Below are 46,622 nucleotides of genomic sequence, written 5' to 3'. Positions count from 1 at the left end.
GGCGTCGATGGAGCCGTTGGCGGTCACGTCGATGTTGCCGGTCCCCGAAGCGTTGAGGATCGCGGCCACCATGCCGGCATTGCCCGCCTTGATGTCGCCGTTGGCGACCTCCGTGATATTGCCTGTCAACGACTGGGTCTGGACGTCGATGGCATCCTTGCCCGCGGTCAGTGCGGTGACAGCGTTTGTGGTCACCGAAATGCCGGTGCTGGTCGCGACGTCGCGGACAGTAATACCTTCGCCTGCCGCCGAAAAGATATTGCCGGAGACGTTAATGTCTATCGAGCCGACACCGCCGGTCTGCGTCACATCGAACGCGTTGCCGGCGCCATGGTTGATGATGTTTCCACCCGTGTAGGTGATGGCGCCGCCAGCCGCCGAGACCGACAGGGCCGCCGTGCCACCCGCGGTCGGCGTGTTGCCGGCTTCGACGCTGATCGTGCCATTGTTGGTGACGGTGACGCCGCCGGCGTCGGCGTTGGAAACCGCAAGGCCATAACCGCTTACCGTCGTTCCCGGATCGACAGTGACGATGACTTGCGTGGGCGACAAGTTCTGATAGTTGCGGTCGTTGGGTGCGTCAGCGGGAAATGTCGTGTCGGTGGTGGAGGTCGTGTCGCATTGGACAGTGACGGCACCGACGAGACAATCCGCCCAGGCTTGGCCGGACGCCAGCAGACTCACGCCCGCGGCCGCAGCAATCCCGATGGCGGATCGCAGCGCAAGCTGGCTCGCCTGTGAACGCAGGTTGCTCTGTCGGGCTGAATTCGAGGGGGTCTGGCTTAGGTCCGAAGGCCTAAGACCGGCGGAATCTTGAACACGCCCCATGATTTGCCCCTCGCAGCCAATTCATGCGACCCCGGATCAGTCCGGGGCTGACTTGCCTGATAGAAATCTCTAATGTGATGCTTGGAGTTATGTCAACTGAGTACCTAAGAAAGATACCAAATACAAAACGTTCCATTCCAAACTCTTCTTCGAGGAATAACTAGCAACGCTATCGTGCAGACGTCACTGTGAGCTTCTTAAATTTCGATTTCGAATCGCTGAACGTCGTACGGGAGTGGTTCAGTTGCGAGGGCGGTGTTTTATTTCTGGAATCAACCGGCCAAATTTAAAAAACTTAAGTCAACCCTTGTCCAGGACGGCACTGAAGTTGTCACCTGGCGCACAAGTATTTCCGGCTCTGGACAGACCGTGATCTGTACGGTGCGTGTCGAAATGAAGACTGCGATTGTAGAAAAGGCCGGTCGTTCCTTGCAAAAGAACGTCTTCTCATCGGCGGATTTGCCGTCGCATCTGGATTATCGCGCGCGCTTCGCGCTTGGCAGGACATTCGCCGGCGATGGTGAAGAGATCGCCGCCGGCAAAAGCGAACGTCGAGGTCGGCGTGACATCACCGAAGGCATGGCGTCAGCCGAGCATGCCGCGCGCCGTCGCCTTGATTCGCCGAGGCCCAAATCGGTGGAAGCACGCAGGCTGAGCGTGATGAAGGTGGCGTCGGTGGTTGAATTCGCGCTGGTCAGCGCCGCAGATCCGCCCGTTTCGCTGAAGCCGTCGATCGGCCATCGCATTCGGAGGCGCCATTGATCGCCGCCGGATCTCGGCTTTTGACGGAGAGGTAATCGGAATCGAGTCGTGTGTAGGTTTCCGGGTCTCCGGTTCTATCTGGCGCTCGTCGGCGTGTAGCCGAAGCGGCGGCGAAAGCAGCGATTGAAGTACGACACATCGCTGAAGCCACTGGTCATGGCAATTTCGCTGACGCGCATCTCGCCATTCTGTCTCTGCGAAAGCATTTTGTGGGCCGTCTGCAGGCGCAGTTCGAGAACGCGCTCGGAGAAGCTGATACCCGACTTCTGCAAAAGATTGTGAACATAGCGCGCCGACAGGCCGAGTTCCTGTGCGACGCCTTGCGCCGAGATGCCGGGCTTGGCGAAATTGTCCGCGATCTTCACCAGGACCGCTTGCAACCTGGCTGCCCGCAGACCGCGCAAGCCGGCCAGTTCGGCAACCTCACCCTTGGCACCTGTCACCAGACCGATCAGATCGACGATCGTTTCCGTCGCGTGCGCAATAAGATCGGGCGAGATGAGAGGGCGGCCGGTTTCAAGAAGTTGGCAATAACGCTTGAGAAGATCGAGAGCTTCGTTCTCGGCGCCGATCTTCAACGCCAGCCTGTCGTCGATCTGCGGGAAGGCCCGTGCGAGGACGCTGCGCGGGACCACCACGTTTGTCCACACATTGCTGTCGGCGCCGGCCATTTTCAGCGCTTCCGATGCTGTGACCAGCACCGCTTCTCCCTGCCCGACATCATAGTCGCGGCCGGCCTGGACGCCGGTCAACAGTGTGTCGGATTTGTTGATCAGCAGGAGATAACCGCCGTTGCCGTCATCGGCGATATTGCTCGCGTTCCTCGTCGCATGCTTGATCGTTCCGGACATCTGGCCAAGAACCAGTGATCCGACAGCTGTGGCTTCGATCGCAGCTTCGAAAGGCAGGTTGTCCGACATGCCGTATTCGACCGACCATATCTGCGCGACATGGATGTCTTGCCAGAGGGAAAATCGATCGCGATCATTGAGATGCGACGGCAGTTGAGCCGATGAAAACACCGTCTTTCGTGACAATGGAACACCCCGATACCCACAGCTTCAAGAATATCGAAACGAAATGTTTCCTGATCCTGGAACATTGATCGTTTGGCGTTCAACTGATCGAATTAGATATATAATCCAGCATGATCACGCATGGCGTCACCCGAAAGTATGACGCGGCAAATCCTCCGAGGTGAGATTGCCTCTTTTACAACGAACGGCGGCCCGCCCATCCGGGGAGGTGGGCACGTCAGGAAACTGGGGGCGTGGTGGAGAGACTGAGCAGCGAAGTCCTTTCGTCGATCATCGGCGATATCTACGATTGCGTTTTGAATCCGGAAGGCTGGGCCGGGGTAATGATCCGGATCACGGAGGCTGTAGACGCAGCCTATACCACCGTCGCGCTTGCCAGCACTGCCGGCAATCATGGCCGCTTCGCGGCCCAATCGCCCTGGGATCCCGTGCAAATGCGCGTGCTCCAGGAGGACTATGACTTTGACGCAGTTCCCGGACTGAAGGCCGCGGTTGTCGGCGACATCGACACACCCGTTGCGACGCTGTCGCATATGAGCGAAGCCGAACTCCAGCAGACGCCATTTTTCCAGAATTGGGCCAAACCGCAGGGATTGCGCGAAGCCTGCATCACCAAATTCGTCCATACGCCGGACCGGATCGGGCTCATGGGCTGCACTACGCGGGCCGACAGGGGAATCATATCAGCTGAAGAACAGCGCTTCCTGGCATTGCTCTCGCCGCACCTGCGCCGTGCGTCGCTGATTGGAGATCTGCTCGATCAGGCTCGCGTTACCGCCGACCTTTACCGCCAGGCGCTCGATCATCTCGCCGTGCCTGTCGTGCTTACCGGCGCCAACGGAGCAATCCTCCATGCGAATGGGGCTGCCGAACGGATGTTTTCGCTGCAAGGGCCCATTTTTTCCAGGAACGGTCTGCTCCAGGTGCAGAATTCGGCGGTGGCCCGCGCCCTGCTGGATGCAATCGCCAGTGCGGCGAGCGCGGATACCTCGCTTGGCTCCCGCGGTATAGGCCTGCCCATTTCGGCCCCAGGTCAGCCGCCCGCCGTCGCCTATATATTGCCGTTGACCGAAGGAACCGCTCGCGCTGCTTTCCGGCCCGCATGTGCCGCCGTCTTCGTTTCGACCACGACGTCTTCTTCTCCACTCCCGGAAGCCGTTCTCGCCACTCTGTTCGACCTTACGCCCGCGGAGGCGCGGGTCCTGCTGCGCATCGGCAGCGGATTGTCCGCGTCGAAGAGCGCGCTGGCGCTCGGTGTCGGCGAAAACACTTTGAAGACCCACCTCAACCGCATCTTCGCCAAAACCGGCACGAGACGCCAAGCCGATCTCGTCAAACTCGTTTCGGACATCGGCACGCCGCTGGCAGCTCAGTGAAGGGCGCCGATCGCCGGGGACCCAACATCCTCGTCGACGCGCACCTCGATAAACGCGCGCCAGCCGTAGCGGGAATGGTTGCCGTCAGGCTCCGCGCTGGGCAGTGCCAGCTGGTGTCATTCGACTGAGGCTGAATGGCCACACCGGCCGAAAAAGCGTGGCATTGCATTTCAGGACAATTCGCGTGCGGCCCAGCCCAAGACACGTCCGACGGACAATGCGACATCGGGGCGGCGACAACACCGGATCTCCGCGAGGCATTCGCGGCGGGGACCACAACATTCTTGGGGCGGTAGACAACAATGAAAACTCTTCTTCTCGCAACGGCCTTGATTCTCGCGCCGCTCGGTATGGCGTGTGCGGCTGATATCAATGAGGTTTCGCCTGTTGCCTCCACCTACGACTGGTCCGGACTCTATGCCGGCGTCGACATCGGCTACGCGGCCGGGAAATCCAATCTGTTCATCGCCGGCGGCGGACTGGGCGGGGCCACCGATCTCAATGTCTCCACCGATCCGAACGGGTTTATCGGCGGTGTCCATATCGGCGCCAATTACCAGATGGAGAACAGCTTCGTGATCGGCGCCGAGGCCGACATTGTGTACAGCAATATAGATGGGCTGACGGCCCTCGACGCCGGCGGCGGCGGTGTCACCACCTTGCTCAAGAGCGAACTCAAATGGTCGGGGTCGGCGCGGCTGCGGGCCGGCTATGCTTTCGATCGGACCTTGCCCTACATCACTGCCGGCGTCGCCGCGGCCAAGTATGAGCTTATTGCGGTCAGCGCCGGTGGCCCTGCCGCCGAAGTAACGCTCCACAGCGACAGCCATGTCGGCTGGACCGTTGGCGCCGGCATCGAGCACGCCTTTACCGACAAGTGGGTCGCGCGGGCCGAATATCGCTACTCGGATTTCGGCAGCCAGGACCTCTCGGTGGCCGCCGGCCTGCCCACGGAAACCCATGTCGACCTCCAGACGCAGGATATCCGGGTCGGGCTCAGCTACAAGTTCTGATTGCTGGTGCTACAAATCTCCCTCGGGAGATGGCCGGCAGGCCAGGGGCGGCGGGGCTCGGCCTGCTGCCGCAGACGGGGTCGGCGCACTACACGCGGCGACCCCCCTCTGTTGCCTCTGGCGACATCTCCCTCGAGTGGGAGATCAGCCACCGCCCTCAGATTAGCTTCTCCAGTGTGATCGGCAAATCCCTTACTCTCTTTCCCGTCGCATGGAACACCGCGTTGGCAATCGCCGGTGCGACGCCGACGATGGCCAGTTCACCGACGCCCTTGCCGCCGAGCACCGAGGAGTGCAGGTCGGGGACGCCGACCGAGATCACCTCGATGTCGGGAATGTCGGCATTGGTCGGCACCAGGTAATCGGCGAGGTTGTTGTTGACGACGCGGCCGTGGCGGCGGTCGACGATGCCTTCTTCCAGCAGTGCCTGGCCGATGCCCATGATGATGCCACCCTTCCATTGGCTTTCGGCCAGCTTGGGATTGTAGAGCCGGCCCGAATCCAGTGCCGACACCACGCGTGACACGCGCACCGTGCCGAAGTCCTCGTCGACCCGCACCTCGATGAAATGCGCGCACCATGAGTGGCGGGAGTAGTCGCCCTCGGTGTGCGGCAGCGCCATGGCGATGGTGGTGTAGTTCTTGTAGCGATCCTCTGGCGTCGAATTGGCCGGCATGGTGTCGCCGATGGCTTCGATATGGTCGCGGCCGACGCTTTTGAGCAGTTCGGCGATCGAGACATCGGGACCGTCGCCGCGCGGCGAGGCGATGCGGCCGTTGGCGACGACCAAGGTGTTGGCCTGCAGCGCATGGAAGGGCGAGCGCGGATCGCTGATGGCGAGGCCGATCAGCTGGTCGAGCGCCGAGGTCGCCGCCTTGTAGACCGCACCCGTCATGACGCCGGCAAGCCGCGAACCGCCGGTGACGCCGGCGCGGGGGAAACGGGAGTCGCCGAGCTTCACCACCACGTCGTCGGCTCGCACGCCGACCGTTTCGGCGGCGGTCTGCGCCAGGATGGTGTACGTGCCCTGGCCCATGTCGATCGAGGAGCTCTCGACCTCGACCGAGCCGTCCGCCAGGATGCGCACGATCGCCTCGCCATAGGCGCGCCGCACCGGATAGGTGCCGGCGGCGACGCCCCAGCCGATCAGCTGGTTTTCGTCGCGCATCGAGCGCGGTTCGGGCGTGCGCCTGGACCAGCCGAAGCGCTCCGCGCCTGCGGCAAAAGCCTCGCGCAACTGTCTGGTCGACCAGGCTTTCTTGGCATGCGGATCCTGTTCGGCATAATTTCTCAGCCGGATCTCCAGGGGGTCGATGCCGACCTCGTAGGCGAGTTCGTCGATGGCGCTTTCGATGCCGAAGGCCGAAGGGTTTTCGCCCGGCGCGCGCATGGCGCCCGGCACCACCGAATTGACCCGCACGACATTCTGCCTGGAGGAGAAATTCGGCGTCGCGTACATGATCGAGATGACCGATCCGAGCGGCTCGACCCACATGCCGTCCATCGACGTCTCGTTGATGCCACGATGCACGATCGACTGGATTTTTCCTTGCGCGTCGGCGCCGATCGTCACCGTCTGGCGCGTCGCCGCGCGGCCACCATAGCCGGTAAAGGTCTGCGGCCGCGTCATCACCAGGCGCACCGGCCGGCCGAGCATTCTGGCGGCACATGCGGCCACCGCGCCATGGCTGAGCGCCAGCGCCTTGGAGCCGAAGCCACCGCCAATATAGGGCGAGACCAGCCGCACATTCTCGAACGGCACGCCGAACCATTCGGCATAGGTGCGCGCCATCCCGTCCAGCCACTGGCTCGGCTCCCATACGGTGAGCTTATCGCCTTCCCAGCGCGCGATCAGCCCATGCGGCTCTATCGGCGCCTGGTATTCGCGCGGCGTGTTGTAGGCGGCGCAGATGCGGACCGGTGCCGACGCGAACGCACCTTGCGCATCGCCCCATTCCTTGGTCATGGCGTCTATCGGGATGCCGTCGCCGGCCTTGGCATCGCTGAGGTCGACGATGGCAGGCGTCTCGTCATAGCTGACCTTGACCAGTGCTGCCGCCGCCACCGCCTGTTCGAAGGTCTCGGCGACGACAGCGGCGACATGCTGGCCCGAGAAAGTGATGTCGCGCGCAAGCGGGCAATAGGGCTTGTCGGGCGGCGGTGTGCCGAACCAGTCCGCCGCGGTCCTCAGGCTGATGATGGTGTCCGGCGTCAGCACCTGCAGCACGCCGGGCGCCGCCTCGGCGGCCTTGGTGTCGATCGCGCGCACCTTGCCGGATGCAATCGTGCTCTCGACCAGTACGGCGTAGGCGAGGCCTTCGAGCTGCTGCTCGACGGCGTATTTGGCCGCACCCGTGATCTTGGCCGGGCCGTCGACGCGCGACAGCCGGCCGCCGACGGCTTCGGCAAAAGCGCCGTCGGACGCATCGCCGTGTCTTCCGACGTGAACGGTGCTTGCGATGTGAACGGTCATGCCGTTTCTCCCAATTTGAGGATGGCGCGCGCGACGACGCGCGGCGCGAGCTCGATCTTGTAGTGGTTGGCGCCATGGTCGACGGCGCCTTCGACAGCGAGCAGGCTGGCGGACCGCACGGTTTCCGGCTCCAGCGCCTTGCCCTTCAGCGCGTCTTCCACGGTCCGCGCCCGCCATGGTTTCGTCGCGACACCGCCGAGTGCGACGCACAAATCGCGGATCGTTCGGCCGTCAGGTTCGAACTCGATACCGACCGCCGCGCTCGCGGCGGCAAACTCATAGGATTGCCGGTCGCGGATTTTCAGGTAGGTCGACCGCCGGGCAGCGGCCGAGCCGGGGATTTCAATGGCGGTGATCATCTCGCCCGGTTCAATCGCATGTTCCCTATCCGGCGTGGTGCCGGGCAGCAGGAAAAAGTCGTCGACCGGGATCTGGCGCTCGCCCAGATGCACGATCGCATCGAAGGCGACCAGCGCCACGGCCAGGTCACCCGGATACATGGCGATGCAGGCCTCGCTGGTGCCGAGTACGGCATGGCCACGGGTAACGCCGCCGATCGCCGAACAGCCAGAGCCGGGCTCACGCTTGTTGCAGGCAGGGAAATTCGCGGGATCGCGGAAATAGGGGCAGCGCGTGCGCTGCATCAGATTGCCGCCGATGGTCGCCATGTTGCGGATCTGCGCGGAAGCCGCCTGCCACAGGGCTTCCGACACCGCAGGAAAGCGGCTCTTGATGTCGGCATGGTCGGCGACATGGCTCATCCTGGCCAGCGCGCCGATGGTGGCGCCGCGTTCGTCCACCTCGATGCTGTCCAATCCCTTGAGATGAGCGATGTCGACCAGTGTCTCGGGCTCGGCGACGCCGCATTTGGCGAGATCGATCAGCGTGGTGCCGCCGGCCAAGAGCATGGCGCCGGGCAGGGCGGCCGCCTGGCGTGCCGCATCGACCGAGCTGGCGCGAAAATAGGAAAGGTCCCTCATGATGCGACCTCCAAGGCGGCTTGGCGAATGGCGGCGACGATGTGCGGATAGGCGCCGCAGCGGCAGAGATTGCCGGCCATGTATTCGCGGATCTCGTCGTCGGAGCCGGCATGGCCTTCCCGGATGCAAGCGACCGCCGACATGATCTGGCCCGGCGTGCAATAGCCGCACTGGAAAGCGTCGTGCTCAAGGAAGGCAGCCTGCACGGGATGCATTTCGCCCTCCCGTGCAAGCCCCTCTATGGTGGTGACGGTGCGGCCCTCGACCTGAGCGGCCAGCGTCAGGCAAGCCAGTACACGCTCGCCGTCGATATGCACCGTGCAGGCGCCGCACTGGCCGTGGTCGCAGCCCTTCTTGGTGCCGGTCAGGCCGAGCCGGTCGCGCAAGGCGTCGAGCAGCGTGACGCGCGGCTCGAGTTGCAGATCGTGATGATGACCGTTGATATCGAGATGAACTGGGATCGTTGTTTTGGTCATGGGCGTCTGGCTCCAGTGCTTGACGCGAAGTCGGTTGACTCATGTTGGCCGGCGGGACCTCGCGCCGGCTGTGCGGCCCTTCGCTGCCGCTCCCTGTCCTTCGGGCGTTCAGCCCCTTAAAAAGGTCCACTGGACCTTTTGATCCGCCCGAAGGCAGACCGGGCTTTCACCGTTCGTCGGACGGGAGCCAAGCAATTGGCTTCCCGTCCGCTACGCGGACCACTCCTCACCCCAGCAGGTCCTCGATGCGGATCGGAAAGCGCCGCGGCCGCACGCCGGTCGCATGCCAGACTGCATTGGCGACGGCGCCGGCCGTGCCGGTGATGCCGATTTCGCCAACGCCCTTGATGCCGAGCGCGTTGACATGAGGGTCGTCCTCGTGGACCAGCAGCGCCTCGACCGACGGAACGTCGGCATTCACCGGGACATGATATTCGGCGAGGTTGGCATTCTGGATCCGGCCCGAGCGCCGGTCGGTGATGGCTTCCTCATTCAGCGCGAACGAGACGCCCCAGATCATGCCGCCATAATACTGGCTGCGCACCAGCCTGGGATTGATGATCCGCCCGGCGGCGAACGCGCCGACCAGCCTTGTGACGCGGATCTGGCCGAAATCCGGATCGACCTTCACCTCGGCAAACACGGCGCCGTGCGCGTGCTTGGCATAGGTCTCCTGGGATGCCGGGTCGGGAGCGCCTTTGCCATGGCCCTCGATCTCGGTGAGGCCCGCGCGCTTGAGGATCTCGGCATAGCTTTCACCGCGGCTTTCATCGTCGCGCCGATAGAGGTGGCCGCCGCGCGCCAGCACGCCTTCATTGCCGGCGCCGAACAGCGGCGAGGCCTCGTTGCCGGTGGCGAGATCGGCAAGCCTGGCGATGACGGCGGCACCCGCATTGTGGATCGCCATGCCGGCCGTCGCCGTGTGGCCGGAGCCGCCGGCAATGCCTGCATTGGGCAGGTCGGAACTGCCGGCCCTGAAATCGACCTGGTCGATATCCAGTCCCAGTCCGTCGGCCGCGATCTGGGCGAAGGCGGTCCAGGCGCCTTGCCCCATGTCCTGCGCGCCGGTCTCCATCAGGCCGCTGCCATCGGCCCTCAGCACCGCACGCGCTTCGGCCTGGAACATGAGCGCTGGAAAGGTCGCCGTGCCCATGCCCCAGCCGGTGAGGAAACCGTCGGCGTCGCGCATCAGCCGAGGCTGAAGCGGGCGGCTCGCCCAGCCGAACGTCTCGGCCGCTTGCCTGTAGCACTCGCGCAGCGCCTTGGAGGAAAACGGCTTGCCGGTCATCGGCTCGACCTCGGCATAGTTCCGCAGCCGGAACTCCAGCGGGTCCATGCCGCAAGCGTGTGCCGCCTCATCGATGGCGCTTTCGAGTGCGATCGAGCCGGTGGCTTCGCCGGGCGCCCGCATGAACAGCGGCGTACCGGTGTCCAACCGCACCGCATCGTGCGAGGTGGCGATGGCCGGGCTGGCATAGAGCGTGTGCGAGGCATCCGCCGCGGGTTCGAAGAAATCGTCGAACGTGCTCGACGCAGTCTTGGCGTGATGGTCGAGTGCCGTCAGCCGCCCTTCGCCATCCATGCCCATGCGCAGCGTCTGGCGCGTCGGCGCACGGTGGCCGACCGGGCCGTACATCTGCTCACGCCGCAGCACCAGCTTGACCGGACGGCCGACGAGGCGCGCCGCCAGAATGCCGAGCACCTGCGGCCCGGAGATCATGCCTTTCGAGCCAAAGCCGCCACCCAGGAACGGGCTCCGGATGTGGACGTTTTCCGGCGCGATGCCGAACAGGCCGGCGATGCGGCCCTGCGCCATGGCAAGGCCCTGACTCGGCGTGTCGATCGACAGTGTGTCGCCATCCCAGGCGACGACGATCGCATGCGGCTCCATGGCGTTGTGGTACTGGGCCGGCGTCTCGTAGGTGGCCTCTATCCGCGTCTTTGCGGATTTGAGGCCGGCCTCGACATCGCCCTTGTGCTGCACCGCCGGACCGCCGACACCGACACCGCGCGGCACGAAGCTTTCAGCGCCGTCGAGGCCAACGCGCGCCGGCAGCACTTCATAGCGCGGCGACAGCAGCGCCGCCCCCTCGGTCGCCGCCTCCAGCGTCTCGGCGATCACCACGGCGATGCTCTGGTTGGGGTAGCGGACCTGATCGTTTTGCAGCAGGTCGAGCCGGAACATGAAGGGATGGTCCTTGGCATCCGGATCGGCGGCGAGCGCCGGCCGGTTCTTGGGCGTCATCACCTCGACCACGCCCTGGTGCGCCTTGGCCGCCTCGATATCCAGCGCGGCAACGCGGCCGCGCGCGATGCTAGAGACAGCGAGCACGGCGTAAAGCATGCCGGGCGGATGGTTGTCGGCGGCATAGCGCGCGGCTCCGGTGACTTTCAGAAAGCCGTCGCGACGGGTCAGCGGCTGGCCGATGCTGGAGCCCTGCCGGGCATGGGCGGGTTGCTGGTTGAGGCTGAGTTCAAGCGTCATGGCGCGCTCCGGGAATGTTTGAGAACGGGGAGGCAGGAAGGGCTGGCAGCCGCTCGGGCGTTCCCGCCTGGGCAGACATCAGCGCCCTGACCACGATGCGTCGGGCAAGCTCGATCTTGAACGCATTGTCGCCGGATGGGCTGGCATCGGCCAGGGCGGCCTCCGCGGCGCTGGCGAAGGTCACCTCGTTGGCGTCCGCGCCAAGCAGGACGGCTTCCGCCGTTCGTGCCCGCCACGGCTTGGCCGCGACGCCGCCCAGCGCCAGCCTTGCGGCGCGGATCTTGCCGCCATCCACGACGAGCGCTGCCGCGGCCGATACGACGGCAAAAGCATAAGAGGTGCGTTCGCGAACTTTCAGGTAACGGGCATTGGCGGAGAAGGAGGCCGCCTCCGCCGGTAGGCGCACCGCCACGATCAGGTCGCCGGGCTCCAGCGCATTCTCCCGCTGCGGCGTTTCGCCGGGAAGCCGGTGGAATTCCTCCAGCGTCACATGGCGCCGGCCCTTCTTGCCTTCGATCTCGACCACGGCGTCGAGCGCCACCAGCGGCACGCAGAAGTCCGACGGGTGGGTGGCGATGCAGGCATCGCTCCAGCCCAGCACGGCGTGCAGGCGGTTCTCGCCGCCCAGCGCATCGCAGCCGGCGCCTGGCTCGCGCCTGTTGCAAGCGCTGGCGGTGTCGTAGAAATAGCTGCAGCGCGTGCGCTGCAGCAGATTGCCGCCGACGGTCGCGGCGTTGCGAAGCTGAGCCGAAGCGCCCGACAGCAGCGCCTCGGCCACCGCCGGATAGGATTTGGCGAACGCCGGATCGTAGGCAAGGTCGGCATTACGGACCAGCGCACCGATGCGCAGGCCACCATCGTCCAGCCGTTCGATGCGGTTGAGCTCCGGCAACCGGGAAATGTCGACGATACGCTCGGGACTGGTGATGCCGCCTTTCATCAGGTCGAGCAGATTGGTGCCGCCGGCGAGATAGGCCGAACCCGGCTCGGCTGCCGCGGCGATGGCGTCGGGGATGGTGGCGGGCCTGATGTAATCGAAATCTCTCATGCCGCGGTCCTCCGGTCGGCTTTGGCAAGCTGTTGCTGGGCTTCCAGGACGGCCTCGACGATGCCGCCATAGGCCGCGCAGCGGCATATGTTGCCGCTCAGCCCCTCACGGATGCGTTCGGGATCGTCGCCGGCCTGTGCCTCGGCGATCAGGCCGAGCGTGCTCATGATCTGGCCGGGTGTGCAGAACCCGCACTGGAAGCCGTCATGGGCGATGAAGGCGGCCTGCACCGGATGCAGCTCCTCGCCGTGGGCGACGCCTTCGATGGTCAAGACTTGGGCGCCGTCATGGCTGACCGCCAGCGCCAGGCACGAGTTGATGCGCTTGCCGTCGACCAGCACCGTGCAGGCGCCGCACTGGCCGCGATCGCAGCCCTTCTTGGTGCCCGTGAGATCGAGCCGCTCGCGAAGCAGGTCGAGCAGGGTTACGCGTGGATCGACCTCCAGTTCGTGTTTGTGTCCGTTGATCGTGAGGGTGATGGGAAGGCTGGTCATGGGCGTCTGGCTCCAGTTGCTTGACGCGGATGGGATTGAACTGGTGCCTTGCCGCAGAAGGGCAAGGTAACCGTTCGGTCAGGTCTTGACGGCGAAAGCGGAGATGGCAGCGGGTCTCCCGCGAGGCAGGCGGGCAGGGGAGATGTCGGCTTGCGTGTTCGAAAGACGTGACATACCGGTTCCCCTGATTATATGATAAAGGTGCTCCACTAAAACGGAGGCGCCTCCGTTTATTACGTGGTGGCTGACCCGGCCGGGTTCAAGCCCCCCTGACACGATGTGGAGAAAAAATTGGCCAGCGAGCCGTCCGCCATTGCTGAACAGAAGGCCGAGGCCGTAGACGCAAAGCCGCTGCGCGCCGATGCGCGGCGCAACCGCGACCGGCTGGTCGAGGTGGCGGTGTCAGTCTTTGCCGAGCGCGGCATCGATGGCTCGCTGGAGGAGATCGCGCGCCGCGCCGGCGTCGGCATCGGCACGCTCTACCGGCATTTCCCGACGCGCGAGCATCTGGTCGAGGTGGTCTATCGCCGCGAGGTGGAGGCGCTGTGCGCGGCCGCCGGCGAGCTTGCCCAAAAACATCCGTCCGATGTCGCGCTGGAACAGTGGATGCAGCGCTTCGTCGACTACATCGCCACCAAGCGCGGCCTGGCGACCAGCCTGCGCATTGTGCTCACCACCAATTCGACGCTGTTTTCCGACACGTTCGGCCGGGTGTCGCAAGCCTTGCGACAGCTGGTCGAGGCGGCGGTGGCCGACGGCACCATCCGCGGCGACGTCGACGCTTCCGACGTGCTGCACGCGCTGGGCGGCATCTATTCAGCGCCCGACACCCCCGAATGGCGTGACCGCTCGCGCCGGCTGGTCAAGCTGTTGATGGACGGGTTGCGGTTCGGGGCTGCAAAGGCACAATGAGGACACCAGATTCCGGCCGTGCAAAACCAGACCTGTCGATTTGAGGGGACCGATGTACTCGGGTCGATCGCAATCTGGCTGACGATCTCGTTTAGCACGCTGCTGGGCTGGGCTTACATGTCCCTCGACCAGGTCGGCGAAAGCAGCGCCAACCCGTTCGAGGGCAACGCCAACGACGTCCCGATCTCGCAGATCTGCCGCGACATCGAGATCGAGTTGCGCAGCGGGCTCGGCGAGGCCGATCTTCCCAAGCCCCTGCTGCCGGTCAACGACGACATCGCGACCTAGGCAGGATCACGACGAAGGCGCGGACCCGACGGTCCCCTTCATCGTGCTGCTGGCTGAAGCCGCTCAAACGTCGAGGCAGACCTTGCCGAAATGCTTTTGGGTTTCGTAGTGCGCGAAGGCGGTGGCGATGTCCTGCAGCGGAAAGTGGCGGTCTATGACGGGTTTCAGCCTGTTGGACTCTATCGCGCGGATCATATCCTCCTGGTCGACCCGGCTGCCGATGGAAATGCCGCTGATGCGGATCTGGTTGGAAAACAGGGCGGGGATAGACACTTCCGCCGCAAAGCCGGTCAGGACGCCAACCAGCGCGATATGCCCGCCCGTTCTGGAGGCCGCAATGGACTGCGCCAGCGTGGCGGGTCCGCCGACCTCGATCACGTGATCGACGCCGCGTCCGTCGGTCAAATCCCTGGCCTTGCGGCCCCAGTCGGGGACGGATTTGTAGTTGATGACGGCGTCGGCTCCGAGGCGCTTGAGCCGCTCCAGCTTCTGCTCGTCGGATGAGGTGGCGATGACCCGGGCGCCGGCGGCTTTGGCGAATTGCAGCGCGAACAGCGATACACTGCCCGAACCGAGGACCAGCACCGCGTCGCCCGGCTTCACCTTGCCGCACACAACCAGGCTGCGCCAGGCAGTAACGCCCGTGCAGGTGAGCGAGGCTGCCTCGACATGCGTATAGCCTGCCGGTGCCCTGGTGAAAGCGTGCGCCGGCATGCAGACATACTCGCTGGCGAAGCCGTCGAAACTGTCTCCCGGAATGTCGCGCCTTGTGCAGGGCGTCATGTCACCGCCCAGCCACCAGGGATAGAAGACGCTGACGACGCTGTCTCCGGGCTTGAGTGCATCGACACCGTCGCCGAGGGCAATCACCTCGCCGGCGCCGTCGGAGAGCGGAACACGGCCGTCAACGAACGGTGTCTTGCCCTGCACCGCGAAGTCGTCGCGCATGTTCAACGCGCAGGCCCGGATCCTGACCAGCACCTCGCCCGGCCCTGGCTGGGGCGGATCTTCCTCGACCAGGTCGAGATTGCCCAAGCCGCCCGGCGCTCTCAGCCTGACCAGTCTCATTGTCTTCTCCGATGTGTGGGGTGTTTGGAATTGGAACGGCGCGCTGCGCCTAGCGGACCTGCCTGCCGGAAATCACCCGCAGCCAGGGCGCCAGATGGAAGGCGCTCATCAGCAGATACATCGCGGCCATGCCCGTGAGGGGCGAGGCGTTGGTGCCCATGCACTGCATGGCCGCATCGCCGCTGAAGATGCAGGTGAGCAGCGCCATCACGGCGAAGGTCGGTGCCGCGGCAAGGCAAAGCCAGTCGGCCAGCCCGAGGGTGGTGGCTTCCGGGATCGCGCTGCCGGCACCTGTGTGGATATCGCTCATGGTCTTGATCCCTGATGATTATGCCAGCCACGACAGGTTCCTCTCCTCACGGAGCGGGGAGAGGAACCCAGGCTGGACAACCGTTAGTACTCGCCCTTGTCGCGGAACGCCGCCTCGCCGGCAGCAGACACTTCTTCCCATTTCTTGTCGGCACCGGCGTTGTAATTGTCGTGCCAGTTCCACCAGGAGTAGAGCGGGGTCTGCGGATAGCCTTCGGGCGAATCCTCCCAAATTTCCTGGCGGCCGAGCGGCGTCGCGTCGAGATAGCTCCAGACGGTGCCCATCGCCTCGTCGCCGCGGCTGTTGATCAAGTAGGTGCGGAAGATGCGGTCGCCGTCACGGATGAAGACGTTGTGGCCGTGCCATTCGTCGACGCCGAAGTCCTTGTCGAAACTGTCGGTGATTGTGTACCACGGCATCTCCCAGCCCATCCGCTGCTTCAGCCGCGCAATGTCGGCCTGCGGGGCACGTGAAGCGTAGGCAAGCGTGGTGTCGCGGGCATTGAGATGGGCGAGGTGGCCGACCTGGTCGGCGCCAAGGGAACAGCCGCGGCACGCGTGATCGGGCCAGCCATGCACGCCGGGCTCGAAGAAGGCGCGATAGACGATCAACTGGCGGCGGCCTTCGAACAGATCGAGCAGGCTCGCTTTGCCGTTCGGCCCCTCGAACACATAGGCCTTGTCCACTTCCATCCAGGGCATGCGCCGGCGCTCGGCGGCCAATGCGTCCTTGGCGCGCAGCGTTGCCTTTTCCTTCACCAGCATCTGTTCGCGGGCGGCTTCCCAGTCCTGCTGCGAAACGATCGGCGGGGTCTTCATTGCGATGTGCTTGGTCATTGGTCGTCTCCTTTGCCAGTCTGTTGTCGCGCTGTTGCGACGTGTGGTTGCTTGCCGTGAGCTAGAATAGGGCGGTCAATCGCGGGGGTGGGAGTTACAAGTGTGACGGGATTTGAAAGAGCCGGCCCGCCGCAGCAGGGGTGGCGCATCCGCTCGGTGCCCCCGACAGTGTCGTTCATCGCGTGGTTCTCCCTTGTTGTGCCGCTGCCGATACGGCTTGCTGGTTGGCGGCCATGACTTAAGTTAGGGCGCTGAGCACTGGGGGTGGGAGTTACAAGTGTGACGGGATTTGAATGGACTCGCTGATCACCGCGGCTGGACTGGCGTTGGCGGCAGGTGATCCGCTTGGCGCGCTGGACCGCGTTGCCTTGCGTGAGGATGCGCCGGCGCTGGCGCTGCGCGGCATTGCGATGGCGCAGCTCGGCGATCTTGACCGCGCCAAGGCGCTGCTGCGGCGTGCCGCGCGTGGCTTCGGCCCCAAAGAGGCGGTGGCGCGCGCCAGATGCGTCGTCGCCGAGGCCGAGATCGCGCTGGTTTCGCGTGACCTCGGCTGGCCGGCCAAGGCTTTGGATGCGGCGTGGACGACGCTGGAAAAGCATGGCGACCGGCTGAACGCAGCGCATGCCGGCCACCTCAAGGTGCGCCGCCTGCTATTGATCGGCCGTCTCGACGAGGCCGAAGACGTGCTGGCCGGGCTCGATCCGATGCCGCTTCCACCGGCCTCGCGCGCCGCCCACGAGCTTGCCGTCGCCGGCATCGCGATGCGGCGCCTCAAGACGAAGCCGGCGCGCAGGGCGTTGGAGTGGGCACGCCACGCCGCCCGCCAGGCCGGCATTGCGGGGCTCATCGCTGAAGTCGATCGCGCATTCCTGGCGCTGGACACGCCGGCGGCGCGGCTGATCGCGGCTGGCAATCAGCGCCCGTTGCTGCTTGAGGACGTCGAGGCGTTGCAGGCGTCGCCGGCGCTGCTGGTCGATAGCTTTCGCTACGTCGTGCGCCAACAGGAGAAAACGGTCTCGCTGGCAACGCGCCCGGTGCTGTTTGCGCTGGCCCGTACGCTCGCCGAAGCGTGGCCAGGCGATGTGTCGAGGGCGAGGCTGATCGCTGAAGCCTTCGGCGGCAGGCACGCCGATGAATCGCACCGGGCGCGGCTGCGGGTCGAGATCGGCCGGCTGCGCGCCGAATTGCGCGGGCTGGCCGACATCGGCGCGACCAGGCAGGGCTTCGCGCTGGCGCCGCGCCACGCACGCGAGGTGCTGGTGCTGGCCCGGCCGATCGAGGAGCGGCACGCGGCAGTGCTGGCCTTCCTTGCCGATGGTGAATCCTGGGCGAGTTCGGCGCTGGCACTGGCGCTCGGTACCGGCCAGCGCAGCGTGCAGCGGGCGCTGGAGCAGCTCGGCGAGGCCGGCAAGGTGCAGTTTTTCGGTCACGGCCGGGCGCGCCGCTGGATGACGCCGCCGGTGGCGGGATTCACGGCCACCTTGTTACTCCCGGCCCCGCTGCCGAGTGGTTAGTAAGGCACATCAGATCATCTCGTGAGGATAAAGACATGAAACATTCAGAAGCCGAAATCCTGCGCGAATACGGACCCTTTGCCGATGTGGAGAGGGTGCATGGGGTGAGCTTTGACGGTAACAACGTCTGGTTTGCCTCGGGCGAGAGGCTGAACGCCTTCGATCCGGAAAGCGGGCAGGCGCTGCGCTCGATCGATGTCGCGGCACATGCCGGGACCGCTTATGACGGCCAGCATTTCTTCCAGCTTGCCAACGACCTGATACAGAAGATCGACCCCGATACCGGCCAGGTGCTGGCCACCATCCCGGCGCCCGGCGGTGGCGCCGACTCCGGGCTGACCTGGGCCGAAGGGACGCTGTGGGTGGGGCAATACCGCGAGCGCAAGATCCATCAGATCGACCCGGAGACGGGGGCGATCCTGCGCACCATCGAATCCAACCGTTTCGTCACCGGGGTGACATGGGTCGAGGGCGAGCTATGGCACGCCACCTGGGAAGGCGAGCAGAGCGACCTGCGCCGCGTCGACCCGCGATCAGGCAAGGTTCTCGAGAAGCTCGACATGCCGGCGGGCATGGGCGTGTCGGGGCTGGAATCCGATGGCGGCGACCGCCTCTATTGCGGCAGCACTTCGGCCGGTGTGGTGCGGGCGGTGCGCCGGCCGCGATGAGATTGCGGCTGACGCCGAGATAACGGCTGCAGGCGCACTTCACACGGCAATTTGTCCGCTGTCGGGTGGTCGTCGCACCCTGTCGGACCTAGATAGCCTGTGGACCGGGCAGAACGCCCGGACCCGCTTTGCAAAGGATCCCCCATGCCCGAACAGATCGCATTGAACGACGGCTCCGCCATTCCCCAACTCGGCCTTGGCGTGTGGCAGGTCGACCAGGATATTACCGCCGAGGTGGTGGGTTGGGGCATCGAGGCCGGCTATCGCCTGATCGACACCGCCGAAGGCTACCAGAACGAGGAAGGGGTCGGAAAGGCGATCCGCAGCGCCGGCGTGTCGCGGGCTGAGCTGTTCATCACCTCGAAACTGCGCAACGGCGCACACCAGCGCGATGCGGCGCTACGCGCCTTCGATGACACCATGGCCAAGCTCGGCATTGAGCAGATCGACCTGTTCCTGATCCACTGGCCTGTGCCCAGCCAAGACAAGTATGTCGAGGCCTGGAAGACGCTGGTCGAACTCCGGCAGGCCGGCCGCATCAAGTCGATCGGCGTTTCGAATTTCAACCCGGACCATCTGGAGCGGATCATCGCGGAAACCGGCGTGACGCCCGTCGTCAACCAGATCGAGCTGCATCCCCAGTTCCAGCAACGCGGTGTCAGGGACTTTCACACCAAGCACGACATCCGTATCGAAAGCTGGAGCCCGTTGGGCAGCGGCCGGCTGCTCGGCGATCCGACCATTGCAGACATCGCCAAAAAACATGGCAAGTCCGTCGCCCAGACGATCATCCGCTGGCATCTCCAGGAGGGGCTGATCGTCATTCCAAAGTCGATCCGCAGGGATCGCATCGCCGCCAATTTCGATGTCTTCGATTTCGAACTGGATGCGCAGGACCTGCAGACGATCCGCGGCATGGATTCGCCCGAAGGCCGCAACGGGCCCAACCCCGCCACGGCCGCGTTCCTGTTCTGAGAGGAGCAGGTTAGAGACGCCGACCGTGGAGTTGCCAATCTCCGGCCTCTCCGCGCTCTTAAATCCCGGACCCATCCAGCTGCTGGGCGTCTTCGCCTTCCCACGGCGCCGGCATCGACGCGCGGCTGAGGTTGGCCGTCGGCAGCGGCATCCAGCACTTCAGTTCCGGGTCAGCGTATTCGATAACGCGCCCCGGCGAGGAGTCCGACGCGCGCCAGCCTTCCGAGGCGAACTGGTCGGCACGCGACCAATAGGCAAGGTCGACTTCCGCCGGCCCCTGTTCGGACGGACGCACAGTGACCAGGATGCGGCTGCCATCCTTCGGCGCCGTCGACATGTGGCGCCACCGTTCGGGCTCGTCCATCGCTTTTCTCCTCGTACTCCTAGCGTTGGGTGGAGTGTCGCCTCGTGGTCCGAAGGGGTCAACCCAAAGTTTGCGCCAGGCATCGGCTGATGACCCTCCAGGCGGTGCCTGCACAGTTGTGCGCAACACGCCGCAGGCGGTCATGCACGCTCGACGGGCTGTGACCCAGTTGATAAGCCCGTCTGCGAAGGAGCGCCTGAGTCGAGATGACCGTTGCGATCGAGATGGGACAGACGACCGCAGGCGCCCCGGCGAAGCTGGATCTTGAGGAGTTGCTCGCGACGCGCCTTTTGGTGCAGGGCAATTCAGGCTCCGGCAAGTCGCATCTGTTGCGGCGCCTGCTGGAGCAGAGCGCGCCCTGGGTGCAGCAGACCATCATCGATCCCGAGGGCGACTTCGTTTCGCTGGGCGACCGTTACGGCCATCTGGTGATCGATGCCGAGCAGCATACCGAGCGCGGCCTGCAGGCGGCCGGCGAGCGGGCGCGCATGCATCGCGTCTCCACCGTGCTCAATCTCGAAGGGCTCGACGCCGAGAACCAGATGCGGCGTGCCGCCGCCTTCCTCGGCGGGCTGTTCGAGGTCGCCCGTGACCACTGGTACCCGATGCTGGTGGTGGTGGATGAGGCGCAGCTGTTCGCGCCAGCGGTGGCCGGAGAGGTGTCGGACGAAGCGCGAAAGCTCTCGCTCGGCGCCATGACCAATTTGATGTGTCGTGGCCGCAAGCGCGGGCTGGCCGGCATCATTGCCACCCAGCGCCTGGCCAAGCTCGCCAAGAACGTCGCAGCCGAGGCGTCCAATTTTCTCATGGGCCGCACCTTCCTCGATATCGACATGGCGCGTGCCGCCGATCTTTTGGGCATGGAGAGACGCCAGGCGGAAGCGTTCCGTGATCTGGAACGCGGGCAGTTCATGGCGCTCGGTCCGGCGCTGTCGCGCCGTCCGCTGGGGCTGCGCATCGGCCCGACCGACACCAGCCCGCGCAACGGCACGCCGCGGCTCATGGCAATGCCGGAATCCGCGCTGGAAGATGCACGCGCGATCATCCTGGCGGCGCCGCCCCCCGAGACGGTGCGCACGCCGCGCCGCCCGGCGTCGCCGGACCTGCTCGACCAGCTGATGGCGGCCAAATCGGCGGCACTGGAAATGCGCCCCGAGCCGGCGGAGCCACAAATCAGCGCCGAGGATCTGGCCGAGCGTCGTGAGCGCGTCGACCGTGTGCTGCGCGCCATCCTGGCGCAGCCCGATGCGGGTTTTCGCGTGATCGGGGTGCTCTATCAGGAATTCGTGGTCCGCTGCCGCATAGAAGGCCTCGCGTCGGTTGTGCCGGACCTGCCGGAGTTCCGCCGCATGCTGACGCGCGCCCGTGCCGGCCTTGGTTCCGAGACGACGCAGGATGACGCGTGGCGGGACGTTTCTGTCCGCGCGTCGCTGCTGCCCGACGACATGCAGGGCGTGTTCATGATGATCGCCCGTGCGGCGAAAGAGGGCTGGCCGTGCCCGAGCGACGCCGCGATCGCCCGCGCCTACGGCTCGCACTCGCTGCGCCGCGCCCGGCGCCTCTTGACCTATATCGAGGAGCAGGGGCTCATCGTCTGCCAACTCGACGGGACAGGCCGGCGCACCGTGACGCTGGTCGAATTGGCCTGGGCCACCGCACCGGGAGATCCGAATGCCGAGGAGGTGGAGCAGGGGAGCCTGGCGCTGTGAGGCGGCGCGGGTGCTTTGAGCGAATGGGGCGATAGGCGTTTTCAGTCACCGTCATCGACCAACTTCTGAGGGCAACGGTGAAAGCGCCGACGCCGAAATGCGTCATGCAGGGCGCATGCGTTTCGATGGCGCTCACCGGTTCGCCCCGATCACCCACTGTTCCTGGTCGACGAGCGTGCCGGTCATCGGCCCGGCAGCATCCGAGAGCAGGAAGACGGCGAGGTTGGCGATATCGCTCGTCGAGAACAGGCGGCCGAAGGGTTGCGAGGCGTTCGCGGCATCGAGCCAGCCCGGCCCGTTGCCCAGCGTGTCGGCCTGCATGGCACGTTCGGCCGGCGTGTCGGTCCAGCCGACATTGATGCCGTTGACGCGGATGCGATCGAAGCGATGGGCGTTGGCGGCGTTCTTGGTCAGCGTGGCCAGCGCGCCCTTGCTGGCGGAATAGACGGCGAGCTCCGGCGAGCCGCAATGGGCGTTGATCGACAGGATGTTGACGATGGCGCCGCCCTGACCGCGCTTCTTCATGTCGGCGATGGCCGCCTGCATGAGGAAGAACGGCGCCCGCGCGTTAACGGCGAACAGCGAGGCCCAGCCGTCGAGATCGGCATCGAGGAACGAGGCCCGGTCGGTCAGCCCTGCGGCGTTGACCAGCGCATCGATGCGGCCGAAGCGCTCGATGCACGCTTGCGCCAAAAGGGCAGGGGCGGCCGGGTCGGCGAGGTCGGTGGCGACGAAGAGCGTTGGTGTGCCAAGCTGCGAAAGCTCCGCCGCCACCGCATCGCCGCGGGCCTTATCACGCCCGGTGACGAGCAGGCCGCCGGCGCCGGAACGCGCCAAGGTCTCGGCGATGGCGCGGCCAATGCCTTGCGTCGAGCCGGTGACCAGCGCCACCTTGCCATTGAGTTGAAGCTCCATTCCTCTTCCCCGCATCGCATCTGGTTTCAGGCTAGCGCGGCACGATCGTTTTACAACATGGAAATTGGAAATTTTGGAGGGGAGGCTGTTGGCTGTCGCTGCGTGAGGCCGGCGAGAGCCTGCCCTAACGCCGCCGCTCCAGGCGAAGCAGGAGCGGAGGCCGTCGCAAAGACCCTAGTGGACCGTGATGATGCCCTCGACGGCCCGCCATTCCGAAGGCTGGATGAGCCGGTGATGAGCAACGCGGACCGAGTGCAGCGGACCGTCGAGTTCGCGCTCCCAATATTGGAGAAAGCCCTTGAGTTCGGGGAAGGCCGGAGCGAGATCATAGTCCTGCCAGACATAGAGCTGAAGCAGGCTCGGATGATCGGGCAGGTGATAGTGGATTTCGGCCGTCGTCAGGCCATAACCTTCCATTTGCAGGCGGAATTCGCTGCTGACCGTATCGGCCATATCTTTCTCCTTCTCTCTCCGTTCAGGCATCCAGCCTGCGACATTTGTATTGAACCCGCCCGATGCCGGGCCGGGACGATCGGTCTGTCGGTCCGTCTTCGAACAACGCCACGAGAAGCTCGGGGGTTCCGAAAATAGCCGCGCCATAACAGTGCGTTGGCGCCCTTTCTGGTCGAATGTAAAAATTTTTTCGCCGGTCTCTTGAAATCGGAAAACGGCAAAACTAGCTCGATATGCGCCGCGATGCCTGACGAAGGGTCCCGGCGTTCCGCACCGGTCCGATATTGCCGGTTCGGTGCGGAGGAACCTCAAAAACCTGTTTGTCCACGAGGAGAACGACATGGCGTTCCGTCCATTGCATGACCGTATTCTGGTCCGCCGCCTTGAAGCCGAGGAGAAGACCTCCGGCGGCGTCATCATCCCCGATACCGCAAAAGAAAAACCGCAGGAAGGCGAAGTGCTCGCCGTCGGTCCCGGCGCGCGCGACGACAGCGGCAAGCTTGTCGAACTCGATGTCAAGGTCGGCGACCGCATCCTGTTCGGCAAATGGTCCGGCACCGAAATCAAACTCGACGGCGAGGACCTGCTCATCATGAAGGAAAGCGACGTGATGGGTGTCATCGATAAGATCGCCGAAGTGAAGAAGGCCGCCTGACGGCTTCTTTCGTATCCAACCAGTCAACGAATGCTGCCTAGATAGAGGAGTGATCCAATGGCTGCCAAAGAAGTGAAATTCCATACCGAAGCGCGCGAGAAGATGCTGCGCGGCGTCGACATCCTTGCCAATGCGGTGAAGGTGACGCTCGGTCCCAAGGGGCGCAATGTCGTCATCGACAAGTCGTTCGGCGCGCCGCGCATCACCAAGGATGGCGTTACCGTCGCCAAGGAGATCGAACTGGAGGACAAGTTCGAGAATATGGGCGCCCAGATGGTGCGCGAGGTGGCCTCCAAGACAAACGACCTTGCCGGCGACGGCACGACGACCGCAACCGTGCTTGCACAGGCGATCGTCAGGGAAGGGGCCAAGGCGGTTGCCTCGGGCATGAACCCGATGGATCTGAAGCGCGGCATCGACAAGGCGGTCGACGCGGTGGTCGCCGAGCTGAAGACCAATGCCCGCAAGGTCACCCGAAACGACGAGATCGCGCAGGTCGGCACAATCTCCGCCAATGGCGATGCCGAGATCGGCCGTTTCCTCGCCGAGGCGATGGAGAAGGTCGGCAATGAAGGCGTCATTACGGTGGAAGAGGCCAAGACCGCCGAGACCGAACTGGAAGTCGTGGAAGGTATGCAGTTCGACCGCGGCTATCTCTCGCCCTATTTCGTCACCAACCAGGACAAGATGCGCGTCGAACTCGACGAGCCTTTTGTGCTGATCCACGAGAAGAAGCTCTCCAATCTGCAAGCGATGCTGCCCGTGCTCGAAGCCGTGGTGCAGTCGGGCAAGCCGCTCCTAATTATCGCCGAGGATGTGGAAGGCGAGGCGCTTGCCACGCTGGTCGTCAACAAGCTGCGGGGCGGCCTCAAGGTCGCGGCTGTCAAGGCGCCAGGCTTCGGCGACCGCCGCAAGGCCATGCTGGAAGACATCGCCATTCTCACCGGCGGCACCGCGATCTCGGAAGATCTCGGCATCAAGCTGGATAATGTGACGCTGCAGATGCTGGGCCGCGCCAAGAAGGTGGTGATCGAGAAGGAAAACACCACCATCGTCGACGGTGTCGGCCGCAAGGAAGAGATCCAGGGCCGTGTCGCACAGATCAAGGCGCAGATCGAGGAGACCACCTCCGACTACGACCGCGAGAAGCTGCAGGAGCGGCTGGCCAAGCTCGCTGGCGGCGTTGCGGTGATCCGGGTCGGCGGCTCGACCGAGGTCGAGGTCAAGGAGCGTAAGGACCGCGTCGACGATGCGCTGCATGCGACCCGCGCGGCCGTCGAGGAGGGCGTGCTGCCCGGCGGCGGCGTCGCGTTGCTGCGGGCAGCAAAGGCGCTCGATGCCGTGCAGACCGACAATGCGGACCAGAAGACTGGCGTCGACATCGTGCGCCGTGCCATCGAAACGCCGGTCCGGCAGATCGCCGAGAATGCCGGCGCCGAAGGCTCGATCATCGTCGGCAAACTGCGCGAGAAAACCGAATTCGGCTGGGGCTGGAACGCCCAGACCAACGAATTCGGCGATCTCTACGGCCAGGGCGTCATCGACCCGGCCAAGGTGGTGCGCACCGCTCTCCAGGACGCGGCATCGGTCGCAGGCCTGCTGGTGACCACGGAGGCGATGGTGGCCGAGAAGCCGAAGAAGGAAGCCGCCGCCCCGGCAATGCCCGCCGGCGCCGGCATGGACTTTTGAGGTCGCGGCCAATCCGCCCGCTTCCCTGGCGGGGAGCGGGCGTCAGTCGAGAGAGAGTGGAGGTAAAGATGGACGCAATGGCTGGCATCGAATCCGTACCGGCTCCTACGCACCAAGCGAAGGAATTCCTGGCCTATGAAACAGAATGCAGGAACGTGCTGAAGCCGCTGCTGGCAGGGCTGCTCGACATGGCTGAAGCCGCCGGCTGGAATCGGCGAACCGCGGCGTCGGCACTGATGTTCCTCGCAGCACAGCAAGTGTCGGCAACATCCGAGGTATCCGCCGGCAGCGGCTGAACGGAAATCGGCCAGTCCATTCACCTATCCGCGGCGGGCCGTGCTGCCCGGTGTTCGGTCCGCTGCAGGCCCTGAACAATCGAGAGGAGGCACAAGCCATGAATCGCGGGCAATTTGAGGAACCGGTCACACTTCTGGTCGGAATGGGCTTTCCGAGGAAGATCGACAGCGTGATGGAAGCCTATGCACTGCTGCAGGACTGGCCGAGCGCCGGCCGCAACGGCGCCCATGCCGTCGCGCTCAACGCTTGCAAGGCGGGCATCGTCGGCGAGATCGATCCGGAGACGGTGCGGGCCACGCTGATCAGCTTCGCGCGCCGCCACGACATACTGGTGCCTGATATGGTTACGCCGCTCGCGACGGCGGCCGGTGGTGCTGTGCACGAGGTGAACTGACGGATGCGGCGCTTCAACAGCGCCTGCAGACCATGTTCTTGAGATAAGCCAGGCGAACACGGAGACGCCGGAATTCCTTCCCGGGCGGGCGGCATCGTCGTCGGTCAATTGAGCGAACGCGTCAGCAAGACTGACCTGTTCTGCCCGAATAGCGCTTCTGAGCGCCGCCTCCCGGTTAAAAAAGTATCATCCGTTGTCTTGAATCGTGGTGGCGCCTGTTGTCATGAGCCGGTACCTTGGCTCTTGAAATGCAGAGCCGAAACCAATTCGGCCGGTTTAGGGAATTGGGCCGAACGCGGCAAATATCCGTGCTGGCCTGGGAGGAAACGGACATGGAACCGGACCTGGAAGTAGTCCAGATACGACGCGGTGAGTCCTTCAAGGCGTGGTCGCATGGCTACCCCTTCCACACGGTGCGTTGGCACTTCCATCCCGAATATGAACTGCATCAGGTGATCTTCACCAACGGCCGCTATTTCGTCGGCGATTTCATCGGCGAGTTCGAGCCGGGCAATCTGGTGCTGACCGGGCCGAACCTGCCGCACAACTGGGTCAGCGACATCCCCAAGGACAGCTCGATCCCGCTGCGCGGCCGCATCATCCAGTTTTCGGAAAGCTTCATCGGCGATGCCATGCATGTGTTGCCGGAACTGGCGGGGCTTGGCCATCTGCTCGAGGCGTCGCGGCGTGGCGTGCTGTTTTCCAATCGCACCAGCAAGGCGCTGGCGCCGCTGATGGAAGAGATGATGCAGGCGCAGGGCGTGCGCCGCATCGAGTTGTTCATGATGATCGCCGGCCTGCTCAGCCGCGCCCAGGAATTCCAGCTTTTGGCCAGCGCCAGCTACCGGCCCGATCCCTCCGGCTACATGACCGCCGGCATGAACAAGGCGCTCGCCTATATCAGGGAAAACCTGACGCAGCTGTTCGACGAGGCGGACCTCGCCGCCATCGCCGGCCAGTCGACCGGCGCCTTCTCGCGCTCGTTTCGCCGTCACACCGGCATGTCGCTGGTGCAGTATGTCAAACGGCTGCGCATCAACCTCGCCTGCCAGATCCTGATGAGCGACGAGCAGGCCTCGATCACCGACATCTGCTACGAGGTCGGCTTCAACAATCTATCCAATTTCAACCGGCAGTTCCTGGCGGAGAAGGGCATGCCGCCCTCGCGCTTCAGGCGCCTGCTGGCCGACAACATCAACGCGGGAAAAGCCGCTTAACGGAGGAGCCAGGGAGGAACCAAGGGAGGATTTTTCTTTTGCATGACGTGACGTGAGCCGCGTGGAGCGGTTCGCGATGGAGAACGCTTGTCTCGAATTCCTCCGTCGGCGGAGGTTGTCGGCGCGGCTCGAAAGGCCGGCGCCGGGTCCCGGTTCCCAATGCAGTTGGGGCGAGGGCGGATGGGTGTCTTCAGACCAAAGCAGTCAACGACCTTCTTACAACCATATCAGAAACGGAGAAGACCGAATGACCAAACTTTCAATTTCATTGAAGTCCGCTGGCAAGTCCGCCGCCATGGCAGCCCTTGCGCTGTCGCTGCTGGCCGGCACCGCCGCGATCGCCCGGGCCGCCGAAGTCACCGACGCCACCGTCGCCTTCCTGATGCCCGACCAGGCCTCGACCCGTTACGAGCAGCATGATTATCCCGGTTTCGCCGCCGAGATGAAGAAGCTGTGCCCGGGCTGCAAGGTGCTCTACCAGAACGCCGATGCCGACGCTTCGCGCCAGCAGCAGCAGTTCAACTCGGTGATCTCGCAGGGCGCCAAGGCGATCGTGCTCGATCCGGTCGACTCGACCGCCGCCGCCTCGCTGGTCAAGCTGGCGCAGAGCCAGGGCATCAAGGTCATCGCCTATGACCGGCCGATCCCGACCGCGCCGGCCGACTTCTATGTCTCGTTCAACAATGAAGGCATCGGCAAGGCCATCGCCGATTCGCTGGTCGAGCACCTGAAGGCGCTCAAGGTCGATCCGGCCAGCGGCGGCGTGCTGCAGATCAACGGCTCGCCGACCGACGCGGCGGCAGGCCTGATCAAGAAGGGCATCCATGCCGGCCTCGACAACAGCGGCTACCAGATCTTGGCCGAATACGACACGCCGGAATGGGCGCCGCCGAAGGCGCAGCAATGGGCCGGCGGCCAGATCACCCGCTTCGGACCAAAAATCCTCGGCGTCGTCGCCGCCAATGACGGCACCGGTGGCGGCGCCATCGCGGCCTTCAAGGCGGCCGGCGTCGATCCGGTGCCGCCGGTGACCGGCAATGACGCGACGATCGCGGCACTTCAGCTGATCATCGCCGGCGACCAGTACAACACCATCTCCAAGCCGAGCGAGATCGTGGCAGCGGCCGCCGCCAACATTGCCATCAAGCTGCTTTCGGGCGAGACGCCGAAGGCCGAGATGACGCTGTACGACACGCCCTCGCAGCTGTTCACGCCGGCCGTGGTGACGCAGGAAAACCTGAAGGCCGAGATCATCGACAAGAAGATCAACACCGCGGCCGAACTCTGCGTCGATCGTTACGCGGAAGGCTGCAAGAAGCTGGGCATCGGGAACTGACCGCGACCCTTGCCCGCTCCGCTGTCTGGCTGCCAGACCATGATCCCGAAAAGTGGGACCCGGTTATCGGGTAAGATCATGGTCCAACAAGAAGCCGGAACCACCCCGAATGTATTGGGGTGGTTCCGGCGGCGGCCAGACAGCGCTCACTGCTTTTGAACCGGTCTTTGAAAGGTGCTCCAGGCATGATCGATATCCCGGACGAACCGGTTCCGGCAGGCGAGCTGGTGCTCAGCCTGCGCGGTGTTTCCAAGAATTTCGGCGCCGTCTCGGCGCTGACCGACATCGATCTCGATGTCCATGCCGGCGAGGTGGTGGCGCTGGTCGGCGACAATGGCGCCGGCAAGTCGACACTGGTCAAGATCCTGGCCGGCGTGCATCAGCCGAGTTCGGGCACCATTAATTATCGCGGCCAACAGGTGACGCTTGCCGACCCGAGTGCGGCGCTGACGCTCGGTATCGCCACCGTGTTCCAGGACCTAGCGCTGTGCGAGAACCTCGACATCGTCGCCAACATCTTCCTCGGCCGTGAACTCAGCCCGCTGCGCCTGGACGAGGTGGCGATGGAAGTGCGCGCCTGGACGCTGCTCAACGAGCTTTCGGCGCGCATCCCCAGTGTCCGCGAAGTCGTCGCGTCGCTGTCGGGCGGCCAGCGCCAGACGGTGGCGATCGCCCGCTCGCTGCTGCTCGAACCCAAGCTCATCCTGCTTGACGAGCCGACGGCGGCGCTAGGCGTGGCACAGACGGCGGAAGTGCTCAACCTGATCGAGCGGGTGCGCGACCGCGGCCTCGGCGTCGTCATCATCAGCCACAATATGGAAGACGTGCGCGCCGTCGCCGACCGCATCGTCGTGCTGCGGCTTGGCCGCAACAACGGCATCTTCTCGCCCGATGCCTCGAACCAGGAACTTGTCAGCGCCATCACCGGCGCCTCGAACAATTCAGTGTCGCGCCGCGCCGAGCGCAGGCAGGCGCGACAGGATCAAACCACCCTGCAAGATCAAAAAGGGGAGCCACGCCCATGAGCCGCGAAGCCGAACAGGCGGCCCCCGTGCCGCCGCAGCTCGACCGCGCCGATGTGCGCGTCAAGCACGAGGCGGGGATCGGCGGCGCCATCCGCAGGTTCTTCGACCGGGTCCGCTCGGGCGATCTCGGCTCGCTGCCGGTGATCGTCGGGCTGGTCATCATCTGGACGGTGTTCGCCAGCATCAACCCGATCTTCCTGTCATCAAGCAATCTGGTCAATCTGCTGTTCGATTGCTCCACCGTCGGCGTCATTGCGCTCGGCATCGTCTGCGTTTTGATGGTCGGCGAGATCGACCTGTCGGTAGGCTCGATCAGCGGCTTTGCCTCGGCGATGGTCGGCACGCTGTGGGTCAACCAGGGCTGGCCGGTGGCGCTCGCCATTATTGCCGCTGTCGCCGTTGGCGGCTTCATCGGCGCACTCTATGCGCTGCTGTTCAACCGGCTCGGCATGCCGAGCTTCGTCTCGACGCTGGCTGGCCTGCTGGCAGTGCTTGGCCTGCAGCTCTACATCCTCGGCTCGACCGGCTCGATCAATCTTCCCTACGGCTCGAACCTGGTGAATTTCGGCCAGTTGCTGATGATGCCGAAGTTCGTGTCGTTCGCTCTGGCGGCCGTGCCCGGCATCGTCATGCTGGTCACCGGCCTGCGCACCGTTGCGCGCCGCCATGCCGCCAATTTGTCGGCGCCGTCGACGGGCGGGCTTGTCACGCGCGCGGTGGTGATCACGGTCATTCTCGAACTCATCGTCTTCTATCTCAACCAGGCGCGCGGCATTCCGTGGATGTTCGGTCTGTTCGTCGGCCTGGTCATATCAATGCACTACGCGCTGACGCGGACGAAATGGGGCCGCTCGATGTCGGCGGTTGGCGGCAACCGCGAGGCGGCGCGGCGCGCCGGCATCAATGTGCGGCTGATCTATTCCAGTGCCTTCGTGCTGTGCTCGATGCTGGCGGCTTTCGGCGGTGTGCTGTCGGCGGCCCGCCTTGCATCGGCCAGTCAGCAGGCCGGCACCGGCGACGTCAATCTCAACGCCATCGCGGCGGCCGTCATCGGCGGCACCAGCCTGTTCGGCGGCCGCGGCAGCGCCTATTCGGCACTGCTCGGCATCATCGTCATCCAGTCGATCGCCAGCGGCCTGACGCTGCTCGATCTGTCCTCGTCGCTTCGGTACATGATCACCGGCGCCGTGCTTGCCATCGCGGTCATCGTCGACTCGCTGGCACGCCGCTCGCGTGTCTCGCATGGCCGGGCCTGAACCCATCAACAGGAAGCAAGACATGAGCGAAGAACTGTCCGGAAAAGTTGCCGCCGTCACCGGCGCGGCATCAGGCATCGGCCTCGAATGCGCCAGGCACATGCTGGCGGCCGGCGCCACAGTGGTGCTGGTCGACCGTGCCGAGGCGACGCTGAACAAACTGTGCGCCGAGCTCGGTTCGAAGGCGATCCCGTTGGTGATCGACCTGATGCAGCCGGCAAGCGTCGCCACCATGATGCCGCAGATTCTGGAGAAAGCCGGCCAGCTCGACATCTTCCATGCCAATGCCGGCGCCTATGTCGGCGGCGAGGTAGCGACCGGCGATCCCGACGCCTGGGACCGGATGCTCAACCTCAACATCAATGCCTGCTTCCGCTCGATCCAGGCGGTGCTGCCGCACATGATCGAACGCAAGACCGGCGACATCATCGTCACCAGTTCGATCGCCGGTCTGGTCCCGGTGGTCTGGGAGCCGATCTACACGGCTTCCAAGCACGCGGTGCAGGCCTTCGTCCACACGGTGCGCCGCCAGGTCGCCAAGCACGGCCTGCGCGTCGGTGCGGTGGCGCCGGGTCCGGTGGTGACGGCGCTGGTCGACGACTGGCCGAAGGCCAAGCTCGAGGAAGAACTCGCCGCCGGTGGCCTGATGCAGCCGCGCGAAGTGGCCGAAGCGGTGATGTTCATGCTGACCCGCCCGCGCAACGTGACGATCCGGGATTTGGTGATTTTGCCGCAGAGCAATGATTTGTGAGGCAGTAGGGAATGGGGAATAGGCAATAGGCAATAGGCAATAGGAAGATGTAGACACAGTCTTACAGGCCCCGCTCAAAAGTGCTTCGCGCGTCCTATCCTACTAACTAATCGCTTACTGCCTACTGCCTACTGCCTATCCCCTATTCCCTGAACCGGAGGTTCCTCATGCCCCATTATCTCGGCATCGATGTCGGCACCGGCAGCGCGCGGGCCGGGGTGTTCGACCACACCGGCACCTTGCTCGCCTCGGCCAAGCGGGACATCGAGGTCTGGCGCGAGGCCGGCGACATTGTCGAGCAGTCGAGCAACGACATCTGGCGGGCGGTGTGCGCGGCCACGCGGGAAGCGGTCGCTCAATCGGGCGTGGCAGCTGAGGCCATCGCCGGCATCGGGTTCGACGCCACTTGTTCGCTGGTGGTGCTGGGCGAGGGCGGCGTGCCGCTGCCGGTAAGCAAGTCCGGCAATTCGGAACACAACATCATCGTCTGGATGGATCACCGCGCGGTCGAGCAGACGCGCCGCATCAACCGCAGCGGCGAGGCGGTGCTGAACTATGTCGGCGGCGTCATCTCGCCGGAAATGGAAACGCCGAAACTCCTTTGGCTAGCGGAAAACCTGCCCGACACGTTCAACGCCGCCTGGCAGTTCATGGACCTCGCCGATTTCCTCACCTGGCGCGCGACCGGCAGCCTTGCCCGCTCGGTCTGCACGGTGACTTGCAAATGGACATACCTCGCGCATGAAAGCCGCTGGGACGAGGCCTATTTCCGCACCATCGGACTAGGGAGCCTGGCCGACGAGGGGTTCGCGCGCATCGGCACGCAGATCGTGCCGGCGGGTGCCGCACTTGGCGGCGGGCTGACCGCGCAGGCGGCTGCGGACCTTGGCCTGCGCCCCGGCACGGCCGTGGCGGCGGGGCTGATCGACGCGCATGCCGGCGGTGTCGGCACGGTCGGGGCGCGCGGCGATTTCGGCAGCGTGCTGTCGCGCATGGCCTATGTCTTCGGCACCTCAGCCTGCACCATGTCGTCGACCGCCGAGCCGGCCTTCGTCGACGGCGTCTGGGGTCCGTATTTCTCGGCCATGGTGCCGGGCCTGTGGCTGAACGAGGGCGGCCAATCTGCGGCGGGTGCGGCCATCGACCATCTAGTGCGCATGCATCCGGCGGCCGGCGAAGCGACCGCCAAGGCGCAGGCCGAGGGGCTCAGCCTCAGCGCCTGGCTGTCGCTGCAGGCGCAGAGCCGCAACGGGGCAGCGGCGACGCCGGCCTTGGTCGGCGGCATCCATGTCGTGCCGGAATTCCTTGGCAACCGCGCGCCTTTCGCCGACCCGGACGCACGCGCGCTGATCGCCGGGCTCGATCTCGACACCAGCCTCGACAGCCTGGTCGGGCTCTATGTCGCCGGGGTCTGCGGGCTGGGCTATGGCGCGCGCCAGATCGTGCGGGCCGAGCATGACAAAGGCATTGCCGTCGACACCATCGTCATCAGTGGCGGCGCCGGGCAAAGTCCGCTGGTGCGCCAGCTGCTTGCCGACACGACAGGCATGGTGGTGGTGGCGTCGACTTCGCCGGAACCGGTGCTGCTCGGCTCGGCGATGCTGGGCGCCGTCGCCGCCGGGACCTACAAGGATGTGGCGGCGGCAATGGCCGGCATGTCGGAACTCGGCGAGGTCTATCATCCCGACGCTACGCTGGCCGGCTGGCACGCGAAGCGCTTCGCGGCGTTCGAGCTGCTGCAGCAGGCCGGCAGGGCCATCCGAGGCTGAAGCGAGCGGCTCCTGTCGGGCTCTGTCAGGAGCGTGGCGAACACCGCTTGGCGATGATGCCGGAAGCTGGCAGCTTTGTTCTGTCGTAGACCCTCCTGCGGCTTGCGACGAGGGCAGGGCGACAGGATCAGGAGGCCCCAATGGCTGACGAGAAAGCGCCCGTGCCATTCGCATCGGATGAGGTGCCGTGGACGGAATGGTCCGATGTGCCGCGCTTCGGCGTGCGCTATCGGCATTTGTCGCTGGCCGCGCTTGGCGAAAACTACCATGTCGGCGTGGCGATCGAGGAGTTGCCGGCGGGCAAGCAGACTTCGCCGGCGCATTACCATATTTTCGAGGAAGAGCATGTCTTCATCTTCGAGGGGATGCTTACCGCGCATGTCGGCGACGCCGCCTACGCCATGAAGGCCGGCGACTACATCTGCTTTCCGGCAGGTGCAGCGGCGGGGCATTGCCTCATCAACACCAGCGACGCACTCTGCCGCTACGTCCTCGTCGGCGAGCGCAACCCGAACGACGTTGTCGTCTACACCGCCTCCAACAAGGTGCTGGTGCGCGCCTTGGGCAGCCGTGCGATCTTCGATCTCGCGGCGACCCGAACCTACTGGGACGGTGAGAGCACCGGCCTCGCCGCCGGCGATCCGTTGCCGTCGGATGTGACGGCCGGTGTCACCAAGGCCCCGGCCGCGCCGATCCCGCCGGTCGCCAGCGATGCTGTCGAGTGGAAACAGGAAGGCGAGGGGGCGCGGTTCGGTGGTCGGTCCAAACACCTCACCTGTGCCGCCTTGGGACGGCCCGACTACCATGTCGGCGTGCTGATCGAGGCGCCGGCCCCCGGCATGCGCCTGGCGCCCAGGCACTACCATATGCTGGAAGAAGAGCATGCGCTGATCCTGGAAGGGCAGGTGACGCTGCTGCTTGGCGAGGCGCGCCACGAGATGAAAGCCGGCGACTATGTCTGCTTTCCGGCCGGCCTGGCGGTTGGACATTCCTTCCTCAACAGCGGTACGGGACCGTGCCGCTATCTGATGATCGGCGAGAAAAACCCCAACGAGGTCTGCGTCTATCCCGATTCCAACAAGATGGCGGTCGACGCCTTGCGCCGGCGCGACGGCATTTTCGATATGGCCGGGGTTAGGCGGTATTGGGATGGCGAAGCGTAGAACTGAAAGTGTCGATATCCGACTCAAATAGCCGCGCTCTGAACGCGAGAACCGTTCGGAGATAGGCGTTGTTGCCACCCTACCTGGGTGACGCTAGTCTGGTTCGGGCACTTCAACGGGGGAGTTGGCGGGGATGCTCCTGCCATTCTTGCGATGGCCTTCACGCTATCACCGCCGCCTTGGCAGGCTGAGATGGGTGGCTTTGTTCGCGCCGTTCATTCTGTTGTCGGGCTATATCGTCTATGGCTTCGTCGGCATTCGGTTTGATACGCCTCTCTCGGTGCTGAGGCACCTTGCCGCGTTCCCGAACTGCACGGCCGCCCGCAGGGGCGAACCTGGCTATTGGCCGACTCACGATGCCGACCATGACGGCATAGCCTGCGAGCCCTGGCACGGGGCAAGCCGACGACACGGGGCAAGCTCCACTGGCGTTCGGGTCCATCGTTACTCGCGTACCGGCCCATAGCCTTTGCCTTGGCTTCACAGCTCCTTCTCCGCCAGTTCCCTGAATTCATCCGGCACCGAGCGCGCCGCCTCCAGCGCCACCGTGCCATAGCCGACCGCCTGTTTGCCGAAGCGTTCGCGGATATTGTCGATGGCGCGGTCGGCGTCAAAGCGTGCCAGGCCTTTTCGGGTGCCGGGCCTCTGCTTCTCGTCGGCGAGATCGAGCGGCAGTTCGAGCTGTAATTCGAAGCTTTCCTCGAGATGCGAGACCGAGATCGCCAGCAGCGAGATCGTTCTCTCGTGGGGGTTGTCGGCAAGCACGCCGCGCACCAGATCGCCGGCGATCTCGGCCAGCATCGCGGTCGCCGAGATCGGCTGGTCAAGCGTGATCGAGCGGGTGACGGCGCTGAGATCGGCAAAGCGCACGCGCACCGTCACCGTGCGGCCGGGCCGCGCCTTGGCGCGCAGCCGGCTGGCGACGCGGTCGGCCAGATGCAGCAGGGTTGGCACGATGACGTCAGCTACGGCGGGCTTGCGGCCAAGCGCCGATTGCGCGCCGGCCGAATGCGCCCGGCGCTTCGTCTCCAGTTTTCGCGGGTCGCGGTTCCATGACAGCGCGGCGAGCTTTTCGCCGGCGGCGGGGCCGAGCAGCCGCGTCAGCGCGCCGCTGCGCGTCCTGGCCAGCTGGCCGATGGTCTCGACGCCGATTTCCGCCAGCCGCGCTTTGGTCGCCGAGCCGACGCCCCACATCAGCCCGACCGGCAGGTCGTGCAGGAAAGCGAGCTCGCTGCCGGGTTCGACGACCACCAGCCCATCGGGTTTTGCCACCTGCGAGGCGATCTTGGCCAGATGCTTGGTGCGGGCGACGCCGATCGAGATCGGCAGGCCGAGTTCGGCGCGTACCCGGCTGCGGATCGTCGTGGCGATCTCCTGTGGGGAGCCGAACAGATGCGTGCAGCCGGCAACGTCGGCAAAGGCCTCGTCGATGGAGATGCGCTCGACCAATGGCGTAAAATCGTCGAGCACCTTGATCGCCGCGTCGCCTAGCCGCTGGTAATGGCTGAAATTGCCACCGACGAAGATCAGATGCGGGCAGAGTTCGCGCGCCTTGCGCCCGGGCATGCCGCCGCGCACGCCGAAGGCGCGGGCCTCGTAGGAAGCGGCGAGCACGACACCGCCGCCCACCGCGATCGGCTTGCCGCGCAGCGACGGATCGAGCAACTGCTCGACCGAGGCGTAGAAAGCGTCGAGATCGGCATGCAGGATGGTGGCTGTCGTTTCCATCCCGACCGCACATCCGCAGTTGCTGATAGATTGGAACAAATAAAGAACAAAGATGGATCATTGTCAAGGGAAGGGCGATTTGTGCGGCAACAGCCATGCCGGTTCCGCCTGAACGCAACCGCCTAGACAATATGCTCCGCTCGCAGCGCCGCTTTCATCCTTTCCAGCGCCGCTTCGCCGCCTGCCGCCAGTTCGTCGGCAATCCTGGCCAGCTTATCGTCGGCCTTGCGGTGCTTGCTGCCCCAGGCGCCGAGCGTCGCCAGCACCGGCAAGAGGTCGATGCCTGCTTCGGTCAGCCGGTAGACGGTTCTCAAGCCATGCGTCGGGTCGTCGCTTCGGGTGAGGATGCCCTCCTCCTGAAGCGTTTGCAGTCGCTCGGCCAGCGTGCGCGAGGAGATGCCTTCGTCGGATTGCAGGAATTCGCGAAAGTGCTTTTTCCCGGCGAAGACCATGTCGCGGACGATGAGCAGCGTCCAGCGGTCGCCGATCAGTTCGAGTGACAGGTTGATCGGGCAGCCGGACTTTTCGCGCGTCGACATCTATGGTTCCATTTTTAAATCACTTTACTATTGACATCGTTTTGGCCTTGCGTCAACGGTTCCAAATGTAAACTGTTTTGCGATGGCCCTGAGGAGAATGACGGTGAAAAAGCTGGTCCTGCAGATGCAGATGTCGGTCGACGGCTTTGTCGGCGCCAATGAGGACCATTCCTGGCAGCTCTGGGAGTGGGGTGACGAGAGCGCCTGGGACGGTGCGCTGAAGCAGGACTTTAACGCCGTCTTCGCAGGCGTCGATACCATCCTGCTCAGCCGCAAGATGGCGCAGGAGGGCTATCTCACCCATTGGGGCAATGCGGCGAAGAAGTTTCCGCGCGATCCGTTCTACGCCTTTGCGCAGCGCATCGTCGACTCCCGCAAGGTGGTGCTCAGCAACAAGCTCAAGCAATCGGCCTCGGAGCCGGCTTGGGAGCGCACCAGTGTGGTCAGCGGCGACCTGCCGCGCGAAGTCAATGCGCTGAAAGCGGGCGAGGGCGGCGACATGGCGGTGTTCGGCGGCGCCGGTTTCGCGTCGGCGCTGATTGCGGCCGGGCTGGTCGACGAGTTCCAGCTTTTCATCAACCCGGCGGTGCTGGGTGCGGGCCGCCGGATTTTTGATCAGGGCGGTTTTAGGAACCTGCGGCTACTCGGCTCGAAGGCCTATGCCTGTGGCATGGTGGTCAGCCGCTATGCGCCGGCGGGGTGAGGGGGACCTCCATCTTCTCCCTGGTCACTTCGCATCGTGAAAAATGATCCCGACCGTGTGGCGCATGCCTGAGCGCAACCGGCTGACGCCATGGCGCAGGTTGACCCGGTAATTGCCTTTGGTGCCCTGCACCGGCCGGTTGTGGACGGCGAAGACAACGGCGTCGCCCTGGCGCAGCGACACCACTTCGACCCGGCTCTGCATGCGCGGGCGCTGCTCGGTCAGGGCGAACTCGCCGCCGCTGAAATCCCGGCCCGGTTCGGAGAGCAGGATCGCCACCTGCAGCGGAAAGGCGAGGTCGCCATAGAGATCCTGGTGGAGGCAGTTGAAGTCGCCAGGCACATATTGCAGCAGCAGCGGCGTCGGCCGTGACTGGCCGGCGGCATGGCACTGATCGAGAAACGCGGCGTGCGTCGCGGGATAACGCATGGCCTGCCCCATGCGCTCGTTCCACCGATTGGCGACCTCGGCCAGCCTGGGGTAGAGCGCGCTGCGCAGGCCACCCAGGAGGTCGGGCAAGGGATAGCGGAAATAGCGGTACTCGCCCTTGCCGAAGCCGTGCCTGGCCATATGGATGTGGCTGCGGAAATATTTCTCATCCGAATAGAGGTCGGCGATCCGCCGGCACTCCTCGGGCGACAACAGCTTTTCGATCACGGCACAGCCGAAGCCGTCGAGTTCGGCGGCAAGGGCCGGCCAGTCGTAACCGGCGACGCGTGTCTCGGCGGCTTCGATCACCGATCTGGCAATTTTGGCATGGGCATTCATATCGTAGCCTCCTTGTCGAGCAGGGCGCGTTTGCGTTCGACACCCCAGCGGTAACCGGCCAGTGAGCCGTCGGCGCGGACGACACGGTGGCAGGGAATGCCCAGCGCGATCGCGTTGGCCGCACAGGCGGTCGCCACGGCGCGGGCGCCATTCGGCTGGCCGAGGCGGCGAGCCAGTGCGGTGTAGCGGATGGTGGCGCCGCACGGGATGCTGCGCAGCACATCCCAAACCTGTTGCTGGAATGGCGTGCCGTGGCGCATGTCGAGCGGCAGGTCGAGGCCGACGCCGGGCATTTGGATGAAGCGCGCGATTGTCGCGAGATCGTCGCGCAGTGCGGCCTCGTCCTCGACCAGTATCTTGTCGGGGAAGCAATGGCCAAGGTCCCGCTCCAGCGCGTCGGCGTCCGAGCCGATCAGGATGGCGCAGACGCCGATCTGGCTGCGCGCTGCCAGGACGTCGCCGATTGCGGATTCACCGATGGCATAGCTTATGGTGTCGAAGGCATTGGGGACGCTCGCCGGCGGCGCCATTTGGGTTTGCATGAGGTTCATTGCGTTTACTCCTTTGTCTGTGCGTGAACCCTACAGGGACGGCTTCTCGCGCTCACTCCGGTGCTTGCTTTCAAATTCGAATTTCGAAGGTAGGTGAACCGTTCTACGCGACACGAGTAACAGCGACCTCGCCGAGCAAAAACACCTCACCCGTCAACAACCGCAGCTCGATCTCGCCGGCCGCGGTGCGGCTCCATTCGGCTCTGCCGTGATCGACCATCTCGCCAATGGCCGCCATCACCAGTAACTTAGAGCCTTCGGCGCGCCGGCTGCCGGCAGCTTGGGTCCGGCTGGTCGTATCGGTGGTGGGAGACCTTGCCATCGCGCGCATTGCCGGTCCTGGTCAGGCCCGAATTGACCGGTTGGCATTGTCGGACGCCGCCTCACGCTCCAGCAGTGCGCGCTTGCGCTCAACGCCCCAGGCGTAGCCGGACAGGGCGCCATCCCTGCGGATCACGCGGTGGCAGGGAATGGCGACGGCATGATTGTTGGCGGCGCAGGCGGCGGCGATGGCGCGGGTTGCCTTCGGCGCACCGATGCGCTGCGCGATCTCGGCATAGGAAACCGTGCGGCCGACGGGGATGTCTTGTAAAGCCTGCCAGACACGCTGCTGGAAGGCGGTGCCGCGCACGTCGAGCGGCAAATCGAGACCGAGCGCCGGAACCTCGACGAAACCGACGACGCGGGCGACCAGCGCCTCGTAGTCGCTGTCGCCGCCGATCAGCCGTGCCCTGGGGAAACGGTCCTGCAGGTCGCGCACCAGCGCGTCGGGATCGTCGCCGAGCAGGATCGAGGCGACGCCCTTTTGACTGGACGCGACCAGGATGGCGCCGAGCGAAGTCTCGCCGACGGCGAAGCGGATCTCTTCATCAGCGCCGCCGGCGCGATAGCGCGTCGGCGTCATGCCGAGCATCCCGGTGGATTTCTCGTAAAAACGTCCGCTTGAATTGAAACCGGCATCGTAGATCGCCGTCGTCACGCTTGCGCCGTCTTCCAGGCCCTGGCGACCCGGGCGGCGCGGTGCGCGGCGGCATAGTCCTTCGGTGTCAGCCCGGTGGCCGCCTTGAAGATACGATGGAAATAACCGGCGCTACGGCCGGCGGCATCAGCCAGCTCAGCGAGCGACGGTTCTTCCTCGCTCTGCTCGATCCTGCGGCAGGCATCGGCGACCATCGCGGCATTACCGGCCTCGAGCGATGGGCCATCCGGGTTGCAGCGCCGGCACGGGCGAAAGCCGGTTGTCCTGGCCTGATCGAGCGTGCCGTGCAGTTGCACATTTTTCGGATTGGCGCGCCGCGACGGGCAGGAAGGCCGGCAATAGACGCCGGTCGTCGCCACCGAATACCAGAATGCGCCGTCGGCCGACTTGTCGCGCGCAACGATACGCGCCCAGCGCGGATCGTCGGCGATTTGCGGCGGCGCGGATTTCAGATTTTTCGCCAGGGTGATGAACATGGCCGGCATTGAAGCCGCCAAAAGCCGGCCTCGCCACCCGTTTCCTGCCAAGAGCCCCACTCTCCTAAGCCGCGCGTTTGGGCTCCACCGCGAACGGGCTGAGCCCGAGCCAGGTCTGCATCTTCCTGCCAATGGCCTGGTCGCCGGTCAGGGCAACCTTGGCGCCGGCCTTCTCGACGGTCAGCAGTCCCATCCAGATCGCCGTCATGGTGTGCAGATCGGTCGAGACGTAAAGGTCGACGTCGAAACCCGGATCGTACCAGCACAGATCGACCTCGCCGTGCTTCTCGACGATCAGCCACCATGACCGTTTGGACGCCGGCAGGTCCTGATACAGAAATTGTATCACCGTGCGTCCCTCGGGCAGCGGCGAGGGGTTCAAATTGCGCCGCATGTCCCACATCAGCAATGACGGATCGAGGTTCTTGAGCGACAGCCGGGACTCGACCCATTTCTGCCCCCAGAAGCCCATCGCCTCGACGACTGGGCGCAAATCGCGGCCGGCCTCCGTCAGCCGATAATCGAAGATCCCCTTCTCGCCCCGGACCTCCCCGCGCTCGACGATCCCGGCGATCTCAAGCTCCTTCAGCCGTTGCGACAGAAGGGTTGGCGACATTTTGGGGACACCGCGGCGCAGGTCGTTGAAGCGGGTCGAACCCGCCACCAATTCGCGCATCAGCACCATCGTCCAGCGGGTGCACAGCACCTCCGCGGCCATCGATAGCGGGCAGAATTGCTTGTATCCGTGCTGGTTCATGATTGCGCCTCTCCCTCCAACCTGGCCGAACATTAGGCCTTCATGAATGAAGCGGCCAGTACGGAAACTGTACTGCCCCAGTACAGATCGCGGACTGGTTGGCGAGCGCCTTGCCATGCGAGCCCTTTGGCCGGTTGCACGGGATACCCTGTGCGCCGCAACCAGGAGACTACCATGACCGCTTACGTTATCGCAGACATCAAGATAAACGACCCGCAATGGGTGCCGGCCTACGCCGCATCGGTGCACGACCTCGTCCACAAGCATGGCGGCAGATATCTGTCGCGCAGCGGTAATGTGAAGACGCTTGAAGGCAAGCCGCTCGACACCACGCTGATCGCCCTGATGGCGTTCCCGTCGGAAGCGGCGGCCCGCGCCTTCGCCAACGATCCGGCCTATGCGCCCTTCGTTTCGGCCCGTCGGGGCGGTAGCGACAGCCGTTTCCAGATGATCGACAACACCGATCTGGCTGGAACGATCCCGTATCTGCCGAAGGGATGATCCTTCCCGGTAGTCGTCACATCGATTTCGGGATCTCCAAGCAACAACAGTCACAGCGCTTGCCCGCCGGGCCTCCGTATTTTCGGCGGCCGGCCAGCTGGGCTTTTTCAAGAAGAATGGAATGAAGATGATATCGAACTTTCACAATAAGCTTGCCATGGCCGGGGCCATGCTGGCTGTCTGCACCACCTTCGCACAGGCGCATCAGGAAGCCGCCGCGCCGGTGGCCGGCCTCAATCCGCTGGCCGACAAGGTGCGGGCCGCCAACAGCCGGTTTCTCGACGTCAAGGCCGCTACATCAGAGGGCTATGCGCCCATTCCCTGCGCCAGCGGCATCACCGGTGGCGCCATGGGCATCCACTATGTCAACGGCGGATATCTGAAGGACGACAAGATCGATATCGCCCGGCCTGAGGCCGTGATGTACGAGCCGATGGCCGACGGCACGCTGCAACTGGTGGCGGTCGAATACATCACCTCGAAGGGGCCGGCGTCGCTGGACGGACAGCTGTTCAATTTCAACAGCGCGCCCAACCGCTATGGCCTGGGCGAATTCTACGAACTGCATGTCTGGGCCTGGAGGGGCAACCCGACCGGCACTTTCGCCGACATGAACCCGAAAGTGTCATGCGAACACACGATGGCGCCGAGCCAGTAAGCAATGAAGCCAGGCGGCGTCAATGCCGCCTGGTCGCCCTCCGCGACAGTTGGCAGCTCCGGCCCAGCGGCCGCTTTCGGCGAGGAAAAGCCGGGGAGGTGCGTGCCGCTGGCGCTCCTCGCGGCGTCAGGCAGGTACGGTCTTTATGCCGCTTGATCCGGGATCGCCAATCCCACCTCGGCGGTATCCCGGCTCGCTTGCGGCGGCAAGACGAGGCGTCCCGTCACATACCAGAGCAGGGACACGACAAGGATCGAGAGATAGCCATCCACGGCATAGTGCCAGCCGGTGTAAACCGAACCGAACAGGATGAAGGCCGCGAAGGACCAGCCGGCGATTGCCCACCCGCGGCCGAATTGGGCCAGGAAGAATGCGTTGAGCGTGGCGATCGCAACATGCATGCTGGGCATGGCCGAGATGCCGCCGCCGAGTTCCGGGCGGCCACTCTGGTAGGCTGTAAACAGATAATCGGCGTACAGATGGACCGACGCGCCGTAGCCCCTCTGCGCCAGGGCGGCCTGCAGCGCGACAAACCGGTCGCCGCCGTAGATTTGGTCGTGGAATATCGGGCCGGCGGACGACAGCAGGGTCGCAAGAACGGTGCCGCACAGCATCGTGGTCAGCGCGAATGCCCATAGGTAGCGCAAACGCCCGACCGGATTGTTCCAGAAGGCGACGAAGAGCACGGCGCCGAACCATTGCAGAAGCCAGCCATATCCATAGCCGGCGAAAATGGCGACCGACACCGGTTCGGAAACGATGCTGTGCGCCCATTTCCAGGGATCGGCGCCATGCAGCCGAAGATCGAGGTCCGCCATGGCGTGGTCGGCATAGAACGGCACCATGTCCGGGATGGCGACCTTCAAGGTGGTGAATGCGGTGACGCCTAGAAAGAACAAGAAGATGACGGGTGCGGCTGCAAGCCAGCGGTGCCTGAGTACGCCGAGGATGAACCTCGTCGGCGCATGCCGGGCAAATGCCAGCCCCGCCACACCAAGGCCCGCCGCCAGAAGCGCGGGCAGGAAAAAGGCGAACGGCTTGGCATAGGATTGCGCCAGATGCAGGTAGCGGTCCGGCTGCAGGCAAACAGCGATCACGGCATAGGTCAGACACAAGGCAACCAGCAGCCAGCCGCTCCTGGTTGTCGCGATGTCGAGGTCAAGGATGGCAGTTGGGCGGCGATTGTTGCCGTGCTGACCTGTGTGCTCACTCATCGAAGGACATCCCGCCAGTTGTCCAAAAAATAATTGGGTTATTTCGCAGGCGATATATTACCATCAGGTTACACTTGTGGGCAAATAGATCTCTAAATATTAGACCGATAGATGCTTGTTGGCAAAGAGTCTGTTTACGAAAGCGTTGCGCCGCAACGCGCTGCCGTCATTGTCGGTTTTCAACGGCTGCAGGCTGCCTTGCCATCGGGCTTCGGCTAAGCTTGAGGGAGCCATCGCCTGGGTGGCGATGGCCCTCTTCCAACATACCGTTCGATCAGGCGCCCCTGATCAGACCGAGCTGGGTGAGGGCGGTGACGCCGTCATCGAGGCCGATCTCCTCGACAATCCTGCCGTCGACCACCTTCAGCACCGTGGTGCCGGTGAAGCGCATGGTGCGGCCGGTGGCAGCCGGCAGCGAGCCGGCGAGGAAATCGCTGGAAGCCGGGCCGGTATGCGTGCCGCCGCCCTCCCACTGGCCGACAACATAGTCGCCCTCGGCAATCAGGTCGGCCGTGGCCCAGAAGTTGAGGTCCGGGAAGGCGGCGCGGAAGTCGGTCATGAAGGCCTTGATGTCGTCGCGGCCGCGGCGCGGCTCGTGCAGCGAGTATTTCAGCAGCATGTCGGGGGCCGCGATGTCGTCGACGACGGACAGGTCGCAGCTTTCACCCCAGAAGCCGGTGAACCATCTGACGACGACGGCCTTGTTGTCTTGTTGCTTGGTCATTGGAATATCCTCTTGTCTCTGCATGGGCTCATCGGCGCCGCCGATGATCCGGGATCATCGGATTGGCCGATGACCTGGAGCCATGACTAGCAAGATCCGGCCGATGCGAAACTCCGGTTCTTGCCGGCCAATCGAAGAGCAGAGGCGGCAGGCGGGGAGCCAACAAAGCAGCCCGCCATCGCCGCGGTAACTGTTTCTTCTCTGGTTTTGCCGCAGATTGCCCCGCGGTGGAGCAGGCGAAGCAGACGATGGCGCGTCAGGGCAAGAAAAGTCGCAATGGAACGTTCTGGGCCAAGGCCCTGGAGCGCGCCCATCTTGGCGTCTGGGACTGGGATCTTGTGACCGGCGACTGCTTCTATTCCGCGACCTGGGCGCGGATGCTGGGCTACGATGAGAGCGAACTTGCCGACACCAGCGACCTGTGGCTGCAACTGACCCATCCTGACGACCGCGAGCGGGCGCTGGCCAGCGGCGACCGCCACATTGCCGGCCTGACCGACACCATCGAGACCGAATTGCGGCTGAAGCACAAGCAGGGACACTGGGTGTGGGTGCTCGATCGCGGCGGCGTCGTCGAGCGCGACGCGATGGGAAAGCCGCTCAGGCTGATGGGTGTGCAGACCGACATCTCCAAGCAGAAAGCCGCAGAAGCCGAACTCGAGCAGGTCAATGTGCGCTTCCGCCTGGCGCTCGCCGCCAGCGGTACCGGCATCTGGCACCACGACCTCGCCACCGGCAAAAGCTATTGGGACGAACGCACCAGGGAGATTTTCGGACTTGTCTCCGACACCGCCGAAGTCGAGCGCGACCACTGGTTCGGCTATCTGCATCCGGACGACAAGGAGGCCGCGTCGCGCGCACATCTGGTGCCGCTCGAAACGGACAAGGTCACCGCGGTGCAATACCGCATCGTCCGACGCGACGGAGAGGTCCGGCACATAGAATCCCTGCTGCGTTTCATCGCCGACCCGCAAATCCCGGACCGCCGGCTGGCGGGGCAGATCCTGGGCACGGTGCGCGACATCACCGAAGACAAGCAGCGTGAGCAGGAGCTTGCCTATGCGGCCCGCCACGATGCGCTCACCGGTCTCTGGAACCGTGCCGCGTTCGACCGGCTGCTGGCCGATCATATCGCGGCCGCGCAGCGGCTGCCGCTCTCCGTGTTCTATGTCGATCTCGACTACTTCAAGGCGCTCAATGATTTTGCCGGCCATGCGGCCGGCGACCTGGCACTGAAAAGCGTTGCCCAAGGCATTCTGGGCTGCCTTCCCTCGACGGCGCATGCCGCGCGCCTGGGCGGTGACGAGTTCGCGCTGCTGATGCCCAATTGCGATACGGCGCAGGCCGGGCGGCTGGCCGACGCGGTACTTGCAGCCGTTCGCGATGCCGAACTAGGATCGACGGCCAAGTCGCGCAAGCTGGCGGCCTCGATCGGCATCGCTTTCGTCGATGACGCCAACACGACGGTGGCCGACGCGCTGGCCTGCGCCGACGACGCCTGCTACGCGGCCAAGGCCGCCGGGCGAAACCGATTTGCCGTCTTCTCCACCGATACGGCATCGGGTTCGGGTGGCCTAAACGCGGCGCGCGTCGTCGCCGATACGGTCGATGCCATGGAAGACGGGAGGCTGAAGCTGTTTGGCCAGGAAATCCATCGGCTGGGCCGTCCCTGGCTGGAAAGCCGCCATGTCGAAGTGTTGGCCAGGCTCGCCGCCCGCAACGGCCGGCTGGTGCCACCCGGCGAGTTCATTCCGGTGGCCGAGCGGTTCGGCATCGCGTCGCGGCTCGACCGCTGGATCATCCGCACCGCGCTGTCGCGGCATGGTGCCGCCTTGCGTTCGGGGGCGTTGACGCTTGGCTTCAATCTGTCGGCGCAGACGCTGAGCGACCCGCAGCTTTGGGACTTCGTGGACAACGTCATAGAAGAAACCGGGGCGCCGCATTCGGGCATCGGCTTCGAGATCACCGAAACCGCCGCCGTCACCAATTTCGACGCCGCCGAACAGTTTGTGCGCAAGGCGCGCGAGCGGCGCTGCCGGGTCAGCCTCGATGATTTCGGCGCTGGTATGAGCTCGTTCGAATATCTCCGGCGGTTCCCCGTCGACGCGATCAAGATCGACGGTTCCTTCATCGAGCACATCACGCAAAGCCGTTTCGACCGCGAGATCGTGCTGGCCATCACCAGCATCGCCCGCAGCCTCGGCTGTGACGTGGTCGGCGAGAAGATCGAACGGCAGGACACGCTGGCCATGTTGAGCGACATGGGCGTCGCCTTCGGCCAGGGATTTTTGCTGCACCGGCCGGAGCCGCTGGAGCGGATTGTCGTGCGTGCGACCAAGGGAGCGGCGGCCCGCAAGGCATCGTGATCCGGGTGCGGGGCGGGTTGGAGCAACGCACGCGCAGACCAAACAAAAACAACCCACAAAAGAAGACGTCCACCCCGACGTTTTGTACGAAACAAAAAAAAACACGCGCGGGCGGGCGGGCG

The 46,622-nt window shown here is 64.6% G+C and carries 46 protein-coding genes and 2 pseudogenes; 25 read left to right on the top strand and 23 right to left on the bottom strand.

Features of this window, described 5'->3' with window-relative positions:
• Positions 1-684, bottom strand: a pseudogene (locus tag NKI21_RS29840) (autotransporter outer membrane beta-barrel domain-containing protein); the annotation flags it as partial.
• 399 nt (positions 685-1,083) lie between these two features.
• Between NKI21_RS29840 and NKI21_RS29835 the strand changes: the two are divergent.
• Positions 1,084-1,590, top strand: a complete 507-nt coding sequence (locus NKI21_RS29835) for a hypothetical protein (RefSeq protein ID WP_352868785.1) — start codon at positions 1,084-1,086, stop codon at positions 1,588-1,590.
• A gap of 74 nt (positions 1,591-1,664) precedes the next feature.
• Here the strand turns inward: NKI21_RS29835 and NKI21_RS29830 are convergent, their stop codons facing one another.
• Positions 1,665-2,612, bottom strand: a complete 948-nt coding sequence (locus tag NKI21_RS29830) for an AraC family transcriptional regulator (RefSeq protein ID WP_352868782.1) — start codon at positions 2,610-2,612, stop codon at positions 1,665-1,667.
• A gap of 248 nt (positions 2,613-2,860) precedes the next feature.
• Here NKI21_RS29830 and NKI21_RS29825 point away from each other — a divergent pair, with 248 nt between their 5' ends.
• Entirely contained in the window at positions 2,861-4,003 is a 1,143-nt protein-coding gene (locus NKI21_RS29825; protein WP_245486383.1) for a helix-turn-helix transcriptional regulator, read from the top strand.
• Positions 4,004-4,305: 302 nt separating this feature from the next.
• Complete coding sequence (locus NKI21_RS29820; protein ID WP_352441802.1) at positions 4,306-5,016, top strand: outer membrane protein; 711 nt, start codon at positions 4,306-4,308, stop codon at positions 5,014-5,016.
• Positions 5,017-5,173: 157 nt separating this feature from the next.
• Here NKI21_RS29820 and NKI21_RS29815 read toward each other — a convergent pair whose 3' ends face one another.
• The 6 genes from NKI21_RS29815 to NKI21_RS29790 form a co-directional block, all read right to left on the bottom strand.
• Positions 5,174-7,489, bottom strand: coding sequence for a xanthine dehydrogenase family protein molybdopterin-binding subunit (locus NKI21_RS29815; RefSeq protein WP_352441801.1), 2,316 nt, complete (start codon positions 7,487-7,489; stop codon positions 5,174-5,176).
• On the bottom strand, positions 7,486-8,469 hold the full coding sequence (locus NKI21_RS29810) for an FAD binding domain-containing protein (protein WP_023814335.1): 984 nt from the start codon (positions 8,467-8,469) through the stop codon (positions 7,486-7,488). Before NKI21_RS29810 ends, NKI21_RS29815 begins: the two co-directional genes overlap by 4 nt.
• Complete coding sequence (locus NKI21_RS29805; RefSeq protein WP_023814336.1) at positions 8,466-8,945, bottom strand: (2Fe-2S)-binding protein; 480 nt, start codon at positions 8,943-8,945, stop codon at positions 8,466-8,468. Before NKI21_RS29805 ends, NKI21_RS29810 begins: the two co-directional genes overlap by 4 nt.
• A 226-nt stretch (positions 8,946-9,171) precedes the next feature.
• Entirely contained in the window at positions 9,172-11,430 is a 2,259-nt protein-coding gene (locus NKI21_RS29800) for a xanthine dehydrogenase family protein molybdopterin-binding subunit (protein ID WP_352441800.1), read from the bottom strand.
• Positions 11,420-12,478 carry an FAD binding domain-containing protein gene (locus tag NKI21_RS29795; protein WP_352441799.1) on the bottom strand — a complete coding sequence of 353 codons (1,059 nt, stop codon included), beginning with the start codon at positions 12,476-12,478 and terminating at the stop codon, positions 11,420-11,422. Before NKI21_RS29795 ends, NKI21_RS29800 begins: the two co-directional genes overlap by 11 nt.
• Positions 12,475-12,972 carry a (2Fe-2S)-binding protein gene (locus NKI21_RS29790; RefSeq protein ID WP_352441798.1) on the bottom strand — a complete coding sequence of 166 codons (498 nt, stop codon included), beginning with the start codon at positions 12,970-12,972 and terminating at the stop codon, positions 12,475-12,477. Before NKI21_RS29790 ends, NKI21_RS29795 begins: the two co-directional genes overlap by 4 nt.
• A 291-nt stretch (positions 12,973-13,263) precedes the next feature.
• On the opposite strand from NKI21_RS29790, the gene NKI21_RS29785 reads away from it, so the two are divergent.
• Positions 13,264-13,884: a TetR/AcrR family transcriptional regulator gene (locus NKI21_RS29785; protein ID WP_127327753.1), complete on the top strand. Its 621-nt coding sequence runs from the start codon at positions 13,264-13,266 to the stop codon at positions 13,882-13,884.
• An 18-nt stretch (positions 13,885-13,902) separates the two neighbouring features.
• Positions 13,903-14,172: a bestrophin family protein gene (locus tag NKI21_RS29780; protein WP_352441797.1), complete on the top strand. Its 270-nt coding sequence runs from the start codon at positions 13,903-13,905 to the stop codon at positions 14,170-14,172.
• 63 nt (positions 14,173-14,235) lie between these two features.
• Here NKI21_RS29780 and NKI21_RS29775 read toward each other — a convergent pair whose 3' ends face one another.
• The 3 genes from NKI21_RS29775 to NKI21_RS29765 form a co-directional block, all read right to left on the bottom strand.
• Positions 14,236-15,240, bottom strand: coding sequence for a zinc-dependent alcohol dehydrogenase family protein (locus NKI21_RS29775; protein WP_352441796.1), 1,005 nt, complete (start codon positions 15,238-15,240; stop codon positions 14,236-14,238).
• A gap of 49 nt (positions 15,241-15,289) precedes the next feature.
• The gene (locus tag NKI21_RS29770; RefSeq protein WP_128305764.1) at positions 15,290-15,550 is read right to left on the bottom strand and encodes a hypothetical protein; all 261 of its coding nucleotides are present in this window, start codon (positions 15,548-15,550) and stop codon (positions 15,290-15,292) included.
• Positions 15,551-15,633: 83 nt separating this feature from the next.
• Positions 15,634-16,386: a DUF899 domain-containing protein gene (locus tag NKI21_RS29765; protein WP_352441795.1), complete on the bottom strand. Its 753-nt coding sequence runs from the start codon at positions 16,384-16,386 to the stop codon at positions 15,634-15,636.
• Between the two features lie 293 nt (positions 16,387-16,679).
• Between NKI21_RS29765 and NKI21_RS29760 the strand changes: the two genes are divergently transcribed.
• The 3 genes from NKI21_RS29760 to NKI21_RS29750 all read left to right on the top strand — a co-directional run bounded on the left by NKI21_RS29760 (position 16,680) and on the right by NKI21_RS29750 (position 19,543).
• Positions 16,680-17,900, top strand: coding sequence for a helix-turn-helix domain-containing protein (locus NKI21_RS29760; RefSeq protein ID WP_352441794.1), 1,221 nt, complete (start codon positions 16,680-16,682; stop codon positions 17,898-17,900).
• Between the two features lie 35 nt (positions 17,901-17,935).
• A complete protein-coding gene (locus tag NKI21_RS29755; protein ID WP_352441793.1) occupies positions 17,936-18,568 on the top strand; it encodes a Vgb family protein in 633 nt (210 codons plus the stop codon).
• A 144-nt stretch (positions 18,569-18,712) separates the two neighbouring features.
• Positions 18,713-19,543, top strand: a complete 831-nt coding sequence (locus tag NKI21_RS29750) for an aldo/keto reductase (RefSeq protein WP_127297075.1) — start codon at positions 18,713-18,715, stop codon at positions 19,541-19,543.
• A gap of 58 nt (positions 19,544-19,601) precedes the next feature.
• On the opposite strand, the gene NKI21_RS29745 is transcribed toward NKI21_RS29750, so the two are convergent.
• Positions 19,602-19,907 carry a hypothetical protein gene (locus NKI21_RS29745; RefSeq protein WP_013530714.1) on the bottom strand — a complete coding sequence of 102 codons (306 nt, stop codon included), beginning with the start codon at positions 19,905-19,907 and terminating at the stop codon, positions 19,602-19,604.
• Positions 19,908-20,113: 206 nt separating this feature from the next.
• Here NKI21_RS29745 and NKI21_RS29740 point away from each other — a divergent pair, with 206 nt between their 5' ends.
• Positions 20,114-21,616: a helicase HerA domain-containing protein gene (locus NKI21_RS29740; protein ID WP_127297074.1), complete on the top strand. Its 1,503-nt coding sequence runs from the start codon at positions 20,114-20,116 to the stop codon at positions 21,614-21,616.
• Positions 21,617-21,748: 132 nt separating this feature from the next.
• On the opposite strand, the gene NKI21_RS29735 is transcribed toward NKI21_RS29740, so the two are convergent.
• Positions 21,749-22,531: an SDR family oxidoreductase gene (locus tag NKI21_RS29735; RefSeq protein WP_128305760.1), complete on the bottom strand. Its 783-nt coding sequence runs from the start codon at positions 22,529-22,531 to the stop codon at positions 21,749-21,751.
• A 174-nt stretch (positions 22,532-22,705) separates the two neighbouring features.
• Positions 22,706-22,984 carry an usg protein gene (locus NKI21_RS29730; RefSeq protein WP_127809820.1) on the bottom strand — a complete coding sequence of 93 codons (279 nt, stop codon included), beginning with the start codon at positions 22,982-22,984 and terminating at the stop codon, positions 22,706-22,708.
• Positions 22,985-23,324: 340 nt separating this feature from the next.
• On the opposite strand from NKI21_RS29730, the gene NKI21_RS29725 reads away from it, so the two are divergent.
• From NKI21_RS29725 to NKI21_RS29670, 12 genes are all read left to right on the top strand, one after another.
• Positions 23,325-23,639, top strand: coding sequence for a co-chaperone GroES (locus tag NKI21_RS29725; RefSeq protein WP_352868775.1), 315 nt, complete (start codon positions 23,325-23,327; stop codon positions 23,637-23,639).
• Between the two features lie 57 nt (positions 23,640-23,696).
• Complete coding sequence (gene groL, locus NKI21_RS29720) at positions 23,697-25,328, top strand: chaperonin GroEL (protein WP_023814434.1); 1,632 nt, start codon at positions 23,697-23,699, stop codon at positions 25,326-25,328.
• Positions 25,329-25,405: 77 nt separating this feature from the next.
• Entirely contained in the window at positions 25,406-25,624 is a 219-nt protein-coding gene (locus tag NKI21_RS29715) for a hypothetical protein (protein ID WP_023814433.1), read from the top strand.
• A gap of 98 nt (positions 25,625-25,722) precedes the next feature.
• Complete coding sequence (locus NKI21_RS29710) at positions 25,723-26,019, top strand: DUF982 domain-containing protein (protein WP_031214038.1); 297 nt, start codon at positions 25,723-25,725, stop codon at positions 26,017-26,019.
• Positions 26,020-26,351: 332 nt separating this feature from the next.
• Positions 26,352-27,236 carry a helix-turn-helix domain-containing protein gene (locus tag NKI21_RS29705; RefSeq protein ID WP_352441791.1) on the top strand — a complete coding sequence of 295 codons (885 nt, stop codon included), beginning with the start codon at positions 26,352-26,354 and terminating at the stop codon, positions 27,234-27,236.
• Between the two features lie 247 nt (positions 27,237-27,483).
• The gene (locus tag NKI21_RS29700; protein WP_352441790.1) at positions 27,484-28,572 is read left to right on the top strand and encodes an ABC transporter substrate-binding protein; all 1,089 of its coding nucleotides are present in this window, start codon (positions 27,484-27,486) and stop codon (positions 28,570-28,572) included.
• A gap of 185 nt (positions 28,573-28,757) precedes the next feature.
• Positions 28,758-29,597, top strand: a complete 840-nt coding sequence (locus NKI21_RS29695) for an ATP-binding cassette domain-containing protein (protein WP_352441789.1) — start codon at positions 28,758-28,760, stop codon at positions 29,595-29,597.
• A complete protein-coding gene (locus NKI21_RS29690) occupies positions 29,594-30,853 on the top strand; it encodes a sugar ABC transporter permease (RefSeq protein WP_352441788.1) in 1,260 nt (419 codons plus the stop codon). Before NKI21_RS29695 ends, NKI21_RS29690 begins: the two co-directional genes overlap by 4 nt.
• Before the next feature lie 22 nt (positions 30,854-30,875).
• Positions 30,876-31,604, top strand: coding sequence for an SDR family oxidoreductase (locus NKI21_RS29685; RefSeq protein WP_031214035.1), 729 nt, complete (start codon positions 30,876-30,878; stop codon positions 31,602-31,604).
• A gap of 167 nt (positions 31,605-31,771) precedes the next feature.
• Positions 31,772-33,373: an FGGY-family carbohydrate kinase gene (locus NKI21_RS29680; RefSeq protein WP_352868770.1), complete on the top strand. Its 1,602-nt coding sequence runs from the start codon at positions 31,772-31,774 to the stop codon at positions 33,371-33,373.
• Between the two features lie 140 nt (positions 33,374-33,513).
• A complete protein-coding gene (locus NKI21_RS29675) occupies positions 33,514-34,536 on the top strand; it encodes a cupin domain-containing protein (protein WP_023813873.1) in 1,023 nt (340 codons plus the stop codon).
• Positions 34,537-34,669: 133 nt separating this feature from the next.
• On the top strand, positions 34,670-35,002 hold the full coding sequence (locus tag NKI21_RS29670; RefSeq protein ID WP_128305750.1) for an excalibur calcium-binding domain-containing protein: 333 nt from the start codon (positions 34,670-34,672) through the stop codon (positions 35,000-35,002).
• 14 nt (positions 35,003-35,016) lie between these two features.
• Here the strand turns inward: NKI21_RS29670 and dinB are convergent, their stop codons facing one another.
• Both dinB and NKI21_RS29660 read right to left on the bottom strand, forming a co-directional pair.
• Positions 35,017-36,264: a DNA polymerase IV gene (dinB, locus tag NKI21_RS29665; protein WP_023813871.1), complete on the bottom strand. Its 1,248-nt coding sequence runs from the start codon at positions 36,262-36,264 to the stop codon at positions 35,017-35,019.
• A 122-nt stretch (positions 36,265-36,386) separates the two neighbouring features.
• The gene (locus tag NKI21_RS29660) at positions 36,387-36,803 is read right to left on the bottom strand and encodes a winged helix-turn-helix transcriptional regulator (RefSeq protein ID WP_023813870.1); all 417 of its coding nucleotides are present in this window, start codon (positions 36,801-36,803) and stop codon (positions 36,387-36,389) included.
• A gap of 103 nt (positions 36,804-36,906) precedes the next feature.
• On the opposite strand from NKI21_RS29660, the gene NKI21_RS29655 reads away from it, so the two are divergent.
• Complete coding sequence (locus NKI21_RS29655; RefSeq protein WP_352441786.1) at positions 36,907-37,506, top strand: dihydrofolate reductase family protein; 600 nt, start codon at positions 36,907-36,909, stop codon at positions 37,504-37,506.
• Between the two features lie 24 nt (positions 37,507-37,530).
• On the opposite strand, the gene NKI21_RS29650 is transcribed toward NKI21_RS29655, so the two are convergent.
• The 5 genes and pseudogenes from NKI21_RS29650 to NKI21_RS29630 all read right to left on the bottom strand — a co-directional run bounded on the left by NKI21_RS29650 (position 37,531) and on the right by NKI21_RS29630 (position 41,037).
• Positions 37,531-38,274, bottom strand: coding sequence for a 2OG-Fe(II) oxygenase (locus tag NKI21_RS29650; protein ID WP_023813869.1), 744 nt, complete (start codon positions 38,272-38,274; stop codon positions 37,531-37,533).
• Positions 38,271-38,825, bottom strand: a complete 555-nt coding sequence (locus tag NKI21_RS29645; RefSeq protein ID WP_023813868.1) for a methylated-DNA--[protein]-cysteine S-methyltransferase — start codon at positions 38,823-38,825, stop codon at positions 38,271-38,273. Before NKI21_RS29645 ends, NKI21_RS29650 begins: the two co-directional genes overlap by 4 nt.
• Before the next feature lie 103 nt (positions 38,826-38,928).
• Positions 38,929-39,156 (bottom strand): hypothetical protein, encoded by a 228-nt coding sequence (locus NKI21_RS29640; protein ID WP_023813867.1) that lies wholly within the window; start codon positions 39,154-39,156, stop codon positions 38,929-38,931.
• Between the two features lie 12 nt (positions 39,157-39,168).
• Positions 39,169-40,280: pseudogene (gene ada / locus NKI21_RS29635) on the bottom strand (bifunctional DNA-binding transcriptional regulator/O6-methylguanine-DNA methyltransferase Ada).
• Between the two features lie 64 nt (positions 40,281-40,344).
• On the bottom strand, positions 40,345-41,037 hold the full coding sequence (locus NKI21_RS29630) for a winged helix-turn-helix transcriptional regulator (RefSeq protein WP_127297522.1): 693 nt from the start codon (positions 41,035-41,037) through the stop codon (positions 40,345-40,347).
• 174 nt (positions 41,038-41,211) lie between these two features.
• On the opposite strand from NKI21_RS29630, the gene NKI21_RS29625 reads away from it, so the two are divergent.
• On the top strand, positions 41,212-41,538 hold the full coding sequence (locus NKI21_RS29625) for a DUF1330 domain-containing protein (RefSeq protein ID WP_352611171.1): 327 nt from the start codon (positions 41,212-41,214) through the stop codon (positions 41,536-41,538).
• Positions 41,539-41,695: 157 nt separating this feature from the next.
• Positions 41,696-42,196: a hypothetical protein gene (locus tag NKI21_RS29620; protein ID WP_502895816.1), complete on the top strand. Its 501-nt coding sequence runs from the start codon at positions 41,696-41,698 to the stop codon at positions 42,194-42,196.
• A 143-nt stretch (positions 42,197-42,339) separates the two neighbouring features.
• Here the strand turns inward: NKI21_RS29620 and NKI21_RS29615 are convergent, their stop codons facing one another.
• The gene (locus NKI21_RS29615; protein WP_352868761.1) at positions 42,340-43,410 is read right to left on the bottom strand and encodes a phosphatase PAP2 family protein; all 1,071 of its coding nucleotides are present in this window, start codon (positions 43,408-43,410) and stop codon (positions 42,340-42,342) included.
• A gap of 274 nt (positions 43,411-43,684) precedes the next feature.
• Complete coding sequence (locus NKI21_RS29610; protein WP_352868758.1) at positions 43,685-44,134, bottom strand: ester cyclase; 450 nt, start codon at positions 44,132-44,134, stop codon at positions 43,685-43,687.
• Positions 44,135-44,382: 248 nt separating this feature from the next.
• On the opposite strand from NKI21_RS29610, the gene NKI21_RS29605 reads away from it, so the two are divergent.
• Complete coding sequence (locus NKI21_RS29605; protein ID WP_023813861.1) at positions 44,383-46,500, top strand: EAL domain-containing protein; 2,118 nt, start codon at positions 44,383-44,385, stop codon at positions 46,498-46,500.
• Positions 46,501-46,622 lie beyond the last annotated feature (122 nt).

Origin of the sequence: Mesorhizobium sp. M0715 (assembly GCF_040320355.1) — a bacterium.
Classification (GTDB): Bacteria; Pseudomonadota; Alphaproteobacteria; order Rhizobiales; family Rhizobiaceae; genus Mesorhizobium.
This window is presented reverse-complemented; position numbering and strand designations above follow the sequence as displayed.

Coding starts and splice junctions, on each gene's coding strand:
- NKI21_RS29775 (WP_352441796.1), bottom strand. CDS start 15,240: ATGAGACTGGTCAGGCTGAGAGCGCCGGGCGGCTTGGGCAATCTCGAC.
- NKI21_RS29760 (WP_352441794.1), top strand. CDS start 16,680: ATGGACTCGCTGATCACCGCGGCTGGACTGGCGTTGGCGGCAGGTGAT.
- NKI21_RS29750 (WP_127297075.1), top strand. CDS start 18,713: ATGCCCGAACAGATCGCATTGAACGACGGCTCCGCCATTCCCCAACTC.
- NKI21_RS29705 (WP_352441791.1), top strand. CDS start 26,352: ATGGAACCGGACCTGGAAGTAGTCCAGATACGACGCGGTGAGTCCTTC.
- NKI21_RS29690 (WP_352441788.1), top strand. CDS start 29,594: ATGAGCCGCGAAGCCGAACAGGCGGCCCCCGTGCCGCCGCAGCTCGAC.
- NKI21_RS29715 (WP_023814433.1), top strand. CDS start 25,406: ATGGCTGGCATCGAATCCGTACCGGCTCCTACGCACCAAGCGAAGGAA.
- NKI21_RS29695 (WP_352441789.1), top strand. CDS start 28,758: ATGATCGATATCCCGGACGAACCGGTTCCGGCAGGCGAGCTGGTGCTC.
- NKI21_RS29620 (WP_502895816.1), top strand. CDS start 41,696: ATGGCCGGGGCCATGCTGGCTGTCTGCACCACCTTCGCACAGGCGCAT.
- NKI21_RS29740 (WP_127297074.1), top strand. CDS start 20,114: ATGACCGTTGCGATCGAGATGGGACAGACGACCGCAGGCGCCCCGGCG.
- NKI21_RS29640 (WP_023813867.1), bottom strand. CDS start 39,156: ATGCGCGCGATGGCAAGGTCTCCCACCACCGATACGACCAGCCGGACC.
- NKI21_RS29730 (WP_127809820.1), bottom strand. CDS start 22,984: ATGGCCGATACGGTCAGCAGCGAATTCCGCCTGCAAATGGAAGGTTAT.
- NKI21_RS29795 (WP_352441799.1), bottom strand. CDS start 12,478: ATGAGAGATTTCGATTACATCAGGCCCGCCACCATCCCCGACGCCATC.
- NKI21_RS29645 (WP_023813868.1), bottom strand. CDS start 38,825: ATGAACCTCATGCAAACCCAAATGGCGCCGCCGGCGAGCGTCCCCAAT.
- NKI21_RS29770 (WP_128305764.1), bottom strand. CDS start 15,550: ATGAGCGATATCCACACAGGTGCCGGCAGCGCGATCCCGGAAGCCACC.
- NKI21_RS29650 (WP_023813869.1), bottom strand. CDS start 38,274: ATGAATGCCCATGCCAAAATTGCCAGATCGGTGATCGAAGCCGCCGAG.
- NKI21_RS29630 (WP_127297522.1), bottom strand. CDS start 41,037: ATGAACCAGCACGGATACAAGCAATTCTGCCCGCTATCGATGGCCGCG.
- groL (WP_023814434.1), top strand. CDS start 23,697: ATGGCTGCCAAAGAAGTGAAATTCCATACCGAAGCGCGCGAGAAGATG.
- NKI21_RS29675 (WP_023813873.1), top strand. CDS start 33,514: ATGGCTGACGAGAAAGCGCCCGTGCCATTCGCATCGGATGAGGTGCCG.
- NKI21_RS29660 (WP_023813870.1), bottom strand. CDS start 36,803: ATGTCGACGCGCGAAAAGTCCGGCTGCCCGATCAACCTGTCACTCGAA.
- NKI21_RS29725 (WP_352868775.1), top strand. CDS start 23,325: ATGGCGTTCCGTCCATTGCATGACCGTATTCTGGTCCGCCGCCTTGAA.
- NKI21_RS29680 (WP_352868770.1), top strand. CDS start 31,772: ATGCCCCATTATCTCGGCATCGATGTCGGCACCGGCAGCGCGCGGGCC.
- NKI21_RS29745 (WP_013530714.1), bottom strand. CDS start 19,907: ATGGACGAGCCCGAACGGTGGCGCCACATGTCGACGGCGCCGAAGGAT.
- NKI21_RS29810 (WP_023814335.1), bottom strand. CDS start 8,469: ATGAGGGACCTTTCCTATTTTCGCGCCAGCTCGGTCGATGCGGCACGC.
- NKI21_RS29820 (WP_352441802.1), top strand. CDS start 4,306: ATGAAAACTCTTCTTCTCGCAACGGCCTTGATTCTCGCGCCGCTCGGT.
- NKI21_RS29685 (WP_031214035.1), top strand. CDS start 30,876: ATGAGCGAAGAACTGTCCGGAAAAGTTGCCGCCGTCACCGGCGCGGCA.
- NKI21_RS29805 (WP_023814336.1), bottom strand. CDS start 8,945: ATGACCAAAACAACGATCCCAGTTCATCTCGATATCAACGGTCATCAT.
- NKI21_RS29710 (WP_031214038.1), top strand. CDS start 25,723: ATGAATCGCGGGCAATTTGAGGAACCGGTCACACTTCTGGTCGGAATG.
- dinB (WP_023813871.1), bottom strand. CDS start 36,264: ATGGAAACGACAGCCACCATCCTGCATGCCGATCTCGACGCTTTCTAC.
- NKI21_RS29670 (WP_128305750.1), top strand. CDS start 34,670: ATGCTCCTGCCATTCTTGCGATGGCCTTCACGCTATCACCGCCGCCTT.
- NKI21_RS29815 (WP_352441801.1), bottom strand. CDS start 7,489: ATGACCGTTCACATCGCAAGCACCGTTCACGTCGGAAGACACGGCGAT.
- NKI21_RS29800 (WP_352441800.1), bottom strand. CDS start 11,430: ATGACGCTTGAACTCAGCCTCAACCAGCAACCCGCCCATGCCCGGCAG.
- NKI21_RS29735 (WP_128305760.1), bottom strand. CDS start 22,531: ATGGAGCTTCAACTCAATGGCAAGGTGGCGCTGGTCACCGGCTCGACG.
- NKI21_RS29615 (WP_352868761.1), bottom strand. CDS start 43,410: ATGAGTGAGCACACAGGTCAGCACGGCAACAATCGCCGCCCAACTGCC.
- NKI21_RS29700 (WP_352441790.1), top strand. CDS start 27,484: ATGACCAAACTTTCAATTTCATTGAAGTCCGCTGGCAAGTCCGCCGCC.
- NKI21_RS29610 (WP_352868758.1), bottom strand. CDS start 44,134: ATGACCAAGCAACAAGACAACAAGGCCGTCGTCGTCAGATGGTTCACC.
- NKI21_RS29605 (WP_023813861.1), top strand. CDS start 44,383: ATGGCGCGTCAGGGCAAGAAAAGTCGCAATGGAACGTTCTGGGCCAAG.
- NKI21_RS29765 (WP_352441795.1), bottom strand. CDS start 16,386: ATGACCAAGCACATCGCAATGAAGACCCCGCCGATCGTTTCGCAGCAG.
- NKI21_RS29755 (WP_352441793.1), top strand. CDS start 17,936: ATGAAACATTCAGAAGCCGAAATCCTGCGCGAATACGGACCCTTTGCC.
- NKI21_RS29790 (WP_352441798.1), bottom strand. CDS start 12,972: ATGACCAGCCTTCCCATCACCCTCACGATCAACGGACACAAACACGAA.
- NKI21_RS29625 (WP_352611171.1), top strand. CDS start 41,212: ATGACCGCTTACGTTATCGCAGACATCAAGATAAACGACCCGCAATGG.